Here is a 56,709-nt window from a genome sequence, read left to right as displayed (position 1 = left end):
GCCGCAGAGTTGGATAGTTTGGAGAGCAGACAATCTGCCCAACCCATCTACCGCGAGGTGAACTTTATTTGTGCCCCTTTCGCGCCGATATCGGAATACTCCGAATCGGCACCTTGTCAGCAAACCTTATTGCATTAAAGCAACAACAAGGGGTGAATAAGTGCCAAAGAAAGGAATACGAAAGAATTTATTGAGGGCGTCTGGCTGCGCAATCGCATCGGCGGCGTGCAACCGTTCCCGTGCAGTGGGAGCAAGGCAAATGGGAGAAAGGAGGGGGTTGATACGCTATGCGCGGGCGCAAGAGGGTCGCTCAACCGAAAGCGCGTCTATCGGCAATTCGAGCAGCAGAACGTTAGCAGGACAGCGAACAGCTCGGATATCAGAAGGGTTTGATGACGACCAGCGCCACAGCCGCCAGCATGCCCAGCACGGGCAATTCATTGAACATGCGATACCACTTATGCGAACGGCGATTCTCACCGCGTTCGAAGCGCCGCAACAGCACACCGCAATAGGCGTGGTAACCGATCAATAGCACCACCACGCCGACCTTCGCGTGAATCCAGCCTTGCCCGCGCCCGATCCCGACCGCAAGCCATAGCCACAGTCCGCAGGCAAGCGCCGGCACCGCGATGAACGACATGAATCGGAACAGCTTGCGGGCCATGATCAGCAATCGGGCGATCGCCGCAGGCTCCGTTTCCATCGCGAGATTGACGAAGATCCGCGGCAGATAGAACAAGCCGGCAAACCATGCGGCGATCAATACAATGTGAAACGTTTTGATCCAGAGCATCGGCGAGTCCTTTGTCGTTCGAATGTGAGCAATGCTTACTGACGTCCCTCGCCATGACCCAACACCACATACTTCAATGAAGTCAAACCGTCGAGGCCGACCGGCCCGCGCGCGTGCAGCTTGTCGTTGGAAATACCGATCTCGGCACCCAGGCCGAACTCGAACCCGTCGGCAAAGCGCGTCGATGCATTGACCATCACGCTGGCCGAATCCACTTCACGAAGGAATTGCATTGCCCGATCGTGATCGTCGGTGACGATCGCATCGGTGTGCGCCGACCCGTACGTGTTGATGTGCTCGATCGCTTCGTCAACGCCTTCGACGATCTTCACCGCCAGAACCGGTGCAAGGTACTCGGTGCGCCAGTCCTCTTCGGTCGCATCGACCAGCGGTGCGACGCCGGCAGCGTGCAGCACCGCGCGCGCCGCGGGGTCCACGCGCAGTTCCACATCCTTTTGTCGATAGAGTTTGCCGAGCGCCGGCAGCACGTCCGCGGCAATGCCACGCGCAACCAGCAGCGTTTCCATCGTATTGCACGTGCCGTAGCGATGGGTCTTCGCGTTATCGCAGACATTCATCGCCTTCGCGATATCGGCCCGATCGTCCACATACACATGGCAAATACCGTCGAGGTGCTTGATCATCGGCACGCGTGCTTCTTCCATCAGCCGCGCGATCAGGCTCTTGCCGCCGCGCGGCACGATCACGTCGATGTATTCGGTCATCGTGATCAGCTTGCCCACCGCCGCGCGATCCGATGTCGCGACAACTTGCACCGCGTCCTGCGGCAAACCGGCCGCGTCGAGCCCTTCACCGATCAGCTTCGCGAGCGCCGTATTGCATTCGAGCGCTTCTGAACCGCCGCGCAAAATCGTCGCGTTGCCTGACTTCAGACACAGCGCCGCCGCGTCGATCGTCACATTCGGCCGCGATTCGTAGATGATGCCAATCACCCCGAGCGGCACGCGCATCTGACCGACCTGAATCCCGCTCGGCCGGTATTTCAGATTGCTGATTTCACCAATCGGATCCGGCAGCGCGGCAACCTGCCGCAAGCCTTCGACCATCGTCTTCAGTGCCTTGTCCGAAAGCGTCAACCGGTCGACGAACGCCGCATCCTGACCTTTCTCCCGGGCGCGGGCGACATCGCGCGCGTTGGCTTCCTTCAACACCGCCGCGTCGCGCTCGATGGCCTGGGCGACCGCCTCGAGCGCCGCATTCTTCGCCGCCGTCGACGCCCGCGCCATCGCGCGTGAGGTACGGCGTGCGCGGCGCCCGAGGTCGGTCATGTACTGGTCGATATCCATGGTGATTCTCGTCGGACCGTGCCGCTTCAGGCACAGCCGCTGTCAGTTAGCGAACGTTGCGTCGATTGTAAGTCGAGGAAGCGATGTGTGCGTCGCGTTGAGTCGATTGGACACGTGTCGCCGCGCGAACAACACAGGTGCGGGCACGCTGCCGGCCTGCCGTCGCAGCAGTTAAGACGGCCGCCTCGCGGAGCCCGGCGCCGGCGACGGTCGCCCGCCGCCCGCCGGCACTCGCGGCGAAACACCCGCCGCATGCGTGGCTTTGTCCGCACGAGCCGGCGCTGCCACCGTCATGGCGAGCTCGAACAGTCCCGCCCACGGATCGGGGGGCGGATCGCCGGCGCGGTTGCCCGGCGTGCTGCCGGACAGCCCCTTCACCTGCCGATCCAGCCGCGCAGCCAGCCCGAGCGCCTTCTCCAGCGCGCTCTCCGTCACGCGCGACAAGGCCGGCCCGATCAACCGCTCGCGCGGCCCCCAAACGCGGTTCTCACGTGTCAGCATCGCGAGCGGCTTGCCCGCCGCGACGCCGCGTTTAATGCGCAGCAGCGTGCGGATCTCCTCAACCACCGCCCATAGCACCAGCACTGCCGCCTCGCCTTCACCCCGCAAGCCGTCAAGCATCCGCGACAGGCGACCGACGTCGCCCGCCAGCATCGCTTCATTCAGCTTGAACACGTCGTAGCGCGCGACATTCAGCACCGCGTCGTGGATCTGTTCGAACGTCAGCACGCCGGTCGGATACAGCAGCCCAAGCTTTTGAATTTCCTGATGCGCCGCGAGCAGGTTGCCTTCGACCCGCTCCGCCATGAATTGCAGCGCCCGCCGTCCTTCGTCGCCCGGCACGACGCGCTGCTGCTGCAGCGCGAGGCGTTGCCCGATCCAGTTAGGCAACTGCGCACGCTCGACTGGATCGATCTTCAGCGCAACGCCTGCGTCGGCAAGCGCGGTGAACCAGCCCGCCTTTTGCGTCGCCGCGTCGAGCCGCGGCAGCGTGACAAGCGTCAGCACATCGGGATTCGACGCGTCCGCGAGCGTCTTGATCGCCTCCGCACCGTCCTTGCCGGGCTTCCCGGTCGGAATGCGCAGTTCGACCAGTTGCCGATCGCCGAATAACGACATCGACTGACTCGCGCCCAGCAGCGTGCTCCAGTCGAAGCCGCGCTCGACCGTAAACACATTGCGGTCCGAAAAGCCCGCCGCGCGCGCCGCGGCTCGAATCCGGTCGCAGGCTTCCTGTGCGAGCAGATGCTCGTCGCCGTACACGACATAGAGGCCGGCGAGCCCTTTCGCGAGGTGCGATTCAAGCGCATCAAGTCGCAGTTGCATGGCAAACCACCCTTAAAGCGGCGGCGGCGGCAATGGCGCGCGCGGCACCACGGCCGGCACTTCCTGGCCCGGTTCCGGATGCAGCGACTTCACAATCGCAAGGCGCCGCCAAAGCTGATCGACCGCATCGTTACGCATGTCCGCATAGAGAATGTCAGCCTCGGCCGCCTTCGACTGCGAGAACTGGTCGCTATAGGTCATTGCCCGGTTCAACGAGATCACGCTGGGCGGAATCAACAGGGTCCCGTCCTTGCCGACCAGCGAGTACGTGATCGAATAGGACAACGCATATTCCTCGACCACGCCAAGGGAATTCAGCGTCAGCACGCTGCTGCCGAGTGACTCCGTGATCCGCAGTATCGCGTCGGCGTTCGCGGGCGAAGTCACGACGACCGTGTCGCTGCCGCCCTGGATAATGCGGGTCAAGCGTGCGGAAAACGCCGGCGCCGCGCCGCTGATGGCGAGCCGCTTGAACGCGTAGTCCTCCTGGCCGCGCAGCTGGAAGCCACAGGCGGACAGCATCACTACGCCGCATGCGAGCGTCAGAAACGATCTGCGAGTCACTTTGGCTCCTGGTTCGCGGTTAATTCCGCGGCGATCGGCGAGACGCGACAAATGCGTGAGCTCCCATCCATGCGCGCTGCCATCACGCGACGATATTGACGAGCCGGCCCGGCACGATAATCACCTTCTTCGCCGGCCGCCCTTCGCCGAACTTCGCGAACATCTCATGCGCAAGCGCGGCCTGTTCGATCGCTTCGCGCGCGGCGTCCTTCGCAACGGTCAACGCACCACGCACTTTGCCATTCACCTGCAGCACCAGCTCGATCTCTGCCTGCTCGAGCGCCGTTTCGTCGACCTTTGGCCAGGATGCGTCGAGCAGCGTACCCGATTCTTCCGCGTACCCGAGCTCCTGCCACAACTGGAACGTGACGTGCGGCACGACCGGGTACAGCACACGCAGCAAGATGCCATACGTCTCACGCAGCACGCAGGGTGGCACGTCGCGCGCCCCTTCAATGGCGTTGAGCATCTTCATCGCGGCCGATACGACGGTGTTGTACTGCAAACGCTGATAGTCGAAGTCGGCCTGCTTCAGCACGCTGTGAATCTCACGGCGCAGCGCTTTGCCGGATTCCTTCAGCTGCGCGGCATCGAACGACGCGCGCGCGCTCAGCACCGCCTGATTCGCCTGCGCAAATGTCCACAAACGGCGCAGAAAGCGGCTTGCGCCCTCAACGCCCGCGCCCGACCACTCGAGCTGCTGCTCCGGCGGGGCCGCGAACATCGTGAACAGACGCGCGGTGTCGGCGCCGTACTGGTCGATCAGCACCTGCGGGTCGACGCCATTGTTCTTCGATTTCGACATCTTCTCGACACCGCCCAGCTCGACCGGCTGGCTGTCGGCATTCAGCGTGGCACCGACCGGACGCCCTTTGTCGTCATGCGTGACGGCCACGTCAGCCGGGTTATACCAGGTCTTCTTGCCTGCCTTGTCCTCACGATAGAACGTCTCGTTCAGCACCATCCCTTGCGTCAGCAGATTCTTCGCGGGCTCGCCGAAGCTGACGATGCCAAGGTCGCGCGACACCTTCGCCCAGAAGCGCGAGTACAGCAGGTGCAGAATCGCGTGCTCGATGCCGCCGATGTATTGATCCATTGGCATCCAGTAGTCCGTGCGTGCGTCGACCATCGTCTTCGCATCCGGCGCCGCATAGCGGTAGAAGTACCAGGCCGAATCGACGAATGTGTCCATCGTGTCCGTTTCGCGCTTCGCGGCGCCGCCGCATGTCGGGCACGTGCAATTCACGAATGCTTCAGACTTTGCAAGCGGGTTGCCCGTACCGTCCGGCACGAGGTCTTCAGGCAGCACGACCGGCAAATCCTGCTCGGGCACCGGCACGTCGCCGCACGTCGGACAGTGGATGATCGGGATCGGCGTGCCCCAGTACCGTTGGCGCGAAATGCCCCAGTCGCGCAGGCGATACGTAATCTGCTTGTCGCCGTAGCCAAGCGTTTTCAGATCGACCGCAATCGCGTCGACGGCCTGCTGGTAGTTCAGCCCGTCGTACTTGCCACTGTTGATCAGTACGCCGTTTTCCTTGTCGCCGTACCACTCCTGCCACGCGTCGGTCGAGAACGTCTTGCCTGCGACCGCGACTACCTGCCTGACCGGAATGCCGTATTTCTTCACAAACGCGAAGTCGCGCTCGTCGTGCGCCGGCACGCCCATTACCGCGCCTTCGCCGTAGCTCATCAGCACGTAGTTGCCGATCCACACCTCGACCGGCTCCTGCGTGAGCGGATGCGTGACATGGAAGCCGGTCGCCATGCCTTTCTTTTCCATCGTCGCCATGTCCGCTTCGGCGACGCCGCCGTGCTTGCATTCGTCGATGAAGGCCAGCAGTTCGGGCTTGTCCTGTGCCAGCCGCGTCGCGAGCGGATGCTCGGCGGCGACCGCGCAGAACGTCACGCCCATGATCGTATCGGCGCGCGTGGTGAACACACGCAGCAGCTTCTTCTCGCCGTCGATCTCGTACGGGAAGCCGAAATTCACGCCGAAGCTCTTGCCGATCCAGTTCTGCTGCATCACCTTCACGCGCTCGGGCCAGCCAAGGCCTTCGAGGTCGCTCAGCAGTTCATCCGCGTACTGTGTGATGCGCATGTAGTACATCGGGATTTCGCGCTTCTCGACCGGCGCGCCCGAGCGCCAGCCGCGGCCGTCGATCACCTGCTCGTTCGCCAGCACGGTCTGATCGACCGGGTCCCAGTTCACCGTGCCGGTCTTCTTGTACGCGATACCCTTCTCGAGCAGCTTCAGGAACAGCCACTGATTCCACTTGTAGTAGTCGGGCTTGCAGGTGGTGACCTCGCGTGACCAGTCGATCGCGAGGCCCATCGACTGCATCTGCCCCTTCATGTACGCGATGTTGTCGTATGTCCACTTCGCCGGCGGCACATTGTTCGCCATCGCGGCGTTTTCGGCCGGCATGCCGAACGCGTCCCAGCCCATCGGCATCAGCGTGTTGTAGCCGTTCATCCGCAGATAGCGGTACATCACGTCGTTGATCGTGTAGTTGCGTACGTGCCCCATGTGCAGCTTGCCCGACGGGTACGGCAGCATCGACACGCAGTAGAACTTGGGCTTGCTGGCGGCTTCCGTCGTTTTGTAGGCGGCGGTCGCGCGCCATTGCGCTTGCGCGGCCTTTTCGACGTCGGAGGGAACGTATTTTTCGTGCATGGTTCGGTGGTGTCGCTCGCTCGGTGCTGATGCACCGGACGGGTGCTCGGCTGGATGTGAAATGTCGGCGATCCCCTGTATTAAGGGGAAAGCGAGGATTATACCGTTCGGAACGGGGCGCGCCTCACGCCTGTGGCAGGCGAACGATAGGGATCGGCGAGCGGGTGCTCGGGTCGCGCCCGCGCGTTTCACCCGACAAATGGCCGCAGTGAAGCGTGTGAATGACGCCAGGGCTTCAAGGCGGGGAGCGCGAGCCGCCAGTCGGCTTGCTGGTGGCGTCGGCAGGAGCGCCGTCCGCTGCGCTGCCCGAATGGCCGGCCACCGGCGGCTGCGTCACAAACCCGATACGCTCGAGCCCCGCCTGCTGCGCCGCGCCCATCACCTGCGCGATCACTTCATAGCGTGTGCTTCGCTCGGCGCGCAGATGGATCTCCGGCTGTTCCTTCTGCTTGCCCGCTTCGGTGAACCGCGCACGCATTTCATCGAGCGTGACTGGCTTGTCATTCCAGTAGATTTTCCCCGCCGCATCGATCGACAACGTCACCGTCTGCGGCGTCTCGCGCGCCTCGGACGCCGCCACGCGCGGTAAATCCAGTTTGATCGCATGCGTGAAAAGCGGCGCGGTGATGATGAAAATAACGAGCAGCACGAGCATGACGTCGATCAGCGGCGTCATGTTGATGTCCGCCATCGGTGCGGCTGTCTTGTGCTTGTCGAGTCCGCCGAATGCCATGCTGTTCTCCGCTTCGCGGCGCGGTTGCGCCCGTATCACCGTTGCGCGGCGGCATTGCGGCTCGCCTGCCCGGTGATGTCGCGCGGCCGTTCGGCAGGGGCGCACACGTACGCGTGCAAGTCGTGAGCAAAACCGTCGAGCTCTTCGGAAAGCTGCCGCACGAGGCGCCCGAGCACGTTGTACGCAAGCACAGCCGGAATCGCCACGACGAGCCCGAAAGCCGTCATGATCAACGCCTCGCCGACCGGCCCGGCGACATTTTCGATCATCGCCTGCCCGCTCTCCGCGATACTGCCCAGCGCGTGATAAATGCCCCATACGGTGCCGAGCAAGCCGACAAACGGCGCCGTGCTGCCGACCGACGCCAGCAGCACCTGCCCGAACTCCAGCCGCCGCTGCGACTGGCTGAGCGCCTCGCGCAATGCGCGCAGCACACGTTCACTGCGCTCGACGCGCGCGAGCATCGCACCCGGCGTTTCGGTTTCCGACGCGCGCAGTGCGGCTTCCGCCAACGGCGTGAAAACGCGCTCGCTATCGGCGCGCCGCAGCGCGGCAATCCCATCGGACAACGTCGACGCCTGCCAGAACATCGCGATCGCGCGCGATGCCTGGCGCTTCGCGCGCCCGAGCATCCAGCCTTTGACGATCAGAAAGCACCAGCTGGCAATCGACATGGCCGCCAGCACATACGCGACGCCGTGCGTGATCGCATCACTGGTTTGCAGATAGTGGAGGATGCCGGTGCTAGCCATCTGACCTCGCTATTCGAAACGGGAAGGCGGCCAACGCGGCCACTCAGCGCAAGCCCAGCACGTCCTGCATATCGTACAGACCGTTCGCACGCCCCGCGAGAAACCGCGCCGCGCGCAGCGCGCCCTGCGCATACGACAGCCGGCTCGCCGATTTGTGCGTGATCTCGACGCGCTCACCGGTGCCGGCGAACAATACCGTATGGTCGCCGACGATATCGCCGCCGCGGATCGCGGAAAAACCGATCGTCGACGGATCGCGTTCACCGGTTACGCCATGACGGCCGTACACCGCGCAATCGTCGAGCTTGCGGCCGAGCGCGTGGGCGATCGTTTCTCCCATCGTCAGCGCGGTACCCGACGGCGCATCGACCTTATGACGATGGTGCGCCTCGATAATCTCGATGTCGTAGCCGTGCGCGAAATGGCGTGCCGCGAATTCCAGCAGCTTTAGCGTGACATTGACGCCAACGCTCATATTCGACGAAAACACGATGCCGACCTTGTCGGCCGCGGCGCGCAACTGCGCTTTTTGCGCTTCGTCGAAGCCCGTCGTGCCGATCACCAGCTTCACGTTGTGGCGCAGCGCCGCTTCGACGTGCGCGATCGTCCCTGCCGGGCGCGTGAAGTCGATCAGACAATCGGATCGTGCAAGCACGCCGTCGATATCGTCAGTCAATGCGACGCCCGTCTGCTTGCCGAGAAATGCGCCCGCGTCCTGGCCCAGTTGTGACGTGCCCGCGCGATCAAGCACGCCCGAAAGCGTCATGTCAGGCTCGTTCAGAACGGTTTCGACAAGCATGCGGCCCATACGGCCCGATGCGCCGGCAATGGCAATTTTCATGGCTGACTCGACCTGCGTGACAAAAAGGGCGAAAAACGAGGGCGAAAAAACGCTGACAGAGGCAACGCGGTGAGATCAACGCCTTTTTACTTGCGCTGTCGCCGCGGCGACAGCGCAATGGACGCCAATGACGATCGCAGCCAACCGCACTGAAGAAACGGACCGCGCGTCGCGCCGCCCGTTCCCTGCATCGATCAGAAAATCAGGACGACGGCTGCGACTGGGCCGGCGGGGTAGCCGGCGCTTGTGAGTCGCCGCCCTGCGGGCCAGTTGGTCCCGTGGGCTCGGTTGGCCCGGTGGGTCCGGTTGGTCCAGTGGGCCCGACCGGATTGTCCTGCGGCACACCTTGAATCTGCGGCGGCGCCGGCCGCTGGAAGTGGAACTGCGGCTGGCCCGGCGCCGTCGCATTCTGCGGCACGCCGCCATTCGACTGCGGGTTGCCGACGCGCACCGACGGCGTCGTACCCCGTGCCGGCGCCTGGACGGCGTTCGTCAGCCGGTTCGCGGCCTGCGCCGCCTGCGCGTTCGGGTCTTCGGGCGGCAGATTGCCCGCCTGTGCCGCCTCGGCGGTCGGCGAAAGCGCCGGGTCCGGAACGCCAGGCGACTGCGCTTCTGCAGCATCCGCCGCGGATGCGCCAGAAGCGGCCGCAGTCGCGGTCGCCGCTGGCGCACTCGCACCGCTCGCCGCTACGACGACCTTGGCCTTCTTGCCGAGCTTGTCACCGTCAATTTCCGCGAGCAGTTCGAGGTTTGACGGCAGATCTTCACCGCCCGACCAGCTTGCGACGCGGTCGTTCTCAAAGTGCACGACAAAGTCGCGCTGCTGCACAACCGACGTCGAGCCGCGCTTGAAATAGAACAGGTAATCCCAACGGTCCGCATGGAACATGTCGGTAAGCAGCGGTGTACCGAGTAGCTGGCGCACCTGCGCGCGCGACATGCCGACCTGCATTTGCGCGGCCGCTTCCCTCGACACGAAATTGCCCTGCACGACAGTGATGCGATACGGCGTGATGCTCTGCGCGATTCTCTGCGAAACGCTATCGTACGTGGAACACCCGGCAACCAGCGCTACGGCCGCCGCGGCGATCAAGGTACCCCGCATGCGGCTCCCCCGGTAGAACATTACAGATTTTGGAATCATTTCCCTCACCGAGCCGGCTCCGTTAGCCGCTAAATAAGCCGCCACTGAACCGCGCAGTTTCCGTCGAAGATGACCTGAACGGCAAATCGAATTACTATTAGAACCCTGCATTGTACTCTAGGGATCCCTTGCCATGACCAATCCAACCGATCTCAAGAATATCGGGCTCAAGGCGACCCTACCGCGCCTCAAGATTCTTGAGATCTTCCAGCACAGCCCGGTACGGCACCTGACCGCCGAAGACGTATACCGCAATCTGCTGCACGAAGAGCTGGATATCGGCCTCGCGACGGTTTATCGCGTGCTCACGCAGTTCGAGCAGGCGGGACTGCTCACGCGGAGCAATTTCGAATCGGGCAAAGCGGTTTTTGAGCTGAACGAAGGGACGCACCACGATCATCTGGTGTGCATCGATTGCGGTCTGGTCGAGGAATTCTTCGACCCCGAAATCGAAAGCCGCCAGCAGTCGATCGCGAAGGCGCGCGGTTTCCGGCTCCAGGAACATGCGCTCGCGCTATATGGCGCATGTACGAAGGAAAACTGCCCGCATCGCAAGCATTGATTGATGCGCTTGCCTCCGCAGGAGCCGTGAACAGGTCAGTCGAACCGGCGCCCGATGATGCTAAAAAGACCCGTCCGATGAAAAATCGGGCGGGTCTCTTTTCGTCAGGCCGACTGCGTCGCGCGCTCCTTCAGGCGAAACTCGGCTCCAGCACGAGGCGCCAAGGCTCAGGCAGCATTTCTTCATCGCAATTCGGCCCTTCGCCGCCACGATCGATCACGATGAAATCGCTGATGCGGTCGAGCGCAAGCAGCGGATGATGCCAGACACCTTTCGCATAGTTGACACCTTGCCACCCGACGCTGACGAACGCGCGCAAGCGCGAAGGGTCCAGTGCACCCGCCGGGGCCACCACGATCGCGTAGCGCACGTCGGCGAGCGGCAAAAACGCCTGGCTGCCTAACGGATGCCGCTCCATCATCGAGATTTCGATTGGCAACGCGCGCGGCTGCCCGCGAAATACGTTGATCAGCGGCCGTCCGCCTGTGTCGCCAACGTCGACGCGTGCCAGGTCGTGGTAGCGCTCGGTCGTACCGCCATTGATCGGATAATGCCGTGCGCCATCCAGTTCGATCACATCGCCGAACGGCGCGAAGGCTTCGCGCGTGAGCCGCTCGATCCGCAGTGTATTCATCGCCGCTACTCCGTCCCGCAGGTCCGTTCACCGTTATATCCGCTATGCCACGTCCCCCCACAGACGCAGGCGAGACACGCCGCCGTCCGGGTAGATATTGAATCGTACATGCGTGACCGGGCCGAGCGCCGCCAGTTCGGCGCCGAACGTATGGACGTGGTCCATTTGCAGCTTCTGCTCCGGAAGCAGCACCGCCCAGAACATCGCCTGCGTGACGAGCGATTCATCCGTACCGCCGCTGACCGTTGCGGCCTGCAGCGAACAACGGTCCGGGAAATTGCCCTTGAAGTGCGCAGTATCGACTTCGACCTTGCGGATCGTGCTCGGCCGCGCCAACGCGACGATCGCCCAGTCGTTGCCGGGTTCGCGACGGCGCCGCGTTTCCCAGCCATCACCCATGTTCACGCCGCGGCCGGGCATCAGCATCTGCGAAGCCGGCCCAAAATGCTGGTTGTTCGCGGCAACCAGATAGGCGCCGTTCTCAATTGCCGCCAGATCGACCAGCGTGCCGCGCTCGACGCGCTCCCAATCGCGCTTGGGCTGACCGTACACGCGCAGTCGCGCGAGGCCGCCGTCCGGGTACAGATTGACGCGCACATGCGTGAACACCCGCGCATCGTCAATTTCGACAAAGTGATGCTGATTGCCTTGCAGCGTGGTCGGCGGCAGCATCGTCTGCCAGTCGGCCTGATCCGGCGGCACGTCGGCGTCCGTGCAGCAACCCTCGATCGATGCGGCCGGCGGAAAATTGCCGGTGAAATGGCTCGTATCCAGATCGACCCCGTGCACGACGCCGGGCCGCGCCAGCCGCAGCACGCAGTAGTCGTGGCCCGTCGTGCGTTTGCGGCGCGTTTCCCAGCCGTCCATCCACTTGCCGTGATCGTCGTATTTGCCGGGAATGAACACGGCCGGCTGAGGGTCGAGCATGCGCTCCTTCGGCGCAAAGAACTCGTCGCTCGCGAAGAGCGCCTGGGCGCCCAGCCGCGGATCGGCGAGGTTCATATAGCGACGCGTGAAAGCGGGGGCATGCGGGTCGAGAGCAGGTTGAGCCATGATGTTTACTCGATCAGTCGATGAATGCTGTTTTAGGCGAGGTTGCTGTTACACCGCGTGCGCATGGCCGTGGTGCTGCGCCTCCGCAGGCGTTTCGGTTTCGGCGGCGATATAGCGGTAGCCGGGCGCAAGATTCAGCACTTGCCGGGCGCGCGCCTTGTCGATGTCCGACTCCCAGGACGCAACGACCACCGTCGCGACACAGTTGCCGATCAGATTCGTCAGCGCCCGCGCAATCCCGACGAACCAGTCGACCGGCAGGATCAGCACGAGGCCAAGCACGGGAATCGCCGGAATCGCGGAAAGCGTCGCGGCCAGAATCACGATCGCGGAACCCGGAATGCCGTGCGCACCCTTCGAGGTCACCAGCGACACCAGCACCACGACGATCAGGTCGTGCATCGATAGTGGCGTATTGGTCGCTTGTGCGATAAAGATCACCGCAAGCGTGAGGTAGATCGAGAAGCCGTCAAGGTTGAACGAATATCCGGTCGGAATCACAAGGCCGACGGTCGAGTCCTTCACCCCCATCCATTCGAGCTTACGCATGATCTGCGGCAGCACCGCATCGGACGACGCCGTGCCAAGCACGATCGACAGTTCCTCGCGCAGGTAACGGATCAGCTTGAACACGCTCAAGCCGGACAGCCGCATCACGATGCCGAGCACGACCGCCACGAACACGATGCAGCTCGCGTAGAACACGACGACCAGCATGCCCAGCTGCTTCAGCGACGCGACACCGTACGCACCGGTCGTGAAGGCGATCGCGCCGAGCACGCCGAGCGGCGCGAGCTTGATGATGAAGCTCATCACCCGGAAGAACACATGCGAGAGCTCTTCGATCAACCCGTTGACGCGCTGCGCACGCTCACCGAGCAGCGACAGCGCGGAGCCGAACAGCACCGAGAACACGAGAATCTGCAGAATGTCACCCTTCGCGAATGCATCGATCGCGGTATCGGGGATGATCTTCAGCAGAAAGCCGGCGGTGTCCTTCAGGCTCTTCGCATGTTCCGTGTAGGTGGCAAGCGACGCGGCGTCGAGCGAATGCAAGTCGATATTCATGCCGACGCCGGGCCGCGTCAGAAACGCGAGTGCCGCGCCGATCACGAGCGCGATCGTGGTCATGATTTCGAAGTAGACCACCGCCTTCACGCCGACCCGGCCGACTTTCTTCAGATCGCCTGCGTTCGCCATACCGCTCACGACCACGCAGAACACGATCGGCCCGATCACCATCTTGATCAGCTTCAGGAAACCGTCCCCGAGCGGCCGCAGCGACTGCGCAAAATGCGGAAATAGCGCGCCGATCACGATGCCCCCGACGAGCGCGATCACCACCCGGCCAAACAGCGAATTGAAGAACTTCAACACGGCTTTCTCCCGGTTACGGATATGCTCAGTTCAGACTGGTCCGACCAGCGCTGTTATGCTGGATAGTAGGAAGCCGATATAGTCCCGTCAAGAAACTCAAAGAGGGTGTTTACCCGCGCATTTTGCGGCTACTTTTAAAGTTGTCTTGCGGCACGGACGTTCGTTTCGCGTCATGCAGCAGGTGCATGACGAAAACGCGGACTACAATACCGGTCAGACCACGCGAGAGAGCCCAAGCGACCATGAAGAACGTTCCGCATACCGTCACCGACGCCGCCATCGCGACGATCCGCGAGCGGATCGAAGGCGGCGTCTATCCGGTCGGCAGCCTGCTACCCGCGCAGCGCCAGCTTTCCGAAGAGCTATCGATCAGCCGCGCGTCGTTGCGCGAAGCGCTGACCACGCTTGAAGCGCTCGGCCTGCTCGCGATCCGGGCGGGCAAAGGCGTGTACGTGCAAAGCACAAAGGCGTCGAACATGCAGCCGTGGCGTTTCGCCGACCAGTCGTCGCCGCCGGACACTTACCAGATGCGTTACGCGCTCGAAGGCTTTGCGGCGCGCATGGCGGCACTCGCCATCAGCGAGGACGACGTCGCATGGTTCGAGGAAAACATCGCGGCGCTGCAAGCGGCGCTCGTCGCCAATCAACTCGACGAAGCCGCTCAGCTCGATTTCGAATTTCACATGCGAATCGTGAACATCGCCGGCAATGCGGCGATCGAGGCCGTGCTGCGCAGTAGCGCGGACATCATGAAGGAAAGCCAGCGCATGCCGTTCTATCGGCGCGAACGGGTGCTATCGACGTATCACGAGCACCGCGCGATTCTCGACGCGCTCAGGGCGCGCGATTCAGCCGCGGCGGGCAATGCGATCGAAACGCATATCGCCAATGCCGCGCAACGCGCGGGCGTGTATTTTCCGACGCCGCAGAAGTAAAAAAGGCTACCGTTCCAGGCAGCCCTTTTCGACAACATCAGGTGACGCTGGCTTACTTTGCGTTCGCGAACGCCACCGCCGTGTCCAGCATCCGGTTCGAGAAACCCCACTCATTGTCGTACCAGCTCGACACTTTCACGAGCCGGCCCGACACCTTCGTGAGCGTTGCATCAAACGTCGACGAAGCCGGGTTGTGGTTGAAGTCGATCGACACGAGCGGCGCGGCGTTGTAGCCGAGAATGCCCTTCAACGCCCCTTCCGACGCTTCTTTCATGATCGCGTTCACTTCATCGACCGTCGTATCGCGCTTCGCGATAAACGACAGATCGACAATCGACACGTTGATGGTCGGGACACGAATCGCATAGCCATCGAGCTTGCCGTTCAGTTCCGGCAGCACGAGACCGACCGCCGATGCGGCGCCCGTCTTCGTCGGGATCTGGCTGTGCGTGGCCGAGCGCGCGCGGCGCAGGTCCTCGTGATACACGTCGGTAAGCACCTGATCGTTCGTATACGCGTGAATCGTCGTCATCAGGCCGCTTTCGAGGCCGATCTTGTCGTTCAGCGGTTTAACGAGCGGCGCGAGGCAGTTCGTCGTGCACGATGCGTTCGAGATCACCGTATGTTCGGGCTTCAGCGTGTGATGGTTCACACCGTAGACGATCGTCGCGTCGACGTCCTTACCGCCCGGCGCCGAGATGATCACCTTCTTCGCGCCGCCCTTCAGGTGCGCGCTCGCCTTTTCCTTCGTCGTGAAGAAACCGGTGCACTCCATCACCACGTCGACACCGAGATCGCCCCACGGCAGTTCAGCCGGGTTGCGATTCGCGAGCACGCGGATCTTGTCACCGTTCACGACGAGGTTTTCACCGTCCACCTTCACCTCGCCCGGAAAGCGGCCGTGCGCGGTGTCGTACTGGGTCAGATGTGCGTTGGTGTTGGCATCGCCGAGGTCGTTGATCGCCACGAACTGGAGGTCGTGTTGCTTGCCGTTCTCATAGAACGCACGCAGCGTGTTTCGGCCAATCCGGCCATAGCCGTTGATTGCGACGCGAATCGTCATTGCTATCTCCTGTGACTAAAGAAAACCTGCACGTTGCGGCTGCGGACCGCGCCGCCGGCGCGGGCGGCGCGCGTCACGTCAGCCGAGCGTGGCTTTGACCGTCTCCACGACCCTCTCGACAGTAAAGCCGAAATGCTTGGAGAGCGCACCAGCGGGCGCCGATTCGCCGAACGTGTCGATACCGACCACGCCACCTTCGAGGCCCACATACTTGCGCCAGTACTCCGTCACGCCTGCTTCGATCGCGACACGCCGCACGCCAGCCGGCAACACACGTTCGCGGTAAGCGGCGTCCTGGCGGTCGAACACGTTCGTCGACGGCATCGACACGACGCGCGCCGCGATACCCTCGCGCGCGAGCGGTTCGATGGCCTTCATCGCCAGTTCCACTTCAGAGCCCGTCGCGATCAGGATCACCTTACGCGCGGGCACGTCGTCGTTCCAGTCGCGCAGCACGTAGCCGCCCTTCGCGATGTTCGCGATCTGCGCATCGGTGCGCTCGGAGAACTGCAGATTCTGCCGGCTGAAAATCAGGCACGACGGACCCTTGTGCTCGACCGACTGCGTCCACGCGACCGCCGTTTCAACGGTATCAGCCGGACGCCACACGGTCATATGCGGAATCAGACGCAAGCTCGCGACATGCTCGATCGACTGGTGCGTTGGGCCATCTTCGCCCAGGCCGATCGAATCGTGCGTGAACACGAACATGCTCGGCGCCTTCATCAGCGCCGCGACGCGCAGCGCGTTGCGGCTGTAATCGGAGAACGTCAGGAACGTGCCGCCGAATGCCTTGTAACCGCCGTGCACGGTGATGCCGTTCAACGCGGCGCTCATGCCGAACTCGCGCACACCGTAGTTGATGTGATTGCCCCACTGGATGCCGCTCGAGCCTTCCTTGCGCGCGCGCACAGGTTTGCTTGCCTTCCAGTTCGTGAGATTCGAGCCCGTCAGGTCGGCCGAACCACCGAGCAATTCCGGCAGCACCGCGGCAAGCGCTTCGATGGCCTGCTGCGACGCCTTGCGCGTCGCGACGGTTTCCTTGCGCTCATTCGCCCCGGCGATGATCGCCTGCGCTTTCTGCGCCCAGTCGGCGGGCAGCTTGCCCGCCATGCGGCGCTCGAACTCGGCGGCCTCACTCGGGTACTTCGCCCGGTAGTCGGCGAAGCGCTTGTTCCATTCGCCCTCGACGTTGGCGCCCGATTCCTTCGCATCCCACGCCGCATACACGTCCTGCGGAATCACGAACGGCTCCCAGTTCCAGCCGATGTTCTTGCGCGTCGCCGCGACTTCGTCGGCGCCGAGCGCCGCGCCGTGCGCGTCGTGCGAGCCTGCCTTGTGCGGCGAACCTTCGCCGATCACCGTCTTGCAGCAGATCAGCGTCGGCTTGTCCGACTGCTTCGCTTTCCTGATCGCCGCGTCGACTGCCTCGACGTCGTCGCCCTTCACGTTCGCAATCACGTTCCAGCCGTACGCTTCGAAGCGCTTCGGCGTGTCGTCATGGAACCAGTTCACGACTTCGCCATCGATCGAGATGCCGTTGTCGTCGTAGAAACCGATCAGCTTGTTCAGCTTCAGCGTGCCCGCGAATGAACAGGCTTCGTGCGAAATGCCTTCCATCAGGCAGCCGTCGCCGAGGAACACATACGTGTGGTGATCGACGATCTTCGCATCCGGCTTATTGAATTCCTCGGCAAGCAGTGCTTCCGCAAGCGCCATCCCCACCGAATTCGCCAGACCCTGGCCGAGCGGACCCGTGGTCGTTTCCACACCGGCCGTCATACCGTACTCGGGGTGGCCCGGCGTCTTCGAATGCAATTGACGGAAGTTCTTCAACTCGTCCATCGGCAGGTCGTAACCCGTCAGATGCAGCAGCGAGTACAGCAGCATCGAGCCGTGCCCGTTCGACAGCACGAAGCGGTCGCGGTCCGCCCAGTGTGGATTCTTCGGGTTATGACGCAGATGGCGCGACCACAGTGCGACAGCGATTTCCGCCATGCCCATCGGCATGCCGGGGTGGCCTGAATTCGCCTTCTGAACAGCATCCATCGCCAGCGCGCGAATTGCGTTGGCCATCAGGGAGGTCGGTGCGGGAGAGGAGGTCGTCATGTCAAGATCCGGAGAACGAGTCCAAAAACAAGGCGCGGGCGGGTTGTCCGGATGCTTGGCGGCCAGTCAGCCTCGGCTCGCGGCCGCGGGTGTCAGTGGGCACCCGGTGTGACGCGCAGTGACGCAAACGCGGCGGCGGCGGCGCTGGTGATGCAGAACGGCCAGGCAATCGGACGAGGCTAGAAAGCGGAATATTCTAACAGATGATCGGCTTTGTCCCCCTTGCGGATGCGGCTGTGCGCGGCTCTGCGGCCCTTATAATCTTCCGATCGCAACTTGCCGCGCATACCCTGCGCACCGCTGCTCTGTGAGCGCCTCGCTATTGTTTCAACCCGCGCCCGATGCCGTCTACGGATTCCCGAATGCACGTGCCCTCGTGCGCGTCGATTCGCCCTATCAGCGCATCGAAGTCTGGGACACGCCGCAGCTCGGCCGGCTTTTCACGCTAGACGGCCGACCGATGACATCGAGCGGCGACGAGTTCATTTATCACGAATGCATGACGCACCCGGCCGCGCTTGTCCATCCGGCACCGCGCGCGGCGTTGGTGCTGGGCGGCGGCGACGGCGGCGCGGCCAGGCAGTTGCTTGCGCACCGGAGTATCGAGCGGATCGTCGTCGCCGAACTCGACGCGCAAGTCGTACGGCTCACGCGCGAGCATTTGCCGGATGTGCACGGCGGCGCCTTCGACAATCCGCGCGTCGAACTCGTGATCGGCGATGCGGCACAGTATGTCGCACAACAGATCGCAGGCGCGAACAAGGTGTCGTTCGATATCGTCGTGTTCGATCTGACACCCCCGGATTCACCCGCCGCGAGCCTCTATACGCCCGAATTCCTCACGCAGCTGAAACGCATCCTCGCGCCACAAGCGGCCATCTCGCTGCACCTTGGCTCACCGTACTTTCATGCAGCGCGTGTGGCCGCATTACTGACAAACCTGCAGCAGATATTCGCGGTGGTTCGCCCGCTGGCGGCCTATGTGCCGCTCTATGGTTCATTGTGGTTGATGGCCATCGCAAGCGATACGCTCGACCCCGCTTCGCTCACCGAGCATGAGGTTACCGCGCGACTCACGCAGCGCGACCTGGACGGGCTGCGCTATTACGACGCGACGCTGCACGCGGCGCTATTCTCCGCACCGCATGCGGTGCGCGATAAACTAGGCCGATTCTTAAAGCCGTCGCCATGACAGTCATGCACAATGCCCCGCTCCGTCAGTCGCCGCAATCCGGCCCGGCAACGCAGCTTCCGGCAGCAGACGGCGACGACGAGACGACCCAAAGATTCAGGAGAGCTCGATGACTTCCCCACGTCCAGCCGGAGTGCCGTGGTTGACGCCCTATCTGACGGTCCGCGATGCGCACATGGCGATCGCGTTTTACGAAGCCGCGCTCGGCTTTCGCGTGCGCGACAGCGTGCATGACGACGGCGCGCTGATGCACGTCGAGATGACCTATCGGGACCAGTTGATCGTGATGTTCGCGCCGGAAGGGGCATTCGGCTCGAAGGCCAGGACGCCGAAAAGCGCGAACGCAATCGCACCCCAGTCCTTCTACCTGTATGTCGACGACGTCGATGCGGTGTTTGCTCGCGCGGTCGCCGCCGGCGCGAAATCGCTGAGCGAGCCGCAAGATCAATTCTGGGGCGATCGCTTCGCGCAGATCGAAGACCCGGATGGGTATCGCTGGGCGCTCGCGCGCCACCTGTCGTGAATCAATGAGAACTTCGCTTATGCCCCGCTTTTTCGTCGGGACCGCGCTAACGACCAACGACGTTGTCGCGCTGCCCGACGACGTCAATCGACACGTTCAGGTGTTGCGCCTCCAGCCAGGCGACACCATCACGCTATTTAACGGCATGGGTGGCGAATACGGCGCGGAAGTCGTCGAAATGGAACGGCGCGGCTCGGCCGTGCGCATCGGCGAATTCCGCGACGTCGAGGCCGAGCCGCCGTATCACCTGACGCTCGCGCAAGGCATCGCCGGCAGCGACAAAATGGACTGGCTGATCGAAAAGGCGGTCGAACTCGGCGCATCCGCGTTCGCGCCACTGACGACCACGCGCAGCGTCGTGCGCCTGTCCGGCGAACGCGCGCAGCGGCGTCAGGTGCATTGGCAGCGCATCGTGCAGGCGTCGTGCGAGCAATGTGGACGCAATCGCCTGCCGGAGGTGCTACCGACACGCGAACTCGCGACATGGCTCGGCTCGATGCCGAAGGAACCGGAACACGGCGAACTTCGACTCTTGCTGTCGCCGCGCGCGAGCGTGCCGTTTTCGGCGTTGACCCATGAGCCGCCCAAGCGGCGCGCGCTGGTGCTGATCGGACCGGAAGGCGGCTTTTCAGCCGCAGAGGAAGCAGCCGCCACGAGCCACGGTTTCACGGCGGTCGGGCTGGGCCCTCGCGTGTTGCGCACCGAAACAGCCGGCATCGCGGTGCTGTCCGCGTTAGCTGCTCGCTGGGGCGGTTGGTAGAGCTGGTTGAGCGCAATTCGTCGCGCAGATAGCGCAATTGAAGAAAGACGAAAGGGCTCGCCAATCAGCGAGCCCTTTTGACGAAGGGGCTAACGCGCGACATGGGTTGCTCACGCGGTGCGCTTTCGATTACTTACGCGTGTATCAGTTGCTTATCGACTGCAACGCGCTCATCAAAAAACCGCCCCGCATGCCGCGGGATCTTTTCACGCGAACGAGTAGAACACCCGGAACGCCACCTTCCGCTCCGCCCAGAATTCCGCCGCTTCGCGGAACACATCGAGCAGCGTTTCCCGCGCTTCCTTGTCGAATTTCTGCGCGACCGGCAGCGCCTCGAGCACGATCACGAAACCGGGTTGAGCGCCAGCCTTCGCGACCAGATCGGTCAGACAGTCGTACAGCGCGTCGTAATTCTTGCCGAAATGCTTCGGAAACAGGAACGAGGTCGCAATGGTTTCCATCACTTCCTGTTTGCTTTGCGCATTCCCGCAGCACGCAAACAGAAAATGCTGACCGAGTTTCTGCGCTTCGTCGGCCAGGTCCTGTACGCGAAAAGCGCGAATCGACTGTACGATGTTCGGTCGTACGGTCGCGAAAAGACTCATGGATTCCTCATTCGATGAATGCGCCGTACCGGCTTCGTGCTCGACCGTGCCGCCCTGACCCTCTCCGGCCTCGCGCATCTGCATGACGCGCTGAAACAGATTACCGTTGCCGGATGTAAAAAGATCCCTCGCGACTTTGCGGTCGTGTGCGTAGATGTTGTCGCTCATGCCGTATGTCCCGATGTCATTCAATGATGCGATTAAAACTGGTGTAGTGATCGTCGCTGTAATAACAGTTGTCAGTGCGCCTTAACGGACCGCCGCAGACAATGCGGCGCGCTCCGCGATTACGGGCATGCGGCGTAGGAACGGTGTATTCGTGGTAATAGCCCCGCTGGCGCGGCGGCAGCAACCGCTCGCGGTTGCCGAATACGACGCCATCCTTCTCATACGGGTAGGGCCCACCTGCCGCAATCAAGTTCAATGTTTTGACTGCTTCCGGCGGCAACTGCGCCACCGTGACGGTGCCAGTGCTGCCCTGCGCCGCGACGTCGCGGCCAAAAGCGACAGAACCGGCGACAGGCGCAAAACCGCTGCACAGACCGCCGACCAACAGGACGGCGACCAGCACGCCGTTGCGAAGCCACCTGCGTGCCATGAATTCAGGGTTCCCGCTGTTAGATCACGAGTTCGACGACCATGAAAGTCGTAAGGGTATCGCTAAAGCACCCTGGAAGCAACGCTCGTTCGGAAAATGAAAGGTTTTGTCCGAATTGCCCCCTCGGGACACCCCTTCGGAACACGCTCCCGGAAACAGGCCCACCGGGCATGCCGCCACACCGACAATTCTTGACAGATTTGTTATCTCAAACAAGATAAAATTCACCCAAGGCGGAGATGCGGGGCGAATACCTCATGCCTCCTTGCCCCAGGCGTTCTGCAAACCGGAGTGCCAGCATCCTGCCTTTTTTGGGTGAGTCGATCCCCTGTTCACCCTAAGGCGTGCCCATTGCGGGCACGCCCCTTTTTGAGGGTGAAGCGTTGGCTGACGTAGAAGAGATGAACTGCGAGCGTGACGGCGACAAACTACCGCTGCGGTTCGCTCCTGCTGAACCGCAGCGGCGTGATGTGCAACGGCGGTGCAACGGCGGTGCAACGGCGTGGCGTCGTTCGTTCAGCGCACCGCGTTCACATCCGCGACGAGCAGTGCCGTCATGTTGACGATCCGGCGCACGGTCGCCGACGCGGTCAGCACGTGCACCGGCTGCGCGGCGCCGAGCAGCATCGGACCGATCGCGATGTTGTTGCCCGCCGCCGTCTTCAGCAGGTTGTACGAGATGTTCGCCGCATCGATGTTCGGCAGCACGAGCAGATTCGCATCGCCTTCGAGCGTCGATTCCGGCAGGATCTCGCGGCGCAGATTCGAATCGAGCGCGACGTCGCCGTGCATTTCACCATCCACTTGCAGGTCCGGTGCGTGCTCCTTCAGCAATGCAAGCAGCTCGCGCATCTTCTGGGCGGACGGCGCGTGGCTCGTGCCGAAGTTCGAATGCGACAGCAGCGCGACCTTCGGCTCGATGCCGAAGCGGCGCACTTCCTCGGCTGCCATGATCGTGATTTCGCACAGCTGCGCAGGTGTCGGATCGACGTTCACGTGCGTATCGACAAGGAAAATCTGCCGGTTCGGCAACACGAGCGCATTCATCGCCGCATAGACGCTGCTGCCTTCCTTCCTGCCGATCACCTGATCGATGAAATGCAGATGACGATGCGTCGTGCTGATCGTGCCGCAGATCATCCCGTCGGCTTCGCCCTTCTTGACGAGCATCGAACCGATCAGCGTGGTGCGGCGGCGCATTTCGAGCTTCGCCATCTGTTCGCTGATGCCCTTGCGCGCCATCATCTTCGCGTACGTCTGCCAGAAGTCGCGATAGCGCTCATCGTGGTCCGTATTCACGATCGTATAATCCTGGCCCGACACAAGGCGCAGCCCATAGCGCGCAATGCGCTGCTCGATCACCGCCGGCCGGCCAATCAGGATCGGCTTCGCGAGCTTCTCGTCGACGACGATCTGCACCGCGCGCAGCACGCGCTCTTCCTCGCCCTCGGCGAACACGATGCGCTTCTTCTCCGGCCCGACGCTGCGCGCAAGCTGGAAGATCGGCTTCATCGTCGTGCCGCTGTGGTAGACGAACTGCTGCAAATGCTGCTCGTACGCGTCCATGTCTTCGATCGGACGGCTCGCGACGCCCGAATCCATCGCGGCCTTCGCGACGGCCGGCGCGACCTTGACGATCAGCCGCGGATCGAATGGCTTCGGAATCAGGTAGTCAGGCCCGAAGGACAGATCCTGGATACCGTACGCGGTTGCGACGATATCGCTCTGCTCCTGGCGTGCAAGCTCCGCAATCGCATTCACGGCGGCGACTTCCATCTCGCGCGTGATAGTGGTTGCGCCCACATCCAGTGCGCCACGGAAGATGAACGGGAAACACAGCACGTTGTTGACCTGGTTCGGATAGTCGGTGCGGCCCGTCGCGATCACGGCATCCGGCCGCACTTCGCGTGCGATTTCCGGCAGGATTTCCGGCGTCGGGTTCGCAAGCGCCAGAATGAGCGGCTTGTCGGCCATCTCCTTGACCATCTCCTGCTTCAGCACGCCGGCTGCCGACAGGCCGAGGAACACATCGGCGCCGCCGATCACTTCGGACAGCGTGCGCGCCTTCGTTTCGCGTGCGAAACGTTCCTTGTCCGGATCCATCAGCTCGGTGCGGCCCTTGTAGACCACGCCCGCGAGGTCCGTTACCGTGATGTTCTCGAGTGACAGCCCAAGGTCGACGAGCAGATCCAGACACGCAAGCGCCGCGGCACCCGCGCCCGACGCGACCAGCTTCACTTCGCGAATGTTTTTGCCGACCACTTTCAGGCCGTTCAGGATCGCTGCCGCGACGACGATCGCGGTACCGTGCTGGTCATCGTGAAAGACCGGGATCTTCATCCGCTTGCGGCATTCACGCTCGACGATGAAGCAATCCGGCGCCTTGATGTCTTCGAGATTGATGCCGCCAAAGGTCGGTTCGAGCGCGGCGATCACGTCAACGAGCTTGTGCGGGTCCGACTCGTTGAGCTCGATGTCGAACACGTCGATGCCGGCGAACTTCTTGAAAAGCGCGGCCTTGCCTTCCATCACCGGCTTCGACGCGAGCGGCCCGATATTGCCGAGGCCGAGCACCGCCGTGCCGTTCGTGACCACACCGACGAGATTGCTGCGTGCGGTGAAGCGCGCCGCGTTCAGCGGATTCTCAACGATCTCTTCACACGCGAATGCGACGCCGGGCGAATACGCGAGCGCGAGATCGCGCTGGTTGATCATCTGCTTGGTGGGCGAGACCGCGATCTTTCCGGGGGTCGGAAATTCGTGATAATCGAGCGCGGCTTCACGGAGTTTGCTATTGGCGGAATTCGACATAAGCGAGCCTGAATTGGCGGATTAGAATAGAAGTTCGACGGGCATTGTAGCGCCAATCCCACAGTTCGAGCCTTTCATTCCGAGTACAACTGCTACGACCGAAATAGTGCTAAAAGCGCGTTGCATCGATCGCATCGCAACGTTCACAGGTGTGTAGTCATCTTGAATGCAATGCACGGCTTCGGTCGCTAACCGTGCCACGGCCCCCATGCCCATGCTTTCCGAGTTCTCGTTGATCGACCGCTTCTTCGCGCGCCGTGCGGCTCGCGCGCGTGCAGCCGCAGATGCGAAAGGCGTCGCAAGCGCCGCTACGCTCGGCATCGGCGACGATTGCGCGCTGCTGTCACCGTCCGCGGGCGAGACGCTGGCCATATCGACGGACATGCTGGTCGAAGGCCGGCACTTCTTCGCGGATATCGACCCACGTGCGCTCGGCCATAAAGCGCTCGCCGTCAACCTGTCGGATCTCGCCGCGATGGGCGCGCAGCCGCAGGCGTTCACGCTCGCGTTCTCGCTGCCGCGCGCGGACGAAGCGTGGCTCGCCGCGTTCAGCGATGGGCTCTTCGAGATCGCCGAGCGTTTCAACTGCGAACTGATCGGCGGCGATACCACAGCCGGGCCGCTCAATCTGTGCCTCACCGTGTTCGGTTCGGTGCCGCCGCATGTTGCACTGCGGCGTGACGCTGCTCGCCCGGGCGACGACATCTGGGTGTCCGGCACACTCGGCGATGCGCGCGCGGGTCTTGGCGTGGCGCGCGGCGAGTGGCAGGCGGCCAACGCCGACGATGCTGCGACATTCCGTCACGCTCTCGAGCGCCCCGAGCCGCGTGTAGCGCTCGGTCTTGCGCTACGCGGCCTCGCGCACGCGGCGCTCGATATCTCCGACGGACTGGCAGGCGATCTGATGCATATCCTTGAGCGCTCGCAGATGAATGCGACCGTGAACGTCGACGCGCTGCCGCGCTCCACAGCACTGAGCCGGCTGCCGTCCGACGTGCAGCGCCGCTGCACCGTCGCCGGCGGCGACGATTACGAACTGTGCTTTACGGCACCGCCCGCGGCGCGCGCAGCAATTGAAAAAGTGAGTGACAACGTGGGACTACGCGCGACTCGCGTCGGTACAATAAACGCTTCCGATTCGGCCACCACTCCGCCCACGATCGCGTGGCACGATGCAGCGGGTGCGCCGCTTACATTGACGTTGCAAGGCTTCGATCATTTCCATGCAGACTGAACCTTCAGTCGGTTCGACAGGGGGGGCCGCGGCTGACGACCCTTCCTCGGGCACTCCGACGCCCCACGACCCGAACGGCGTCGACAACCGCGGACCGCGCGAGCCGCGGCCGCGCCGCGCGACGGCCCGCTTCATGTTGTCGCACCCGTTGCATCTGTTCTCGCTCGGCTTCGGCAGCGGGCTGTCGCCCATCCTGCCGGGCACGATGGGCACGCTGTTCGCTTGGGCATCGTTCGCGCTGTTCGCCGATAAGCTGACGGTGATCGAATGGGGCATTCTGGTGGTCGCGGGTTTTTTCGGCGGAATCGCGGTCTGCGGGTTCACGGCGAAGCGACTCGGCATCGACGATCCCGCACCGGTCGTATGGGACGAGATCGTTGCGTTCTGGCTCGTGCTGCTGATGGTCACGCCGGTGTCGTTCACGGGTCAGCTATGGGCGTTTGTGCTGTTCCGTTTCTTCGATATGGTGAAGCCGCCGCCGATCGGTTACTTCGACCGCAGACTGAAAGGCGGCTTCGGCATCATGTTCGATGATCTGGTCGCCGCATTTTTCACGCTGCTCGTGATCGCGCTGTGGCGAATGGCGGTCTGAACCGGCGCGTTTCGTCAGACCGCCGTCACGGAATCGCAGCGAAACCCCTCACCCCTTCGCTGCCTCAAGCTGGAAATACGCATGGCTACCGATACCGTCGTCCATCAACTTGCCATTCGCGCCGGCAACCGCCTGCGCGATGAGCGCCTGATGCTTGCGACCGCCGAGTCGTGCACGGGCGGCATGGTCGCGACCGCGATCACCGACATTTCAGGCAGCAGCGGCTGGTTCGAGCGCGGGTTCGTCACCTATTCGAACCAGGCGAAGAGCGAAATGATCGGCGTGCCGGCCGACATGATCGAAAAGCATGGCGCGGTCAGCGAGCCGGTCGCGCGCGCGATGGCCGAAGGCGCGTTGCGCAATAGCCGCGCGCAAGTGTCGCTGGCCATTACCGGCGTGGCCGGGCCGGGTGGCGGCACCGAGACGAAGCCGGTCGGCATGGTGTCGTTCGGCTGGAGCAACCGGCTGCACACAGTGGTGGAAACGCTCGTCTTCAAGGGCGATCGCGAACGGATTCGTGTGCAGGCGGCCGAGCATGCGTTGCGCGGGCTGCTCAAATTGCTGGATGAAAGGGAGCGCTGACACGTTCTGTGGTTGATGTCTCATCCTTTGTCCGTTGCCCGCGCCGTGCGCGCTTTTCAGCCATGCCGACGAATTCACATTCCAAAGACGAACTGATCCGCCGCTTCGGCTTGCTGCCTCATCCGGAAGGCGGGTATTACCGCGAGACTTACCGGGCGGCGCAAACCGTGCACCGCCAGGAAAGCGCAAACGAATCGCGCTGCGCGTCCACGGCGATTTACTACATGCTGTGCGACGGCGCGCATTCCGCGTGGCACCGGCTCAAGTCGGATGAAGTCTGGCATTTCTATGCGGGCGAACCGCTGAACGTGCACGTGCTCGACCGTCACGGCAAGCTGACCACGCATCGCCTCGGCGATGCGCTCACGCATCCGGACACGGTGTTTCAGGCGGTGGTGCTGGCAGGTGACTGGTTTGCCGCCGAATGCGAGGACCCGGCTAGCTTTGCGGTGGTCGGCTGCACGGTCGCGCCGGGGTTCGAATTCAGCGAGTTCGAGGTAGGCGACGTCGGGCAGTTGCAAGCGCTGTATCCCGCGTATCGGGAACTGATCGTGCGGCTTGGGCCGGCGGCAAGCAGCGCGTAGTAACACTCGCGCACCGCGCCACACCAAACATCGCAGAAACTCAGGCAGCCTCGGCGCGCGTATCCCCCAGGGCGTCCCAGATGCTCGTGTAACTCTCTGACCGGTTCATCGCGAAAGCCTACCGATACGCGTTAATCCCATCCCGCGTCTTCTCCGCGGCCCTCGCAGCCGCGTCCGCGTAGTCATCACCGTTGCCTGCATAAATAATCGCGCGCGACGAGTTGATCAGCATCCCCGTGCCCGCCGCTGTGCGTCCTGCGCGCACGGTTGCTTCGACGTCGCCGCCCTGCGCGCCGATGCCGGGAATCAGCAGCGGCATGTCGCCGACCAGGCTGCGCACCACTTCGATCTCATTCGGGAACGTCGCACCGACCACCAGGCCCATCTGTCCGCTGGTGTTCCACTGCTGCGCCGCGCGCCGCGCGACCGTCTGATACAGCGGCCGCCCGCCGACGTCGAGAAACTGCAGGTCGGAGCCGCCCGGGTTCGAAGTCCGGCACAGCACGATCACACCCTTATCCTTGTGCTCGAGGTACGGTTCAAGCGAATCGAAGCCCATATAAGGGTTCACCGTCACCGCATCCGCGCGATACCGGTCGAATGCTTCACGCGCGTACTGCTCGGCGGTGCTGCCGATGTCGCCGCGCTTTGCATCGAGGATCACCGGCAACCCCGGGTGTTTCAGATGAATATGCGCGATCAGCTGCTCGAGCTGATCTTCCGCGCGATGGGCAGAGAAATAAGCGATCTGCGGCTTGAACGCACAAGCAAACGGCGCCGTTGCGTCGACGATCTTGCGGCAGAAATCGAAGATCGCGTCCGACCGGTTCGCGAGCGCGCCGGGGAACTTCGCCGGTTCGGGATCGAGCCCGACGCACAGCAGCGAGTTCGTGTTTTGCCAGGCCAGATGAAGTGTCTGAATGAAGGAGGACATGGTGAAACCCGCGCGGGTCTGGTGTGCAGAGGAGGCGCGTATTTTACCCGCCTCGCTCACCGCCTTTGCAGCGAAGCGCCGCACCTGCGCGCGGCGCGCGCGCGTCACTGCCGCCGCGCGCTGCGTCCGCCGGCGACCGCGCGCAGCCCCGTGTGCTCGACGGTGAACCGGAAGGTGCGCGACAACCGCTCGCCGCGCGCGAGCATCGTCATCCCATGCTCGGCCGCGCCGCCGGGCAGATTCATTGCGTTAATCGGGTGATCAACCGGCTCGAAGCAGAAAAAGTCCTCACCTGGCGGCGTGTACAGCACGTAGCAATCGGTGCTCGACGACACGGTCAGCGAAAGCCGCCGTTTCGGCCACACGACCGTCGCGCGTCCGCTCCAGTCGGTAAACGCGTGATTGACCAGCGAGCCCGGCAGCGGATACGCGACTCCGAATTGCCAAGCGGGCGGCGCGGGGACATGCCGCACCGGCAGCCAGTCGTCGCCGGACAGCCACAGGCCCGCCGCGGCCGCCGACAGACGCGTATCGCCGTCACGCACCAGAAACGGATGCACGCCGAGGCCGAACGGCAGCGTGTCGCGCCCGACGTTCTCGATGTCGAGCATGATCACGAGCGTTGGGCCATCGAGCGCATAGCTTTGCGTCGCGCGATACGCGTACGGCTTGCCGTCGCTGCGATCGAGCGTCAGACGCACGCTGTCCCGGGCCGTTTCGGCAACCTGCCACGACGCGAGCCAGCCGTCTCCATGAATAGGCAGTGCTTCCCCAGCGCGATTGCACGGCACAGCGACCGTGCGGCCACCGACGCTGAACCGCCCGCCGCCGATGCGGTTCGAGTACGGCAGCAACGAATAGCACGCGAGTTCGTTCGCATCGGTCTGTCCGTTCACCTGCCGGCAGCGCCGGAACACAGGCACCAGACTGCCTTCGCTGCGCCAGTCGAAACGCGTCAGCCCCCCGCCCAGATGCGGCGCGACGTCGACGCGCAAGTGCGCGTTGGCGAGCGTCAGGCAATCGACCTCGCCGGCGCCCGACGCGCCGATCGCCACCGCCGACGTGCTCGGGCCGGCCAGCACCGGCGGATGCGCCGCCGCTTCGAGCCGCGCGCGGCGCGTTTGAGTGGGGGAAGAAGACGGGACAGCAGAATTCGCGACAGTCATATCAAAGCTCCCTCGAGAGGCATCGAATGTCGCCGTCGGCGGACGGCGGCTTATGCGGGTAGCGCGGCGAACCGGCTACCTCTTTGGGTCTGTGCTGCATGCTGCGAATTGCCCTGCTTCAAGCGGATAAAGCGATGTAACGCTAGCCGAAACAAATGAACCACACGTTAAAAGCGCGGTGACGCGCAACGCCCGCCACCGAAAAATCGAACGGACACTGAACGGACTTCAGATCACCTGGCGAAACCGCCTTTCACCGGCGCGCCCTCGAATACCGGCTCCGGCAAACCGCGCCGCGCGGGCGTCGCGACGAACACGCCACCTGCGAGAGGATCCACGCGCAACGCGTCGGCATCGAGACCGACCCGCGCGCTCGTCACGTACAGCGTCGCCAGCCGCGCACCGCCCAGCGCGACGCAGCTGGGCTGCGCCGTCGGCACCGTCACGCGTTCCGTTTCGAGGCCGTTCGCATCGTAGCGCACGACCCGACCGCCGCCCCAGTGTGCGTTCCACAAGCCGCCGTCGGCATCCACCGTCGAGCCGTCGGGTTCGCCGGTCGCGTCCGTGAGCCGCACAAAGAGGTGCTCATTCGCGACACGGCCATCCGCGCGGTAATCGCATGCGCGAATCTCGCGCGTCGGCGAATCGCAGAAGTACATCGTCGCGCCGTCCGGGCTGAACGCAATGCTGTTTGAAATGGCCGGCGCCGGCAATGGCAGCCGTTCCAGCGTCAGATCGTGATTGAGCCGATAGAAGCCGCCGATCGGCCGCACCGGCGCGCCTTCGTCTTTGGTGCCGAACACAAAGCGCCCCTGGCGGTCGCACCGGCCGTCGTTCACGCGCGTGTTCAAACCGGGTTCGACATCGACAATCGACTCGATCTCACCGGTCGCCAGATCGAAGAACGCGATGCGCGACGCGAGCCCGAGCAGCAGATAGTGCGGATCGGCGCACAGTGCGAAGGTCGCGAGCCGCTCGGGCATCGTCCACGACGTGCTGCGCTGCTCGTTCGGATCGTAGCGCCACAGCCGCGCGCCTTCGATGTCGGTCCAGTAGAACCGGCCGCTTCGCGCGCACCACGTCGCACCTTCGCCGAGCGCGCATTTCGCGTCGATCGCGAGCGCCGCGCGCTGGGCCTGCCCATTCTGCTGCCCGTTCGATTGCATGACTGGCGTGCCGCTCATGCCCACCCTCCATCGACGATCATGTCCTGTGCGGTAATCATCCGGCTATCGTCGGCGGCCAGAAACAGCGCCATCCGCGCGAGATCGTCCGGCATCAGCTCCGCATCGATGCACTGTCCTTCCTTGATCGCGCGACGGCCCGCGTCGTCAAGCCACAGGCGTTTCTGCTTTTCCGTCATCACCCACCCGGGCACCAGCGAATTGACCCGAATACCGAAGGCCCCGAGATCGCGCGCGAGTCCGCGCGTCAGCCCTTGTACCGCCGATTTGGCCATCACGTAAACTGGATAGTTGCCGTTTTTCAACATCCAGCTGATCGAGCCGAGATTGATAATCGAGCCGCCGCGGGCCGTTTTCATATCGTCGACCACCGCTTGCGCGGCAAAAAACTGATGCCGCACGTTCACCGCGATGCCGGCATCGAACGACTGCGGCGTGACGTCCGCGATCTTGTGGCGCTTATCGTTTGCCGCATTGTTGACGAGCACCGCAAGCGGTCCGAGCGCCGCTCGCACGTCGGCGATCGCCTTTTGCAGCGCGTCGATGTCGGTCACGTCGCAGCGCGCGAACAGCGGCTTGTGACGTGAATCGCCGAGTTCGTCGGCGAGCGCCTCGCCCGCCGTTTCGTCAATATCAAAGAACGCGACGCGCGCGCCCTGCGCGGCGAAATGCTCGACGAACGACGCGCCGATGCCGGTCGCGCCGCCCGTGATCAGCACCGTGCGGTCCGTGAGACTCGGATAGTGCGCATAGACATCGGTGGCATGCCGTGCGCTTGCGTTGGCCGGAGACGACATCGTTCGGTTCCGTTGGTTTGCGTTGATCAAGGGTCGTTTGCCACGTTGCTCACGCGCCGCGCGTCAATCGCGCGAGCCGCGGTTCTTCAACTGGTCGAGCAGCACCGCGGCGAGCAGGATCGCGCCGCGCACGAGGTACTGATAGAACGCGTCAATATTCAACAGGTTCATCACGTTCTCGACGGTGCCCATGATCAGCACGCCGATCACGACGCCGGAGATGGTCGCGCGGCCACCGAGCAGCGACACGCCGCCGAGCACGCACGCGGAGATCACGTTGAGCTCGAAGCCTTCCGCCGCGTTCGGCTGGCCCGACGTGATACGCGACGCGAGAATCACCCCGGCCAGCGCGGTCACCGCGCCCTGAATCAGGAAGATATAGACGCGCGTCCGCTCGACATTGATACCGGCGAGCCGCGACGCTTCCGGATTACCGCCGATCGCAAGCGTATTGCGGCCATACACGGTTTGATTGAGCATCACGCCGAACACGATAAAGCAGACCAGCGTGACCCAGATCGGCAGCGACACGCCGAAGAAGGTCAGGCCACCGAGCGCGATAAAGGTATCCGACGACACGCCGACCGCCTGCCCGTGCGACGCGATAAAACCGAGACCCCGCACGATTTCCATGGTCGCGAGCGTCGTGATCAGCGCGTTGATGCGCAGATACGCGATAACCGCGCCGTTCACGAAGCCGATCACTCCGCCGGCCGCGACCGCGGCGACGATCGCAATAAACGTGTTATTGGTCGCGTTCAGCACCATTGCGCACAACACGCCGGCGAACGCGACGGTCGAGCCCACCGACAGGTCGAAATCGCGCGACGCGAGACAGAACATCATCGTGCACGCGACCATGCCGATCTGCGAGATCGACAGCGCGAGGCCGAGCATATTCTCGATCGAGAAGAAGTGATCGACCGTCAGCGACATCGTGATGAACATCACCACGAAGATCACGATCAGGCTGTACTCGGTGATCTGCTGCCACCATTTCTGGCGGTCGCTCGCCTGTGGAATCAGCGCTTCGGCGGCGCTTTTTGCCGCCTGTTGCGCGAGGTTTTCTCCAGCTTGTTGCATTTTCGTTGCTCCTCGGCCTTCAGGCCGCCTGCGCGGTTTCGGGTACGCTCGAACTTGTCGGCAATGCGAGGCTCAGCACCGATTGCTCGGTGGCCACGCCACGCGCCAGCTCGCCGGAAATGCGGCCTTGCCGCATCACGACGATGCGATCGGAAACGCCGAGCACTTCCGGCAATTCCGATGAAATCATCACGATCGCACAGCCGCGTTCCGCCAGCTGATAGATCACGTTGTAAATCTCGTGCTTCGCGCCGACGTCGATGCCGCGCGTCGGTTCGTCGAGAATCACGACCTTCAGGTCCGGTTCCGCCAGCCAGCGCGACAGAATCGCCTTCTGCTGGTTGCCGCCCGACAGGAAGCGGATTTTTTGCCGGCGGCTCGGCGTCTTGATCTTCAACAGCTTGATAAAGCGGTCCGCGGTCTCCGCTTCTTTCTTGCGATCGAGAAAAATGCCCGCGCGCAAAAAGTGGCGCCGGCAACTGATATTGATGTTCTCGGACACCGACGCGATCGCGACGATGCCCTCTTCCTTGCGGTCTTCCGGGCACAGCACGATGCCCTGGCGGATCGCATCGCCGGCGCTTTTCACCTTGATCGGCTTGCCGTCGAGCGTCAGTTGCCCGCCCTTTTTCGGATCGTCTCCATAGACGAGGTGCATCAGCTCGCTGCGCCCCGCACCGACCAGACCGAAGAACCCGACAATCTCGCCGCGGCGCACTTCGAAGCTCGCCGGCTCCGCGAGCGGCCTGCCTTCGATGCCCTTTGCCGAGAATCGCACTTCACCCAGCGCGCGCGGCGTGTAGTTATAGATGTCCGAGATTTCCCGGCCCACCATCTCGCTGACGATCGTGTCGCGGCTCACGCCTTCGAGCGTCTCATGCGACGCGACCTTGCGGCCGTCGCGGAAAATCGTGCAGGCGTCGCATAGCTGATAGATCTCATCCATCCGGTGCGAGATATAAATCAGCGCGCGGTTATCGGCGCGCAGGTCGCGCACGAGCTTGAACAGCACTTCGGTTTCGCGATGCGACAGCGAGCTGGTCGGCTCGTCGAGCGCGATCACGCGCGCATTGCGCATCAGCGCCTTGCAGATTTCGACCATCTGCCGCTGCGCGATCGACAGCTTGCGCAGCTTCGCATCCGGATTGAGATCGACGCCCATTGCCGTCAGCTGCTCGCGCACATAGCGCTTCGCATAGCGCTTGTTCACCCAGCCGAGCGAATTCGGCAAGCGGCCGAGCATCAGGTTTTCCGCAACCGTCAGATCCGGCACGTACTGCAATTCCTGGTGAATCACCGCGATGCCGGCCGCGATCGACGCACCCGCGCTCGCGAAATGCACTTCGTTGCCGTCGATCTCCACATGCCCCGAGTCCGGCTGATATTCGCCGCCGAGGATTTTTAGCAGGGTCGATTTCCCCGCGCCGTTCTCGCCCATCAGGCCGTGCACCTGGCCCGCGCGCACGTCGAACGAAATGCCGTCGAGCGCGCGTACGCCTGGAAACACCTTGCCGATATTGTCAAAACGCAGCGTCGCTGACACTTCGCCTCCTGTTGCCCCTGGGTTTGCGTCGTGCAAACCGCTCATGCAAACCATTTCTGCAAAACGCGCGGACGTCATGGCCGCCCACGCGCTTTGCCGTTGCTACATTTCACGTCTGCAGTAACGGACAGCCGTTACTGCGACGCGAGACCCATCTCCTTGCGCACTGCGGCGACGTTATCGCGCGTGGCGAGCATGCCGGTCGTCAGCGTCAACAGCGGCGGCTCCTTGCCTTGCGTGATCCACGTATACATCAGGTCCGAGGTTTCCTCGCCGTGGCGCTTCGGGCTGATGATCACCGTGCCGTAGAAGCCCGTCGGCTGCGGCTTCTTGAACTCGTTCAACGCCGAATCCGAACCGCCGATACCGATGCCGATCATGTTGTCGGCTTTGAAGCCGCGGCCTTCGGCAGCGCGTACTGCGCCGAGCACCGCTTCGTCGTTCAGGCCATACGCGACCCAGTGCTTGAACTGCGGGTTCTTCGTCAGTGCGATGTTCGCCGCGTTGAACGCGTTTTCCGTGTCGGTCTTCGCTTGCGGCGCGGTGATCACGTTCGCCTTCGGGAAGCCCGCGGCGACGAGCGCGTCGGTCGCGCCGGCGGTACGATCATGCGCGGTCGGCAGTTGCTCGTAGGTCACGTCGATCGCGCCGACGTCCTTCATGTCCCAGCCGCGCTTCTTGATCTCGGCGGCAATGCCGTCGCCGACCTGCTTGCCGATGTTGTACGCGGAGATGCCCATATGCGGCACCGACTCGATCGGCTTGCCCGAACCGTCGACGAGGCGGTCATCCACCGTCATCATCTTCAGGCCGTCGGCCTTCGCCTTGGCAACGATGCCCGGCCCGAGCTTCACGTCCGGCGTGCAGATCACGAAGCCTTGCGCTTTCTGCGCGGCAAGGTTGTCGATCGCGCTCATCACCTTCTCGCCCGACGGCGCACCGATTTTCACGAGCGTGAAGCCCTTCTCCTTCGCTGCGATCTCGGCGAACTTCCATTCGTCCTGGAACCACGGCTCTTCCGGCTGCTTCACGAGAAAGCCGATCTTGACCTGATCGGCCGCCTGCGCAACCGGCGCATTGAACAGCACCGCCGTCGCTGCCGCTGCGAGCGTGAGGAATATTCTGCGTTTCATATTGCGTGTCTCCTAACTAGGTAACGAGAAGGTTATCGGCCGCGTCTTCTTGTACCGGGACTGACACACGCGGCCAGCGCGTCAACCGGTTCACTTTGCTCGCCACGTGTTGCGTTGGCGCGTGTTACTTTGCTTGCTGCTGCGTTAACCTGTGCTGCCTGTCCTTCAATCGTGATAAAGCGCCGAGCGCCCACCATCAACGGTGATGCAGCTCGCGTTGATAAACGGCGCTTCGTCGGATGCGAGAAACACCGCGGTCATCGCCACTTCATCAGGACGGCCGATGCGCTTCATCGGCTGCAAATCGAGCGTGGCCTGCTGCGCGGCGGCGGGGTCCGGCTGGCTGTCCCACCAGTCGCGCGTCAACTGCGTTTCGATATAGCCGGGCGCGATCGCGTTGACGCGCACATGACGCGGCGCGTATTCGATGCCGAGCGCGCGCGTGAGGCCGATCACGCCATGTTTGGCAACCGGATACGGAAAGCAGCCCGGAATGATCTTGAACGAGTGCGTCGACGCGATATTCACGATGCTGCCGCGACCGCGTTCGACCATGCCTGGCAACGCCGCACGGCAGCCGTTCCAGACGCCGTCGAGGTCGACCGCGAAGCAGCGGCGCCAGTCGTCGTCGGTCATCGTCAGCGGATCGCAGAACACGTTGATGCCCGCATTGTTCACGAGCACGTCGAGCGGGCCGAAGCGGCGCTGGGCTTCGTCGACCGCGTGCTGCACGGAAGCGGCTTGCGTCACGTCGGTACGCACGGCGAGCACGCGCGCGCCGCCCGCGCCACCGCTTGCGCCAGGGTCAGCGGCTTCGATTTCGCTCGCGGTACGCCGCGCCGCGTCGATATCCAGTTCGGCGAGCACGACCGCCGCGCCTTCGCGTGCGAACGCATGCGCGATCGCAGCGCCAATGCCACGTCCGGCGCCGGTGATCAGTGCGACCTTGCCAGCGAGGCGCTTCATTTCTTCGCACCTGCCCGGGCGATGCGCAGCCCATTGATAAAAGCCTTCGCATGCGAGGCGGTCGTCGTGGCGCTCTGACCCGGCTTGTACAGTGCGGAACCCAGGCCGAAGCCGTTCGCGCCGGCGGTCAGAAACGGCCCCATGTTGTCCGGCGTGATCCCGCCGACCGGCAGCAGCGGCACCTGCGTCGCAATCACCGCGCGCCATGCCTTCACCACTTGACAGCCGAGTTGCTCGGCGGGGAACATCTTCAGCACGTCCGCACCGTTTTTCAACGCGATAAACGCCTCGGTCGGCGTCGCCACACCGGGCGCACACGCCATCGCATGCGACTTCGCCGCGCTCACGACTTCCGGGTCCGCATGCGGCATCACGATCAGTTCGCCGCCCGCCTGCTTCACCTGATGCACGAACACCGCTTGCAGGACCGTGCCCGCGCCGACGATCGCGTCGGACGGCAGCGCCTGGCGGATCGCCGCGATGCTGTCGAACGGCTGCGGCGAGTTGAGCGGCACTTCGACGATCCGGAAGCCCGCTTCATAGAGTGCACGGCCGTGATCCGCCGCATCGGCCGGCGTCACGCCGCGCAGGATCGCGATAAGCGGACACGCTTCGAAGGCGGCCATCAGGCCGGCGTGCGGCTGATAGGGTCCGGGCAGATTCAGTTCAGCTTGCATGTCGGTTCCTTTTCCTTTCGCGTGTCCGTTCCGTTGCGGCTCGCGGTGTGATCTCGCGGACTAGCCGATGCGCGCTGCGGGCGCGGCATCGGCGGCAGGCGTGACAAGCCCCGCCTGCACCGCGATGCGCCACAAACCGCGCTCGGTCGCGTGCTTGACGAGTTCGGCCGACTGACAGCCGTATTGCGTCAGCGCGAGCCGGTATCGTTCGCACAGCGCTTCGTTGCCGATCAGCCGCAATGTGCGCCCGGCAAGCGTCGCCTGCTGGCGCTCAAGCACCGCTTCGAGTCCATTCAGTTCATGTCCGATCAACAGCCCCGACAGATAGTCGGGCTGCTCTTCGCGCGAAAGTTGCGCGGTCAGCCCGAGCGTGCGGGTGCTGAAGATCGTCGCGAGCATGCCCGCGTGGCCGTGATTGCGCGCGACGCTGATGCCGCGTAGAAACGCCGCCGTATCGGGACGATCGGGCGTCGTCATCGTGCGGCCGAGAATCGTGTGCTCGGAGAGCGCCGCGAACACCTCGCCCGTCATAAACGTGTAGAAGCGCTCGATGCGCGTGCCGCGCACGATCACCCACTTCGCGTGCGTGCCGGGCAAGCCGATCAGCGCGCTGTCCTGTTCGTCCGCGGCGGACTGTCGCGCCGCACCTGTCGCTGCGCTGGCCGCTTCACCGGCGAGCGCGCCGAAAATCTGCGTCTCTTCACCGCGCATCACGTTCGGCAATTCGCCGCGCTCCAGCGCGCCCGGCACGATATGCAACGCGATACCGCGTGCCGTCTGCACACGCACGATGCCGCGCACAATCGCGTCGGCACTCGCGGGCGTGTCGACGTACGGCGCTTCCTTCCAGCCCTGCGCGCTGCCGACCATGCCCGCCGCGATCACCGGCAGATGCGGCGCCTGTTCAAGCCAGCTGCCGCACAGCGCGTCGAACGCGACGTCGAAGCCGCCATCGCTCGCGGCGCGCGGCAGATTCATGATGCCGGCCGTCGAGGCGCGCGTGTCGAGCAATTGACCCGCCGCATCGAACAGGTACGCGCGCAACGCCGTCGTGCCCCAGTCGAGCGCGACGAGCGCCGCCTCGTTGCGCACGGCGCGCGACGCCGGCGCACCGGCGCTGTCTTGCTGCGCGTCACGCGGCGCGGCCGCGATGGAGGCCGGTGAACCCAGATATGTCATCGCTTGATCCTGCGGGTTGCCGGTTGCGGCGTACGCCAGCCGAGTTCCTCCGAGATCGCGCGCGCTTCGCGCTGCAAGACCGGAATCAGTTCATCCATCCGCTCGAGCGACATATACGGAATCGTGCTCGCCACCGATAGCGCAGCGACGATCGCACCGGACGCGTCGCGCACCGGCGCGGCGACACAACGGATCGACGCTTCGTTCTCTTCGAGATCGAACGTAAAGCCGCCGCCGGCGTAATTGGTCATTCGCTGCATGAAGGTCTGCAGATCCGGCCGGTTGTCAGGCTTGAAACTGACGCCGGCAAGCGCACGGCGCGATGCGTCGAAGAGCTTCTGCCACGCCTCGGGCGTGAGGTCGAGCATCATCGCCTTGCCGATTCCGGTCGACGCGAGCGGCATCCGGTGGCCCACGCGCGAGCGCATTTCGAGGCCGCGCGTGCCGGGAATCTTGTCGATATAGAGCACGTCGTCGCCGTCGCGCACGCCGAGATGGATCGTGTCGTGCGTCGCTTCCGCGAGCGCGGCGAGGTGCGGGCGCGCGACGGTCGTCAACGGCATCTGCTCGAGCGCGATCGTGCCGAGCTCGATCAGCTTCGGGCCGAGCAGATAGCCGCCCTGGACCTGGCGCAGATAGCGCGCCTGCACGAGACTGCTGACGAGCCGGTGCGTGGTGCTGCGCGTCGTGCCGAGCGCGGCGCCGAACGTGCGCAGGTCGCGCACGCCAGCCGCCGCCGCTTCGAGAATCGCGAGGCCGCGCAGCAGCGTCTGCGTGCCAGCCTGCTGCGGCGTGATATCGAGCAGCGTCCTCGGCAGCGCGATCGTGTCGCGGTCGGCGGGTGCAGGCGCGGCGCCGTTCGACGGGCGCGACGCGACGGGTTTTCTCACCGCGTCGCTTTCGGACCCGGCGTGATTGGTCATCGCTTTATTCATGGCGATCAGACAAACGGGTTGAGATGTGACTGCGCGCAGCCGGCGCGGCGGCGGACAGCATCGGCGGTTGTGGCGAGTGTCGCGGGGCAACACGATGCGCGACCTATGTGCGCACGCTGCCGGAACAGAATCAAGGCCATAGAGGGTTGTCTCCGATTCGTTTTGCGCTTCGTCACGCCTATGCTGCGGTGGCGCCGACGAGAGTTTTTTTTGCCGAGGGTCCGGCTGGTTGGAACGGATTGTAGGGGGCTTTTTCGCGATACACCAATATGTGAATGTACCTATCAAATATTGGGATTTTAGTTGAATGTATTTTGAAAGCAAAGCGGCGATTGCCCTGTGGTGGGCAATCGCCGCTTTGTCGATGGGATCGCGGTAAGGGCCGCGCGAAGTCCGCTCAGTCCGGCAATTCGGCCGCCCCCATGCGCCTCGCTATCACCCGGGCGCGCTGGGCCAGATAGCCGGAATTGCGGTGCTCGTCGAAGTATTTCGGCCGCGGCAGCATCACGGCGAGCCGCGCCGCCTGGCCAGCGGAGAGTTTCGCGGCGGACGTCTTGAAGTAGTAGCGCGCCGCCGCCTCGGCGCCATAGACGCCATTGCCCCATTCGACGGAATTCAGGTAGATCTCGAAGATCCGCTGCTTGTCCATCAGCGTCTCGAGCATCCACGTGATGATGAGTTCCTGCCCTTTGCGGATGTAGCTCTTTTCACGCGACAGAAACAGATTGCGCGCGAGCTGCTGGGTAATCGTCGAGCCGCCCGCGACGATCCTGCCGCGCGCCTTGTTCTTTTCCCACGCCTGCAGGATCGCGTCGGTCTCGTAGCCGTTGTTATTGACGAAGTTCGCGTCTTCGGACGCGATGATCGCGCGCTTCAGGTTGCGTGAGATCTGGTCGTACGGCACCCACGTATGCTGGATCGACAGATCGGGCCGATCCTGCGCGAGACGCCAGGCATCCGAGCGCATAAACGCGGTCGATTGCGGATTCACGTAGTTCCACAGCGCGATCTGCGCGAAGTAAAACGCCTGCGTCGCGAGCCACGAGAATGCGAATACGGCCACCCCGTACGCGAGCCACCGGGCGAGACTCAGCGTTTTCACGCGTCCCGAGCGCTTCGATCGTGTCATGTTCTCCGCTATGCTCAACGCCGCTCGCCAGTAGAGTGAAGACAATCCGCTCGCGCCCACCGGACGCGAACGCTAGGCGCCGTCCGGCACGGCGAGCTGCTTGCGCAGTTCCGCGAGTACCGGCGCGCCGTCAGGCCGCACGCCGCGCCACACGTAAAACGACTCGGCCGCCTGCTCGACCAGCATCCCGAGACCATCCGCTGCGCGTGCGCCAAGCGTCCGCGCATGCTGCATGAAGACAGTCGGCTGCGCGCCGTACATCATGTCGTAGGCAAGCGTCTGCGTGCCGAATGCGCGGTTGTCGCATTCGGGGAGCGCGCCGTCCAGACTCCCCGCCGTTGCGTTGACGATGACGTCATACACAACCGGTTCCATTGCCTGCGCAGCGCCGCCGCCCAGACGGCAACCCACGTCGCGCGCCGCCTGCGCGAACTGCGCGACCAGCGCTTCGGCCTTCGCTGCCGTGCGATTGACGATAGTCAGTACGGCTGGCGCCCGCTCGAGCACCGGTAGTACGACGCCGCGCGCGGCCCCACCCGCGCCGAGCAGCAGCACGCGGGCGCCCGCCAGCGCGACGCCGAGGTTCACTTCGATGTCGCGCACGAGGCCGAAGCCATCGGTGTTGTCGCCATAGATGCCGGCCGCGTCGAATCGTAACGTATTCACCGCGCCTGCGGCCGCCGCGCGCGACGATAGCGTGTCGGCCAGCGCATGCGCGTCGAGCTTGAACGGCACCGTCACGTTCAGGCCGCGGCCGCCGGTTTCAATAAACTCGCGCACGTGCGGCACGAACGCATCGACCGGCGCAAGCAGACGGCCGTATTCGACCGGCTCGCCGGTCTGCTCGGCAAAGCGGGCATGAATCAACGGCGATTTGCTGTGCGCGATCGGATTGCCGATCACTGCATAGCGGTCGCGCGCGATAGCCGGCTTGCTCATCGGCCCGGCTCCGTTGCGTGATGCGGGTTGGACCCGGCGGCGTCCGCGCCGTCCGCGCCGTCCGCGTCGCCGTCGGGTTCGCCGCCGTGCGGCGTCGCGCCTTCGGCGGACGCCGCGTCACCCGCGTCCGCACCGTCCAGGTCCGCTTCGGCCTGCGCCTCGGCTTCGCTCTCAGCCGATTCGTCGGCTGCGTCGATGACTTCCTCGGCGCCTTCGCTATCGTCCGCTTCCTCGACGTCGGCACCGCTCGTGACCGACGGCGCATCGAGCACATGCACGAGGCGCACCGACGCCTCGATCGTCAGTTCATCGAGCGACATCACATCGAGCAGCACCCGCGTGCCGCGCGCATGTACACCGAGCCCCGGCACGTGCAGCAGCAGCGGCACCTCTTCGAGCCGCACGAGGTCGCCCTTCACCACCGTCGCGACGACCTGCTTCCGGCCTTCCTGTTTGATCCAGCGCAGGCACCAGAAGTACTCCATCCGACGCTGATGATCGGCGTACGCGGTATAGGTATCGTCAAAGCCCTGCACGACGGCGAACAGATCCGCGTCCTTCGGCTTGAACGGCGCGGCGAGCTTCGCGGTCACGCCATGGTGCACGCAGGCGAGCAATTGCCACTGGTTGACGAGGTCGACATAGCGGCGCAGCGGCGACGTGCTCCACGCGTACTGCGCGACGCCGAGCCCCTCATGCGGCGCCGCCGTGGTTTGCATCCTCGTGCGCTTCGGACCGGTCGGTGCGCCGAACGCGCGTTGCGACCGGTAGATGCCGGGCACGCCGTGGTCGTGCAGCAAGGCGCCCCACGTCGAGTTCGCGAGAATCGCGAGCTCCGCAACGATCAGGTCCAGCGGCGACCCGCGCCGGCGCGGCGTGATCGTCACATGTTCGCCCTCGACGTAGAAGTTGAAGTCAGTGTTGCGCTGCACTTCGCGTTTGAGGCCATAGCTCGCCCGCATCACCTGGCGCTTTTCGAACAGCGCCTGCGCGAACGGCCACAGCACCGCGATGTCGTCCTTGTGCGGATAATCGCCGGTGCCGGCGGCGAGCGCCGCTTCGGTCACCTGTTCATCGAGCGTGTTGTGCCGCAGGTTGGTCTTCACGAATACCAACTCGGCGCGCGTTTCGGTCGCGACGATGTCCTGAGTCTCGCGGTTCACGATGCTGTACAGCGACAGCGCCGGACGCATGCCGCCCTCGGCAAGCGTGAACACGTCAACCACGTCGTCCGGCAACATGGTGATCTTGTCGCCCGGCATATAGACCGTCGACAGCCGCGCGCGCGCAATCGCGTCGACCGCGTCGCCGCGCGTGATGCCAAGCGCCGGCGCCGCGATATGCACGCCGATCCGCACACGGCCATCGGACAGATGTTCGACCGAGAACGCATCGTCGATTTCGGTGGTCGTCACGTCGTCGATCGAGAACGCTTCGACCTCGGCTTGCGGCAGCTCTTCCGACAACGCGCCCGGCGTCACCGGCGCAAAACCGGTGCCATGCGGAAAATACTCGGACAGGAAGCGTGCCTCATGAAGCGCACGTGCCGATGGAATGCCGCCGCAATCCAGCATCAGGCGCGCAGGCGACACTCCGCGCTGCGCGGCGGCCGCTTCGAGCGCCTTGTACTCGATCGAGTTCTTGTCGGGCTTCGTCAACATCCCGAGCACCTTGCCGGCGAACGCGTCCGGCAGCCGCCCGTCCTTCAGTTCGGCTTCGTAGCCCGATTGCACGAGCGCCTGCTGACGCTTGCGTTCGAGCGACGCAAGCGCCATCTGCAGTTGCTCCTGCGGCGCGCGCTGGTACTGGCCGCGGCCCTTGCGCCGGAAGTAGACCGGCGCGCCGTGCATGCGCAGCACGAGCGCCGCACGTTCGATCGGCCCGAATGCGTCACCGAAGTATTCGGCGCCCAGCGTCGCGAACGGAAACTCCTCCTCCGGCGCGCACTCCCACAAAAAGTCGAGATCGATCTGCTGCGCGGCCGCGTCGGCCCGCTCCATCAGCTCGCCGGCGGCCGGCTTGTCGAACTCGATCAGCACGTCCTTTGCGCGCACCTTGGCGCGCCGTCCGCCCGGCAACTCGACCTGAAACGCATCGCCTTGCTTCGACAGCACGCTGCCTGCCTTGAAACTGCCCGATTCCTCAAAGAAAACGTTCACTCAATACTCTCATTCTGGCTTGCGTCGACCGCCGCGGTCCGCTCCCGTATGCATGGCAACCGGGATGCGTGTGCGCCGTGTCCTATCACGGCACGGCACCGCGTGCGGCAGTTTCAGATTCGTGGGGACAGCCGCGGTTTATTCCGTCTGTTGCGTCGCGGCGCCTTCGCGGGGCACGGCTGTCGGGTCCGGCGCGACGGAGACGGCCGCGGCGCTGTCGCAAAAGGCGAGCACGTCGTCGACATAGTCCGGGAACTCGCTGATCGTATGGTCGCTCCCTTCGATCAGCTTCGTTCGGGCAGCCGGATAGTGCGCGAGCATTTCGCGGTAATCGAGCACTTCGTCGCCGGTCGCCGCAAACAGATAATAGCGTTCGGGCCGCGTGATCGATGTGACGGCGAGCGCACGCATCTCGTCGAGATGATGCGATTCGACGACGATACTGCCGCCACCGTGCACGCGCGGCTGCTCGCCCAGATACGCGGACAGATCGCGCTGCGGCACGACCGCCGGATTTAGCAGCACGGCCGGCCAGCCGTGCTTTTCCGCCAGATGCGTCGCGAAGAAGCCGCCGAGCGAGCTGCCGATCAGCGCCACGCGCGCGGGCTGCGCGGCCGCGACCAGCGACTCGGCAAGCGCCACGGTTTCGAGTGGCGACACTGGCAGTTGCGGGCAGCACCATTCATCGCTGCGGCCAAGCGCGGCGAGCCGTTCAGCGAGCAGGCGCGCCTTGAACGATTGAGGCGACGAGCGGAATCCGTGCAGATAAAGAATCACGCGACGCCCCGCGCGAGCGCCGCCGGACGCATGGACAGCGCGTCGAGCAGCTTTTGATGCACGCCGCCGAAGCCGCCGTTGCTCATCACAAGCACGTGGTCGCCCGGCTGCGCGACCTCGACGACGGCCTTCACGAGCGCGTCGATGTCGTCGAATGCGCGCGCCTTGCCGCCCAGCGGCGCGAGCGCCTCTGCAAGATTCCAGCCGAGCGCGTCGCGACCGGCCGGCGCGCCGTAGCCGAAGACGAGATCCGCATCGGCCAGACTGCCGGGCAATTGCGCCTTCATCACACCGAGTTTCATCGTGTTAGAGCGTGGCTCGAGCACCGCGAGAATGCGCGTGTGCTTTCCGCCTTGAGCGCGACCGACACGCGTACGCAGGCCGGCAAGGGTGGTGTCGATCGCCGTCGGATGATGCGCGAAGTCGTCGTAGACCGTGACACCGTCGACGCTGCCGCGCACTTCCATGCGCCGCTTCACATTGCGGAATGTCGCGAGCGACCGCGCCGCCTGCGCGGGCGGCACGCCGACATGGCGCGCGGCGGCGATCGCGGCCAGCGCATTCATCCGGTTGTGCTCGCCCTGCACCTGCCAGTCGACCACGCCGACGCGCTCGGCGTGCTGATAGACCGCAAAGCGCTTATCGACCGGCACGCCTTGTTCGGCAACGAGCGCCTGCCAGCCGCCTTCGACACCGAAACGCTCGACCTCGCTCCAGCAGCCGCGCGTAAGCACGCGCTCGAGCGCGGCTTCGCGTCCGTTCGCGACGATCCGGCCGATGCGCGGAATGGTGCGCACGAGGTGATGGAATTGCGTTTCGATTGCAGCGAGATCGGCAAAGATGTCGGCGTGATCGAACTCGAGGTTGTTCAGGATCGCGGTGCGCGGCCGGTAGTGGACGAACTTCGAGCGTTTGTCGAAGAACGCGGTGTCGTACTCGTCGGCTTCGATTACAAAGAAGCTCGAATCGGTAAGCCGCGCCGACACCCCGAAGTTCAGCGGCACGCCGCCGATCAGGAAGCCCGGATTCATGCCCGCGTCTTCGAGCAGCCACGTCAGCATCGAGCTCGTGGTGGTCTTGCCGTGCGTGCCGGCGACCGCCAGCACCCATTTGCCGTTCAGCACATGCTCGCCGAGCCACTGCGGGCCCGACACATACGGCAAACCGCGGTCGAGAATCGCCTCCATCAGCGGATTGCCACGCGATACGACATTGCCGATCACGAACAGATCAGGCTTCAGATCGACCTGCTCCGCGCCGTAACCCTCGATAAGCCCGATGCCTTGCGCTTCGAGCTGCGTGCTCATCGGCGGATAGACACCGGCGTCGCAGCCGGTCACCTGGTGGCCCGCGCTGCGCGCGAGCACCGCCAGACCGCCCATGAACGTGCCGCAGATACCGAGGATGTGGATGTGCATAGAGCGGTCCTTGCAAAGGCGGCTATTGTACCCGACGACCCGCGCCGGCCGGGGCTGCAAGGCCCGAAAAGACCTGGTGCAAGGGGGTGGCCGCGCGCAAAAGGCCGCCTCACAATCTCTAGTATGATTACCTGATGGTCCGCAAACTACATTTCGACCCGACGCGCGTGCGCGAAGAAATCGCGATCGCGGCTGCGCGAATGATCGCGGAAGACGGTCTCGACTACTCGACGGCCAAGCGCAAAGCCGCGCGGCAGGTCGTCGGGGAGACGCGCGTTTCCGGCGATTGGCTGCCGGATAACGACCAGATCGAAGAAGAAATCCGCGAATACCAGTCGCTGTTCCAGGGCGACACGCAGCCGGCGGTGTTGCGCCGGCTGCGCGAGATTGCGCTCGACTGGATGCAGCGCCTCGCACCGTTCAATCCGTATCTGACCGGCGCGGTGCTGGGCGGCACGGCGGGCGAGCACTCGGATATTCACCTGCAGGCGTTTTGCGACAACCCGAAAGAAGTCGCCATTTACCTGCTGAATCAGAACCTGCCGTACGACGTTTCAGAAACCCGACATTTTGCCGGGCGCGGCTACGTGGAGACGCTGAGCTTCCTGTGGCGGCCGCCGTCGGAAGGACGTGGCGCGGAATCGGTCGGCATTCACGTCGCGCTGTATGGCACCGACGACCTGCGCGGTGCGGTGCGCGCCGATGCGCGCGGCCGGCTTGCGCGCGCGAGTCTCCAGGCGGTTCAGGCGTTGCTCGACGAAAGCAACGCCGCACCTTCTACCAATTGAGCAGACCTTAGATGAACATGAAGCGGATTCTGACGGGGGTGGCGGTCGCGGTGGTCGCGGTCGCGGGCGGCGTGGCAGCCAGTCACTGGATGCTCGGCGATTCGCTGACCAAAGTCGCGCACGCGGCGGCGCCCGCATCGACACTGGCCCCGGCAAGCGCGGTCGACCAGTTGTGGTCGGCATCGGTCACGAACGTGGATGGCAAGCCGCAGTCGCTGAGCCTGCTGAAGGGCCGCCCGGTCGTCATCAATTTCTGGGCATCGTGGTGCGGGCCGTGCGTCGAGGAAATGCCGTCGTTAAGCCAGCTTCACCGCGAATACGCGAAAAAAGGCATCGAGTTCGTCGGCCTTGGCGTGGACTCCGACAAAAACATCAAAGCCTTTCTGCAAAAGGTGCGGGTCGACTACCCGATTTACGTGATCGGCTTCGGCGGCGCCGACCTTGCACGCGCGTTTGGCAACAATGCGGGCGCGTTGCCGTTCACCGTCGTGATTGACGCAAAAGGCGTCGTTCGGTCGACAAAATTGGGCCAGATTCAGCCAAATGAGCTGAAAGCTACGCTCGATGCGCTCTGACCTCGACAATTTGTCGACGTTTAATTGAGGTCGGAACCGTGCGATTTATGCACCAATCGACTGAGTTTGAGAGAAGTTGCGCTTTGCCCGGTAGGCGGCTGCGTCGCCGGGTCCTGTCCGGGCGTTCGAGAAACTAGACAAATTTCTCTAAACAGCGCTAAAGTGCCGCGAATTCCACGGAAATAGAAGCGACCATGACGCGACTGTTGGTTCTGCACGGCCCCAACCTCAATCTTCTCGGCACCCGGGAACCGGAGGTTTATGGCCGCGTGACGCTGCCGCAGATCGATCAGGCGCTGGCGGACCGCGCAGCGGACGCCGGCGTCGAACTCGCGTCGTTCCAGAGCAATCATGAAGGCGCGCTCATCGATCGCATCCATTCCGCGCGGAACGAAAAAACCGATTTCATCCTGATCAACCCCGCTGCGTATACGCATACCAGCGTGGCGATTCGGGACGCGCTAGCGGGCGTCGGCATCCCGTTCGTCGAGATTCATCTGTCGAACGTGCATCGCCGCGAATCGTTCCGGCACCACTCGTATTTCTCCGACCTCGCCGAGGGCGTTATCTGCGGTCTTGGCTGGAAGGGATACCTGTACGCACTCGAGTTCGCGCTCGACCGGCTGTCCGCGCAGGCGGCCAGCGAATCGTCGCGCGGCTGAACCCAGAACACGAATTGAGCGCCGGCTCGCGCAAGCCTCCGGCGCACCCACGCATTGAAAGGGGTATGCCCATGGATCTACGTAAACTGAAGACTCTGATCGACCTCGTCTCCGAATCTGGCATTTCGGAGCTGGAAGTCACGGAGGGCGAAGGCAAGGTGCGCATCGTGAAGAACGCGCCGCCGGTTTACGTGCAGTCGCCCGCTCCGCAATACGCGCCGCAGATCGGCACCGCCGCGCCGATGCATCCGGCCGGCCCCGCGATGGAAGGCGCGGCCGCCGCACCGGCCGTGCCGGCGCCCGCTCAGCCGCAAGGGCATGTGGTCACTTCACCGATGGTCGGCACGTTCTACCGCGCGCCGTCGCCAGGCGCCGATCCGTTCGTGCAGGTCGGCGACTCGGTCAAGGAAGGCCAGACGATCTGCATCATCGAAGCGATGAAGCTGTTGAACGAAATCGAATCCGACCAGACCGGCGTAGTCAAGGAAATCCTCGTCGAAAACGGCCAGGCCGTCGAATATGGCCAGCCGCTCTTCGTGATCGGCTGACGCGGCGCGATCCGCACCCTGCTCGCGCGCCCGCCCTTCTGCTGAAACGTGAAATGGGTGCGCGACCGATCCTCAGCGGCAGCCGCAGGCGATCACGCCGCGGCGCCCATTGATGAGTCGAATATCCGCTATGTTTGAAAAAATCCTCATTGCCAATCGCGGCGAAATCGCGCTCCGAATTCAGCGCGCGTGCCGCGAGCTCGGCGTCAAGACGGTCGTTGTCTATTCGGAAGCCGACAAGGAAGCCAAGTACGTGAAGCTCGCCGATGAGGCGGTCTGTATCGGCCCGGCACCGTCGAATCTGAGCTATCTGAATATGCCCGCGCTGATCAGCGCGGCCGAAGTGACCGACGCCGAAGCGATTCACCCCGGCTACGGCTTCCTGTCGGAAAACGCCGACTTCGCCGAGCGCGTCGAGCAGTCGGGCTTCGTGTTTATCGGCCCGCGCCCGGAGACGATCCGCCTGATGGGCGACAAGGTGTCGGCCAAGCAGACGATGATCAAGACCGGCGTGCCGTGCGTGCCCGGCTCCGAAGGCGCGCTGCCGGACGATCCGAAAGAGATCGTCAAGATGGCGCGCTCGGTCGGCTACCCGGTGATCATCAAGGCGGCGGGCGGCGGCGGCGGACGCGGGATGCGCGTCGTGCACACCGAGGCGGCGCTCGTCAACGCGGTCAACATGACGCGTGAAGAAGCGGGCCGCGCGTTCGGCAACTCGCAGGTCTACATGGAGAAGTTCCTCGAGAACCCGCGCCACGTCGAAATCCAGGTGCTGGCGGATTCATACCGGAACGCGATCTGGCTCGGCGAGCGTGACTGCTCGATGCAGCGCCGTCACCAGAAAGTGATCGAGGAAGCGCCGGCGCCCGGCATCGCGCGCCGCCTGATCGACCGCATCGGCGACCGCTGCGCGGACGCATGCAAGAAGATGGGCTACCTGGGCGCGGGCACGTTCGAGTTCCTGTATGAAAACGGCGAGTTCTACTTCATCGAAATGAACACGCGCGTGCAGGTCGAGCACCCGGTCACCGAGCTGATCACCGGTGTCGATATCGTGCAGGAGCAGATCCGCATCGCCGCCGGCGAGAAACTTGCGTTCCGCCAGCGCGACATCCAGTTCCGCGGGCACGCGATCGAATGCCGCATCAACGCGGAAGACCCGTTCAAGTTCATCCCGTCGCCGGGCCGGCTGACGTCGTGGCATATGCCGGGCGGTCCCGGCATCCGCGTCGACTCGCATGCGTATAACGGCTATTTCGTGCCGCCGAACTATGATTCGATGATCGGCAAGCTGATCGCGTACGGCGCGACGCGGGAACAGGCGATCAAGCGGATGCGCATCGCCCTTTCCGAAATGGTCGTCGAAGGGATTCAGACCAACATTCCACTGCACCGTGAACTGATGCTCGATGCGAAGTTCGTCGAAGGCGGCACCAGCATTCACTACCTCGAAAACCGGCTTGCCGCGAAGCAGCAGGTTGCGCCGGAAGAAGCGTAAGCGATGAGCTATCGGGAAGTGGTCGTCGAACTGGCGCGCGAGCACGCGGAAGGGTTGTCCGACGCGCTGCTCGAATTGGGCGCGCTGTCGGTATCCGTGGAAGACGCGGACGCCGACACGCCCGATGAGCAGCCGCTCTTCGGCGAACCGGGACTCACGCCGGAGCGCACCGCATGGCAACGCTCGCGCGTCGTCGCGCTGCTTGCGCGGGAGCACGAGCCGGCGGTGCTGCTCGCGGCCGCGGCGAACGAACTTGGCCTCACGCCCACGCCGCCGTTCACGGTGCGCGATGTCGAGGAGCAGGATTGGGTGCGTCTCACGCAATCGCAATTCGACCCGATTCCGATCGGCAAACGCATCTGGGTCGTGCCGTCATGGCATGACGCGCCGGACCCCGACGCGCTCGTGCTCGAGCTTGACCCAGGGCTTGCGTTCGGCACCGGTAGCCATCCGACCACACGTCTGTGCATGGAATGGCTCGAAGAAGCGATCGCCCCCGGGCAGTCGCTGCTTGATTACGGCTGCGGCTCCGGCATTCTGGCGATTCTCGCGAAGAAATGCGGTGCGAACCCGGTGGTCGGCATCGATATCGATACCCAGGCTGTCGAGTCCGCGCGATACAACAGCGAGCGCAATCGTGCCGAGGTCACTTACGGATTGCCGGCCGATTGCCCGGCCGGCGAGTTCGACATCGTTGTCGCGAACATACTGTCGAACCCGCTGAAGCTGATGGCGTCGATGCTCGCGACGAAGGTGAAACCCGGCGGACGCCTTGCGCTGTCAGGCATTCTCACGCGGCAGGCGCTCGACGTGGCAAGCGCCTACACGCCGTGGATCGACATTTCGGTATGGCGGGAACATGACGGCTGGGTGTGCCTCGCCGGGACCCGCCGCGAAACCCATTAGAATAGGGCATATTTTCCACTCAACGGCCCCGCGCGGCTCCCCGGTTCATATGGTCCTTGCGACGCGCTGTCCCTTCTGCGAAACCGTCTTCCGCCTTCAACCCGCGCAGCTGGCGCTGCGCCGCGGGCTCGTGCGCTGCGGACACTGCCGCGAAGTATTCGATGCGTCGAGCAGCCTGTTCGATCTGGCTGAAGGCATCGATTTCTCCGCCGCAAAGCCGGTCACCGCCGACGAAGTCGCGCGGTTGATCGCGCAGGAGCCTCGTGATCAGGCTGCGGGATCGGGTACTGCGGAAGCTGCACCTGCGTCAGCTTTCCCATTGGGTACGGGTGAACATGCTGCGCCCGCACCATCGGCGCAACCGGCGGTGGATTCACCGACTTCCGGTTCCGGTCCCGCGACGGCCGTGCCGTCGGCGTCGCCCGATGCCGCTGCGCCCGGCGCAGTTGATCCCGGCTCACCGGATTTCCGCGCGGAAAGCTGGAACCCTTGGGCGCCCGCGCCGGACGCTTCCGTCGATCGCCGTATCCGCCATAACGCCGCGACCATTCCGTATAACCCGGTCACGATTCCGCAGTCCGCACAGCCCAAGCTCAAGCTCGAGTTCACCGACGGGCAGGATCTACATCTCGAGAACGCGACCGCGCGGCCCGTCGAGCCGACCTTCAGGACCGCGCCGGAACCTGCGGCAGCGCCCCCTGAGCAAGCCGCGCAGCCCGACACGGTCACGCCACCGCCGCATGCATGGCGCCATGCACAGGCACGCCCCGAACCCGCGCTCGAGCCCGATGACCGCACGCGTGTCCCGCCGGGCATTGCCGATGGTGAGCCGCATTTCGGACCGGGTCCCGGTCCGGCAGCCGCCGCGGCGCCGGCCGCCGCGGCACCGTTCGCGTCGGCGCTGCACGATGACGACAATGCGTTCGCCGTCGTCCGCGAAAAGCGTGCTGCCGAACCGCGGCGCGTCGGCTGGCGCATCGCCGGCATCGTGGTCGCGCTCGCGCTGTTTGTCGTGCTGCTCGCGCAGCTCGCGTGGTGGCAGCGCGAAACGGTGATGGTCTACGCACCCAGCACGCGGTTGATGTTCGCTCAGGTGTGCGAGCAGCTTGGCTGCACGTTCTCGCCGCCGCGCGACATCGAAGGCTTGCAGGTCGAGCCGTCCGATCTGCGCCAGGTCGATGGCCCGCACAAGCTCGAGTTGCGCATGCCGCTGCACAACCGGTTCAACGTGCCGCTCGCGTACCCGGCCGTCGAGTTGACGCTGCTCGACGAACACAACAACATCGCGGTACGCCGCGTGCTATGGCCGCAGGACTACGTGAAGCCGGGCACGCCGATTGCCGCGGGCCTGCCGCCGCGCACGACCGAAACCATGTTCGTGCGGCTCGATACCGGCGGTGCGACCGCAACGAATTTCCGCGTACAGATTTTCTATCCGTGATGCGGGCGGCGAGAGTCGCCGCTCGTTTCACCGTTCGCTAATCCCTGACGAATTTTCGGAGCACAAACATGAGTCAAGTCACCCTGGGTGGCAACCCGATCGAAGTCGCCGGCACGTTCCCGTCCGTCGGCCAGCAGGCGCCCGCGTTCACACTGGTCGGCAAGGATCTGAAGTCGCTGACGCTCGCCGATTTTGCCGGCAAGCGCAAAGTGCTCAATATCGTGCCGAGCCTCGACACGCCGACCTGCGCAACGTCGACCCGCAAGTTCAACGAAGCGGCCGGCAAGCTCGCGAACACCGCGGTCGTCGTCGTGTCGGGCGATCTGCCGTTTGCCGCGACGCGCTTTTGCACGACCGAAGGCATCGCGAACGTGGTAACCGCGTCGACGTTCCGCGGCCATGAGTTTGCGCGCGCCTATGGCGTCGATATCACGAGCGGCCCGCTTACCGGGCTGACCGCGCGCGCGGTGGTCGTGATCGATGAAAACGACAAGGTCCTGCACGCCGAGCTGGTCAACGAAATCAAGACCGAGCCGAACTATGACGCCGCGCTCGCCGCACTGAAATAACACACTGACGTAAGCTGCGCGCACCTTGCGCATTGGTCGCGCACGCGCCGCGCTTCGGGCCAATCAGGCCGCGAATGCGCGGCGTTGTCGTATCAGCGCGGCGTTTTTTACATTTTTTGCTGTTTCGACTTTTACAGGACCCTCGCCTTGGCTACGCTGATTTGCGGTTCGCTCGCCTACGACAACATCATGACCTTCGAAGGCCGGTTTCGGGAGCACATCCTGCCGGAACAGGTCCATATCCTCAACGTCAGCTTCCTCGTGCCGACGATGCGCCGTGAATTCGGCGGCTGCGCGGGCAACATCGCGTATGCGCTTCATCTGCTTGGCGGCGATGCGCGCATCATGGCGACGCTCGGCGCAGTCGATGCGCAGCTGTATATCGACCGCCTCGATCACCTCGGTCTCGCGAAGACGCACGTTCGGGTGTTGCCCGACACCTACTCCGCGCAGGCGATGATCACGACCGATCTCGAAAACAACCAGATCACCGCGTTCCACCCGGGCGCGATGATGCAATCGCATCTGAACCGCGCGGACGAAGCAAAAGACATCACGCTAGGAATCGTCGCGCCGGACGGCTTCGACGGGATGATCCAGCATTCCGAACAATTCGCGGCGGCACGCGTGCCGTTCGTGTTCGATCCGGGCCAGGGACTGCCGCTGTTCGACGGCGCGTCGCTGCGGCGCATGATTGAACTTGCCACTTACGTTGCGGTCAACGATTACGAAGCTAAACTGGTAAGTAACAAGACCGGCTGGTCGATCGAGGAAATCGCGAGCCGCGTTGATGCGCTGATTGTTACGCGCGGCGAGCACGGTTCGCAGATCTATCACGCAGGCGGCATCGAAGACATTCCGGCGGTGAAAGCACAACGCGTGCTCGACCCGACGGGTTGCGGCGACGCATTTCGCGGCGGTCTCCTGTACGGCATCGAAAAACAACTTGGCTGGGCAACCGCGGGGCGCCTTGCGAGCCTGATGGGTGCGCTGAAGATCGAGCACCAGGGGCCGCAGAATTATGCGCCGTCGCGGGCGGAGATCAATGAGCGGTTCAAACTGGCGTTTGGCTATATGCTCGACGCTTGAGTTGCGGCGCGGCAGTCATAGCGTCAGGAAGTTCGGGGCCTGTCGAGGCCCACACTCACCGGGAGTGTAAAAGATGAAAACAACGAATCGTTCGATGAATCGGCTAACGGTCGCCGCATCGGTGGCTTTTACAATCGCCGGCGCGCTGGCGATGTCCGGGTGTGCGTCCAACAGCAGTTCGCCTAACGTCTTCACCGCATCGCAAGCGCAGCGCGAGGCGACGGTACGGATGGCGACGGTCGATAGCGTACGCCCCGTGAGGATCAGCTCGAACAACGGCCAACCGACGGGCTTGGGCCTCGTCGGCGGCGGCGCGATTGGCGGCATTGCTGGCAGCCAGATCGGCGGCGGCACCGGCTCGGTCGTCACTGGCATCATCGGCGGCCTCGCGGGCGCGGTGGCCGGTAACGCGGTCGAGAATGCGGCGGCCATGCGCGACGGCGTCGAAATCACCGTGCGTCTCGACAATGGCGACCTGCGTGCGATCACCCAAACGAACACCGGCGAGGTTTTCCGCGCAGGCGACCGGGTGCGGTTGATCTCGAGCGGTGGCATTACCCGCGTGACTCACTGACAAGCGCACCCACGGGCACATCGCCGCAGATCTATCCGTTTCCCAGGCCGCGGCAGCCTTATACCGCTGTCGCAGGCCGACCTCACACGCATGCCTCCCCTGTGCATGCGTTTTTTTTGCCCGCCGTCGCTGACAGATACAACGGACATAATGGACAAACGAAACGGCGCAGGCAAAAAAAATCCCGTCGCAGCACGCCGCGACGGGACGGACGATTGAGTAGCGCTACTCAACCGAGCCGACACGCGCCTTGAATGCGCGCAGCGCCGGCTCTTACTGCATGAGGCTCTGCTTGTGCCTCTGCTTGTGCCTATTACGGACGCGGACCAGTCGGAAACGGCCATGCAGCAGCCGGATTCAACGCGGTCTTGACCGTCGAAGCAGGCGCCGACGATGCAGCGGGCGCAGCCGGAGCCGGGGCAGCCTTCTTCGCGACAGCCTTCTTCGCAGGGGCAGCCTTCTTCGCAGGCGCAGCGGCCTTCTTCGCGGCAGCCTTCTTCGCAGGGCCAGCCTTCTTCGCCGCCTTCTTCGCAGGGGCCTTCTTCGCAGCAGCCTTCTTCGCTACTTTCTTCGCAGCGGCCTTCTTCGCCGGCGCCTTCTTCGCAGCAACCTTCTTCGCTGCGGTCTTCTTCGCCGGTGCTGCCTTCTTCGCTGCGACCTTCTTCACTGCGACTTTCTTCGCAGCGACCTTCTTTGCTGCTGCCTTCTTCGCCGGCGCCTTCTTGGCGGCAACCTTCTTCGCTACCACTTTCTTCGCAGTAACCTTCTTCACCGCGACTTTCTTGGCAGCTGCCTTTTTAGCCGGAGCGGCCTTCTTGGCGGCAACCTTCTTCACTGCCGCTTTCTTCGCAGCAGGCTTCTTTTTGGCCATTGCCATAATTTTCTCCTTCAGGTTTCAGATGAGAGTTAAATCAAACTACACCCTTCGTCATCAAAACCCGTTTCCCGCGGACGCTTTTCAGGGCATGCGCTACGAAGCGGGCTATTCATCGGCGTACGCCTATCCAACGCGCTTACGCTAATGAATACGGTAAGGCGCGCGGTGTCCCGTGACACCGCGCGCCAAGTCCAGTCGACGTCGGATACCGACGCCGGCAAGCGTTTGATCAAGCCGCCCGCGATCGCGTTAGCCATCCGGCGCGCAGCTTTTCGTAAGGGGAAGTTTGCCCATCCCACTGAAGGGTTCGCAAAGTGCCTCTGATCTTTGTGGGCCCGGTTGGGGACCCATGGGGCGCCCATGGCGCCCGGCACGCTCTGCACAGGCAGTCATACTCCTAACCAATATGCCGCGGCCCTTGCCGGCGGCATCCCCATCAATCTCATACGCGGCGCGTGGGAGGTTTATTCCCAGGAGAGCGCGCCGCCAGTCTGATATTCGATCACCCGCGTCTCGAAGAAGTTGCGTTCCTTCTTCAGGTCGATCATCTCGCTCATCCACGGGAACGGGTTTTCCTCGTTCGGGAACAGCGGATCGAGACCGATCTGCTGGCAACGGCGGTTGCAGATGAAGCGCAGATAGCTCTTGAACATCGACGCGTTCAGACCGAGTACCCCCCGTGGCATCGTGTCTTCGGCGTAGCGATATTCAAGGTCGACCGCCTGCTTGAACAGCTCGCGGATTTCCGCGCGGAATTCCGCCGTCCACAGGTGCGGGTTTTCAAGCTTGATCTGGTTGATCAGGTCGATGCCGAAATTGCAGTGCATCGACTCGTCGCGCAGGATGTACTGGTACTGCTCCGCCGCGCCGGTCATTTTGTTCTGGCGGCCGAGCGCCAGGATTTGTGTGAAACCGACGTAGAAGAACAACCCCTCCATCACACAGGCGAACACGATCAGCGACTTGAGCAGCTTCTGGTCTGCTTCGAGCGTACCGGTCTTGAAGGCCGGGTCGGTCAGCGTATGGATGAATGGGATCAGGAATTCGTCTTTGGCGCGAATCGACGCGACCTCGTGGTACGCGTTGAAGATCTCGCCCTCGTCGAGCCCGAGCGACTCGACGATGTACTGGTACGCGTGCGTGTGGATCGCCTCTTCGAACGCCTGGCGCAGCAGGAACTGGCGGCATTCGGGCGCCGTGATGTGGCGGTAGGTGCCGAGCACGATGTTGTTCGCCGCGAGCGAGTCGGCCGTCACGAAGAAGCCGAGGTTGCGCTTGATGACGCGGCGCTCGTCCTCGGTCAGCCCGTTCGGGTCTTTCCACAGTGCGATGTCGCGGGACATGTTGATTTCCTGCGGCATCCAGTGGTTCGCGCAACCGGACAGATACTTCTCCCACGCCCACTTGTACTTGAACGGCACCAGCTGATTGACGTCGGTCTGGCCGTTGATGATGCGTTTGTCGGCGACATTCACACGCGCTTCGGACGAAGCGGCGGCGGCAGCGGTGGCGCTGGAAGCAGCGGTCGGCGCTGCGGCCTGGTCAGCAAGACGGGTGACAGCGGGAGCGACGGCGATGTCGCCCGCGAAGATGTCCTGAGCCGAGGGAGCTTGATGAGCGGAACGCGTTTCGACTTGCGAACCGACAGCCGTTCCCGCAGCGTTGCGCAACACGTTTTGTTGCGAAGCGCTCGACGGAGTTACGGCAGTGATCTCGTCATCCCAGTTGAGCATAAATGTCACCATCAATTTAGATCGGTTTGTACCATCTTTTCACGAGCGATAAAAGGGCTCGCTCATGAAAATGCGT

At 63.7% G+C, this 56,709-nt stretch carries 55 protein-coding genes; 19 read left to right on the top strand and 36 right to left on the bottom strand.

The features are described from left to right. Positions 1–379: 379 nt before the first annotated feature. From HV796_RS23045 to HV796_RS23005, 9 genes are all read right to left on the bottom strand, one after another. Positions 380–796, bottom strand: a complete 417-nt coding sequence (locus HV796_RS23045; RefSeq protein WP_175228817.1) for a CopD family protein — start codon at positions 794–796, stop codon at positions 380–382. A 35-nt stretch (positions 797–831) separates the two neighbouring features. Beyond that, positions 832–2,103, bottom strand: coding sequence for a glutamate-5-semialdehyde dehydrogenase (locus HV796_RS23040; RefSeq protein ID WP_175228816.1), 1,272 nt, complete (start codon positions 2,101–2,103; stop codon positions 832–834). Between the two features lie 171 nt (positions 2,104–2,274). Then, positions 2,275–3,429: a DNA polymerase III subunit delta gene (gene holA, locus HV796_RS23035; protein ID WP_175228815.1), complete on the bottom strand. Its 1,155-nt coding sequence runs from the start codon at positions 3,427–3,429 to the stop codon at positions 2,275–2,277. Positions 3,430–3,441: 12 nt separating this feature from the next. After that, a complete protein-coding gene (locus HV796_RS23030; RefSeq protein ID WP_175228814.1) occupies positions 3,442–3,993 on the bottom strand; it encodes an LPS-assembly lipoprotein LptE in 552 nt (183 codons plus the stop codon). Between the two features lie 82 nt (positions 3,994–4,075). Beyond that, a complete protein-coding gene (gene leuS, locus HV796_RS23025) occupies positions 4,076–6,670 on the bottom strand; it encodes a leucine--tRNA ligase (RefSeq protein WP_175228813.1) in 2,595 nt (864 codons plus the stop codon). Between the two features lie 235 nt (positions 6,671–6,905). Continuing rightward, positions 6,906–7,403, bottom strand: coding sequence for an ExbD/TolR family protein (locus HV796_RS23020; protein ID WP_175228812.1), 498 nt, complete (start codon positions 7,401–7,403; stop codon positions 6,906–6,908). 35 nt (positions 7,404–7,438) lie between these two features. Next, the gene (locus tag HV796_RS23015; protein ID WP_175228811.1) at positions 7,439–8,155 is read right to left on the bottom strand and encodes a MotA/TolQ/ExbB proton channel family protein; all 717 of its coding nucleotides are present in this window, start codon (positions 8,153–8,155) and stop codon (positions 7,439–7,441) included. A 43-nt stretch (positions 8,156–8,198) separates the two neighbouring features. Further along, positions 8,199–8,996: a 4-hydroxy-tetrahydrodipicolinate reductase gene (gene dapB, locus HV796_RS23010; protein ID WP_175228810.1), complete on the bottom strand. Its 798-nt coding sequence runs from the start codon at positions 8,994–8,996 to the stop codon at positions 8,199–8,201. Positions 8,997–9,198: 202 nt separating this feature from the next. Then, positions 9,199–10,101, bottom strand: coding sequence for an outer membrane protein assembly factor BamE (locus tag HV796_RS23005; protein ID WP_175228809.1), 903 nt, complete (start codon positions 10,099–10,101; stop codon positions 9,199–9,201). 172 nt (positions 10,102–10,273) lie between these two features. On the opposite strand from HV796_RS23005, the gene fur reads away from it, so the two are divergent. Beyond that, positions 10,274–10,702 carry a ferric iron uptake transcriptional regulator gene (fur, locus tag HV796_RS23000; protein WP_134192345.1) on the top strand — a complete coding sequence of 143 codons (429 nt, stop codon included), beginning with the start codon at positions 10,274–10,276 and terminating at the stop codon, positions 10,700–10,702. 130 nt (positions 10,703–10,832) lie between these two features. Here fur and HV796_RS22995 read toward each other — a convergent pair whose 3' ends face one another. From HV796_RS22995 to HV796_RS22985, 3 genes are read right to left on the bottom strand one after another with little or no spacing between them, the layout of a single operon-like run. Then, positions 10,833–11,336: an ureidoglycolate lyase gene (locus tag HV796_RS22995; RefSeq protein WP_175228808.1), complete on the bottom strand. Its 504-nt coding sequence runs from the start codon at positions 11,334–11,336 to the stop codon at positions 10,833–10,835. A 42-nt stretch (positions 11,337–11,378) separates the two neighbouring features. Further along, on the bottom strand, positions 11,379–12,389 hold the full coding sequence (gene alc, locus HV796_RS22990; RefSeq protein ID WP_175228807.1) for an allantoicase: 1,011 nt from the start codon (positions 12,387–12,389) through the stop codon (positions 11,379–11,381). Between the two features lie 48 nt (positions 12,390–12,437). Beyond that, entirely contained in the window at positions 12,438–13,766 is a 1,329-nt protein-coding gene (locus tag HV796_RS22985) for a C4-dicarboxylate transporter DctA (RefSeq protein ID WP_175228806.1), read from the bottom strand. A 242-nt stretch (positions 13,767–14,008) separates the two neighbouring features. On the opposite strand from HV796_RS22985, the gene HV796_RS22980 reads away from it, so the two are divergent. Further along, positions 14,009–14,701, top strand: a complete 693-nt coding sequence (locus HV796_RS22980) for a FadR/GntR family transcriptional regulator (RefSeq protein ID WP_175228805.1) — start codon at positions 14,009–14,011, stop codon at positions 14,699–14,701. A 52-nt stretch (positions 14,702–14,753) separates the two neighbouring features. Here the strand turns inward: HV796_RS22980 and gap are convergent, their stop codons facing one another. Together gap and tkt are read right to left on the bottom strand one after the other, a co-directional pair. Further along, complete coding sequence (gap, locus tag HV796_RS22975) at positions 14,754–15,764, bottom strand: type I glyceraldehyde-3-phosphate dehydrogenase (protein ID WP_175228804.1); 1,011 nt, start codon at positions 15,762–15,764, stop codon at positions 14,754–14,756. Between the two features lie 78 nt (positions 15,765–15,842). Continuing rightward, on the bottom strand, positions 15,843–17,873 hold the full coding sequence (gene tkt, locus HV796_RS22970; protein WP_175228803.1) for a transketolase: 2,031 nt from the start codon (positions 17,871–17,873) through the stop codon (positions 15,843–15,845). Between the two features lie 307 nt (positions 17,874–18,180). Here tkt and speE point away from each other — a divergent pair, with 307 nt between their 5' ends. From speE to HV796_RS22955, 3 genes are all read left to right on the top strand, one after another. After that, positions 18,181–19,065, top strand: coding sequence for a polyamine aminopropyltransferase (gene speE / locus HV796_RS22965; protein ID WP_175228802.1), 885 nt, complete (start codon positions 18,181–18,183; stop codon positions 19,063–19,065). Between the two features lie 109 nt (positions 19,066–19,174). Beyond that, positions 19,175–19,588 (top strand): VOC family protein, encoded by a 414-nt coding sequence (locus HV796_RS22960; protein WP_175228801.1) that lies wholly within the window; start codon positions 19,175–19,177, stop codon positions 19,586–19,588. Positions 19,589–19,607: 19 nt separating this feature from the next. Continuing rightward, positions 19,608–20,348 carry a 16S rRNA (uracil(1498)-N(3))-methyltransferase gene (locus tag HV796_RS22955; RefSeq protein ID WP_175228800.1) on the top strand — a complete coding sequence of 247 codons (741 nt, stop codon included), beginning with the start codon at positions 19,608–19,610 and terminating at the stop codon, positions 20,346–20,348. Between the two features lie 206 nt (positions 20,349–20,554). Here the strand turns inward: HV796_RS22955 and HV796_RS22950 are convergent, their stop codons facing one another. The 3 genes from HV796_RS22950 to HV796_RS22940 form a co-directional block, all read right to left on the bottom strand. Then, the gene (locus HV796_RS22950) at positions 20,555–21,121 is read right to left on the bottom strand and encodes a barstar family protein (RefSeq protein ID WP_175228799.1); all 567 of its coding nucleotides are present in this window, start codon (positions 21,119–21,121) and stop codon (positions 20,555–20,557) included. Between the two features lie 16 nt (positions 21,122–21,137). Then, positions 21,138–21,551, bottom strand: a complete 414-nt coding sequence (locus tag HV796_RS22945; RefSeq protein ID WP_175228798.1) for a ribonuclease — start codon at positions 21,549–21,551, stop codon at positions 21,138–21,140. Positions 21,552–22,067: 516 nt separating this feature from the next. Beyond that, positions 22,068–24,362 (bottom strand): NADP-dependent malic enzyme, encoded by a 2,295-nt coding sequence (locus HV796_RS22940; protein ID WP_175228797.1) that lies wholly within the window; start codon positions 24,360–24,362, stop codon positions 22,068–22,070. A 214-nt stretch (positions 24,363–24,576) separates the two neighbouring features. Here HV796_RS22940 and thiL point away from each other — a divergent pair, with 214 nt between their 5' ends. From thiL to HV796_RS22920, 4 genes are all read left to right on the top strand, one after another. Next, positions 24,577–25,596 (top strand): thiamine-phosphate kinase, encoded by a 1,020-nt coding sequence (gene thiL, locus HV796_RS22935; RefSeq protein ID WP_175228825.1) that lies wholly within the window; start codon positions 24,577–24,579, stop codon positions 25,594–25,596. Continuing rightward, positions 25,586–26,188: a phosphatidylglycerophosphatase A family protein gene (locus HV796_RS22930; protein WP_175228796.1), complete on the top strand. Its 603-nt coding sequence runs from the start codon at positions 25,586–25,588 to the stop codon at positions 26,186–26,188. The genes thiL and HV796_RS22930 overlap by 11 nt, the downstream gene beginning before the upstream one ends. An 81-nt stretch (positions 26,189–26,269) precedes the next feature. Beyond that, positions 26,270–26,770, top strand: a complete 501-nt coding sequence (locus tag HV796_RS22925; RefSeq protein WP_175228795.1) for a CinA family protein — start codon at positions 26,270–26,272, stop codon at positions 26,768–26,770. 62 nt (positions 26,771–26,832) lie between these two features. Next, positions 26,833–27,354: a cupin domain-containing protein gene (locus HV796_RS22920; protein ID WP_175228794.1), complete on the top strand. Its 522-nt coding sequence runs from the start codon at positions 26,833–26,835 to the stop codon at positions 27,352–27,354. Between the two features lie 118 nt (positions 27,355–27,472). On the opposite strand, the gene pyrF is transcribed toward HV796_RS22920, so the two are convergent. The 16 genes from pyrF to mpl all read right to left on the bottom strand — a co-directional run bounded on the left by pyrF (position 27,473) and on the right by mpl (position 45,433). Next, positions 27,473–28,288, bottom strand: coding sequence for an orotidine-5'-phosphate decarboxylase (gene pyrF / locus HV796_RS22915; protein ID WP_175228793.1), 816 nt, complete (start codon positions 28,286–28,288; stop codon positions 27,473–27,475). A 104-nt stretch (positions 28,289–28,392) separates the two neighbouring features. Then, positions 28,393–29,454, bottom strand: coding sequence for an aldose 1-epimerase (locus tag HV796_RS22910; RefSeq protein WP_175228792.1), 1,062 nt, complete (start codon positions 29,452–29,454; stop codon positions 28,393–28,395). A 233-nt stretch (positions 29,455–29,687) separates the two neighbouring features. Further along, positions 29,688–30,638, bottom strand: coding sequence for an SMP-30/gluconolactonase/LRE family protein (locus HV796_RS22905; protein ID WP_246355993.1), 951 nt, complete (start codon positions 30,636–30,638; stop codon positions 29,688–29,690). Next, positions 30,635–31,435, bottom strand: a complete 801-nt coding sequence (locus tag HV796_RS22900; RefSeq protein WP_175228791.1) for an SDR family NAD(P)-dependent oxidoreductase — start codon at positions 31,433–31,435, stop codon at positions 30,635–30,637. The genes HV796_RS22905 and HV796_RS22900 overlap by 4 nt, the downstream gene beginning before the upstream one ends. 63 nt (positions 31,436–31,498) lie before the next feature. After that, a complete protein-coding gene (gene araH / locus HV796_RS22895) occupies positions 31,499–32,518 on the bottom strand; it encodes an L-arabinose ABC transporter permease AraH (protein ID WP_175228790.1) in 1,020 nt (339 codons plus the stop codon). 19 nt (positions 32,519–32,537) lie between these two features. After that, positions 32,538–34,061: an L-arabinose ABC transporter ATP-binding protein AraG gene (araG, locus tag HV796_RS22890; protein WP_175228789.1), complete on the bottom strand. Its 1,524-nt coding sequence runs from the start codon at positions 34,059–34,061 to the stop codon at positions 32,538–32,540. A 134-nt stretch (positions 34,062–34,195) separates the two neighbouring features. Continuing rightward, positions 34,196–35,194, bottom strand: coding sequence for an arabinose ABC transporter substrate-binding protein (locus HV796_RS22885; RefSeq protein ID WP_175228788.1), 999 nt, complete (start codon positions 35,192–35,194; stop codon positions 34,196–34,198). 165 nt (positions 35,195–35,359) lie between these two features. Beyond that, positions 35,360–36,160 carry an SDR family oxidoreductase gene (locus HV796_RS22880; protein WP_175228787.1) on the bottom strand — a complete coding sequence of 267 codons (801 nt, stop codon included), beginning with the start codon at positions 36,158–36,160 and terminating at the stop codon, positions 35,360–35,362. Next, positions 36,157–36,837 (bottom strand): 2-dehydro-3-deoxy-6-phosphogalactonate aldolase, encoded by a 681-nt coding sequence (locus tag HV796_RS22875; RefSeq protein ID WP_175228786.1) that lies wholly within the window; start codon positions 36,835–36,837, stop codon positions 36,157–36,159. The genes HV796_RS22880 and HV796_RS22875 overlap by 4 nt, the downstream gene beginning before the upstream one ends. A gap of 60 nt (positions 36,838–36,897) precedes the next feature. Beyond that, complete coding sequence (locus HV796_RS22870; protein WP_175228785.1) at positions 36,898–38,016, bottom strand: 2-dehydro-3-deoxygalactonokinase; 1,119 nt, start codon at positions 38,014–38,016, stop codon at positions 36,898–36,900. Next, positions 38,013–38,951: an IclR family transcriptional regulator gene (locus tag HV796_RS22865; protein WP_175228784.1), complete on the bottom strand. Its 939-nt coding sequence runs from the start codon at positions 38,949–38,951 to the stop codon at positions 38,013–38,015. The genes HV796_RS22870 and HV796_RS22865 overlap by 4 nt, the downstream gene beginning before the upstream one ends. Positions 38,952–39,348: 397 nt before the next feature. Then, positions 39,349–40,080, bottom strand: coding sequence for a monofunctional biosynthetic peptidoglycan transglycosylase (gene mtgA / locus HV796_RS22860; RefSeq protein WP_175228783.1), 732 nt, complete (start codon positions 40,078–40,080; stop codon positions 39,349–39,351). A gap of 72 nt (positions 40,081–40,152) precedes the next feature. Next, positions 40,153–41,019, bottom strand: a complete 867-nt coding sequence (aroE, locus tag HV796_RS22855; protein ID WP_175228782.1) for a shikimate dehydrogenase — start codon at positions 41,017–41,019, stop codon at positions 40,153–40,155. After that, positions 41,016–43,178, bottom strand: a complete 2,163-nt coding sequence (locus tag HV796_RS22850; protein WP_175228781.1) for a ribonuclease catalytic domain-containing protein — start codon at positions 43,176–43,178, stop codon at positions 41,016–41,018. The genes aroE and HV796_RS22850 overlap by 4 nt, the downstream gene beginning before the upstream one ends. A gap of 138 nt (positions 43,179–43,316) precedes the next feature. Continuing rightward, positions 43,317–43,955: a YqiA/YcfP family alpha/beta fold hydrolase gene (locus HV796_RS22845; RefSeq protein WP_175228780.1), complete on the bottom strand. Its 639-nt coding sequence runs from the start codon at positions 43,953–43,955 to the stop codon at positions 43,317–43,319. Next, positions 43,952–45,433, bottom strand: coding sequence for a UDP-N-acetylmuramate:L-alanyl-gamma-D-glutamyl-meso-diaminopimelate ligase (gene mpl / locus HV796_RS22840; protein ID WP_377693277.1), 1,482 nt, complete (start codon positions 45,431–45,433; stop codon positions 43,952–43,954). Before mpl ends, HV796_RS22845 begins: the two co-directional genes overlap by 4 nt. Before the next feature lie 74 nt (positions 45,434–45,507). Here mpl and HV796_RS22835 point away from each other — a divergent pair, with 74 nt between their 5' ends. From HV796_RS22835 to HV796_RS22790, 10 genes are all read left to right on the top strand, one after another. Then, positions 45,508–46,161: a UDP-N-acetylmuramate--alanine ligase gene (locus HV796_RS22835; RefSeq protein ID WP_175228778.1), complete on the top strand. Its 654-nt coding sequence runs from the start codon at positions 45,508–45,510 to the stop codon at positions 46,159–46,161. 17 nt (positions 46,162–46,178) lie between these two features. Then, on the top strand, positions 46,179–46,736 hold the full coding sequence (locus tag HV796_RS22830; RefSeq protein ID WP_175228823.1) for a TlpA family protein disulfide reductase: 558 nt from the start codon (positions 46,179–46,181) through the stop codon (positions 46,734–46,736). Positions 46,737–46,930: 194 nt separating this feature from the next. Next, positions 46,931–47,398, top strand: a complete 468-nt coding sequence (gene aroQ, locus HV796_RS22825; protein WP_175228777.1) for a type II 3-dehydroquinate dehydratase — start codon at positions 46,931–46,933, stop codon at positions 47,396–47,398. 71 nt (positions 47,399–47,469) lie between these two features. Further along, the gene (accB, locus tag HV796_RS22820; protein ID WP_175228776.1) at positions 47,470–47,946 is read left to right on the top strand and encodes an acetyl-CoA carboxylase biotin carboxyl carrier protein; all 477 of its coding nucleotides are present in this window, start codon (positions 47,470–47,472) and stop codon (positions 47,944–47,946) included. A 130-nt stretch (positions 47,947–48,076) separates the two neighbouring features. Continuing rightward, complete coding sequence (gene accC, locus HV796_RS22815) at positions 48,077–49,444, top strand: acetyl-CoA carboxylase biotin carboxylase subunit (protein WP_175228775.1); 1,368 nt, start codon at positions 48,077–48,079, stop codon at positions 49,442–49,444. 3 nt (positions 49,445–49,447) lie between these two features. Then, on the top strand, positions 49,448–50,350 hold the full coding sequence (prmA, locus tag HV796_RS22810; protein ID WP_175228774.1) for a 50S ribosomal protein L11 methyltransferase: 903 nt from the start codon (positions 49,448–49,450) through the stop codon (positions 50,348–50,350). Positions 50,351–50,399: 49 nt separating this feature from the next. Next, entirely contained in the window at positions 50,400–51,791 is a 1,392-nt protein-coding gene (locus HV796_RS22805) for a zinc-ribbon and DUF3426 domain-containing protein (protein ID WP_175228773.1), read from the top strand. Between the two features lie 68 nt (positions 51,792–51,859). Further along, positions 51,860–52,360, top strand: a complete 501-nt coding sequence (gene tpx, locus HV796_RS22800; protein ID WP_175228772.1) for a thiol peroxidase — start codon at positions 51,860–51,862, stop codon at positions 52,358–52,360. A 147-nt stretch (positions 52,361–52,507) separates the two neighbouring features. Next, positions 52,508–53,449: a carbohydrate kinase family protein gene (locus HV796_RS22795; RefSeq protein ID WP_175228771.1), complete on the top strand. Its 942-nt coding sequence runs from the start codon at positions 52,508–52,510 to the stop codon at positions 53,447–53,449. Between the two features lie 73 nt (positions 53,450–53,522). Further along, positions 53,523–54,023 (top strand): outer membrane lipoprotein, encoded by a 501-nt coding sequence (locus tag HV796_RS22790; protein WP_175228770.1) that lies wholly within the window; start codon positions 53,523–53,525, stop codon positions 54,021–54,023. Positions 54,024–54,336: 313 nt separating this feature from the next. Here HV796_RS22790 and HV796_RS22785 read toward each other — a convergent pair whose 3' ends face one another. The 3 genes from HV796_RS22785 to HV796_RS22780 all read right to left on the bottom strand — a co-directional run bounded on the left by HV796_RS22785 (position 54,337) and on the right by HV796_RS22780 (position 56,633). Next, entirely contained in the window at positions 54,337–54,900 is a 564-nt protein-coding gene (locus HV796_RS22785) for a histone H1-like DNA-binding protein (RefSeq protein ID WP_175228769.1), read from the bottom strand. Between the two features lie 29 nt (positions 54,901–54,929). Next, positions 54,930–55,283 (bottom strand): hypothetical protein, encoded by a 354-nt coding sequence (locus tag HV796_RS44225; protein WP_377693271.1) that lies wholly within the window; start codon positions 55,281–55,283, stop codon positions 54,930–54,932. A gap of 81 nt (positions 55,284–55,364) precedes the next feature. Further along, complete coding sequence (locus tag HV796_RS22780) at positions 55,365–56,633, bottom strand: ribonucleotide-diphosphate reductase subunit beta (RefSeq protein WP_175228768.1); 1,269 nt, start codon at positions 56,631–56,633, stop codon at positions 55,365–55,367. Positions 56,634–56,709: the final 76 nt, after the last annotated feature.

The organism is Paraburkholderia humisilvae, from assembly GCF_902859855.1.
GTDB lineage: Bacteria > Pseudomonadota > Gammaproteobacteria > Burkholderiales > Burkholderiaceae > Paraburkholderia > Paraburkholderia humisilvae.
The sequence above is the reverse complement of the archived record's forward strand: the minus strand, read 5'-3'. Positions and strand labels throughout refer to the sequence as shown.

Bases quoted from the DNA above. Each gene is read 5' to 3' on its own strand.
- HV796_RS22955 (WP_175228800.1), top strand. From the start codon at position 19,608: ATGCCCCGCTTTTTCGTCGGGACCGCGCTAACGACCAACGACGTTGTC.
- HV796_RS22960 (WP_175228801.1), top strand. From the start codon at position 19,175: ATGACTTCCCCACGTCCAGCCGGAGTGCCGTGGTTGACGCCCTATCTG.
- gap (WP_175228804.1), bottom strand. From the start codon at position 15,764: ATGACGATTCGCGTCGCAATCAACGGCTATGGCCGGATTGGCCGAAAC.
- HV796_RS22805 (WP_175228773.1), top strand. From the start codon at position 50,400: ATGGTCCTTGCGACGCGCTGTCCCTTCTGCGAAACCGTCTTCCGCCTT.
- aroE (WP_175228782.1), bottom strand. From the start codon at position 41,019: ATGAGCAAGCCGGCTATCGCGCGCGACCGCTATGCAGTGATCGGCAAT.
- thiL (WP_175228825.1), top strand. From the start codon at position 24,577: ATGCTTTCCGAGTTCTCGTTGATCGACCGCTTCTTCGCGCGCCGTGCG.
- HV796_RS22950 (WP_175228799.1), bottom strand. From the start codon at position 21,121: ATGAGCGACAACATCTACGCACACGACCGCAAAGTCGCGAGGGATCTT.
- pyrF (WP_175228793.1), bottom strand. From the start codon at position 28,288: ATGTCCTCCTTCATTCAGACACTTCATCTGGCCTGGCAAAACACGAAC.
- accB (WP_175228776.1), top strand. From the start codon at position 47,470: ATGGATCTACGTAAACTGAAGACTCTGATCGACCTCGTCTCCGAATCT.
- HV796_RS22925 (WP_175228795.1), top strand. From the start codon at position 26,270: ATGGCTACCGATACCGTCGTCCATCAACTTGCCATTCGCGCCGGCAAC.
- aroQ (WP_175228777.1), top strand. From the start codon at position 46,931: ATGACGCGACTGTTGGTTCTGCACGGCCCCAACCTCAATCTTCTCGGC.
- prmA (WP_175228774.1), top strand. From the start codon at position 49,448: ATGAGCTATCGGGAAGTGGTCGTCGAACTGGCGCGCGAGCACGCGGAA.
- HV796_RS23005 (WP_175228809.1), bottom strand. From the start codon at position 10,101: ATGCGGGGTACCTTGATCGCCGCGGCGGCCGTAGCGCTGGTTGCCGGG.
- HV796_RS22920 (WP_175228794.1), top strand. From the start codon at position 26,833: ATGCCGACGAATTCACATTCCAAAGACGAACTGATCCGCCGCTTCGGC.
- HV796_RS23020 (WP_175228812.1), bottom strand. From the start codon at position 7,403: ATGGCATTCGGCGGACTCGACAAGCACAAGACAGCCGCACCGATGGCG.
- HV796_RS23045 (WP_175228817.1), bottom strand. From the start codon at position 796: ATGCTCTGGATCAAAACGTTTCACATTGTATTGATCGCCGCATGGTTT.
- HV796_RS23015 (WP_175228811.1), bottom strand. From the start codon at position 8,155: ATGGCTAGCACCGGCATCCTCCACTATCTGCAAACCAGTGATGCGATC.
- HV796_RS22995 (WP_175228808.1), bottom strand. From the start codon at position 11,336: ATGAATACACTGCGGATCGAGCGGCTCACGCGCGAAGCCTTCGCGCCG.
- HV796_RS22865 (WP_175228784.1), bottom strand. From the start codon at position 38,951: ATGAATAAAGCGATGACCAATCACGCCGGGTCCGAAAGCGACGCGGTG.
- HV796_RS22780 (WP_175228768.1), bottom strand. From the start codon at position 56,633: ATGCTCAACTGGGATGACGAGATCACTGCCGTAACTCCGTCGAGCGCT.
- mtgA (WP_175228783.1), bottom strand. From the start codon at position 40,080: ATGACACGATCGAAGCGCTCGGGACGCGTGAAAACGCTGAGTCTCGCC.
- HV796_RS22830 (WP_175228823.1), top strand. From the start codon at position 46,179: ATGAAGCGGATTCTGACGGGGGTGGCGGTCGCGGTGGTCGCGGTCGCG.
- HV796_RS22940 (WP_175228797.1), bottom strand. From the start codon at position 24,362: ATGTCGAATTCCGCCAATAGCAAACTCCGTGAAGCCGCGCTCGATTAT.
- HV796_RS22785 (WP_175228769.1), bottom strand. From the start codon at position 54,900: ATGGCAATGGCCAAAAAGAAGCCTGCTGCGAAGAAAGCGGCAGTGAAG.
- HV796_RS22835 (WP_175228778.1), top strand. From the start codon at position 45,508: ATGGTCCGCAAACTACATTTCGACCCGACGCGCGTGCGCGAAGAAATC.
- HV796_RS23040 (WP_175228816.1), bottom strand. From the start codon at position 2,103: ATGGATATCGACCAGTACATGACCGACCTCGGGCGCCGCGCACGCCGT.
- araH (WP_175228790.1), bottom strand. From the start codon at position 32,518: ATGCAACAAGCTGGAGAAAACCTCGCGCAACAGGCGGCAAAAAGCGCC.
- alc (WP_175228807.1), bottom strand. From the start codon at position 12,389: ATGGCTCAACCTGCTCTCGACCCGCATGCCCCCGCTTTCACGCGTCGC.
- HV796_RS22930 (WP_175228796.1), top strand. From the start codon at position 25,586: ATGCAGACTGAACCTTCAGTCGGTTCGACAGGGGGGGCCGCGGCTGAC.
- HV796_RS22910 (WP_175228792.1), bottom strand. From the start codon at position 29,454: ATGACTGTCGCGAATTCTGCTGTCCCGTCTTCTTCCCCCACTCAAACG.
- HV796_RS22790 (WP_175228770.1), top strand. From the start codon at position 53,523: ATGAAAACAACGAATCGTTCGATGAATCGGCTAACGGTCGCCGCATCG.
- HV796_RS22880 (WP_175228787.1), bottom strand. From the start codon at position 36,160: ATGAAGCGCCTCGCTGGCAAGGTCGCACTGATCACCGGCGCCGGACGT.
- HV796_RS22870 (WP_175228785.1), bottom strand. From the start codon at position 38,016: ATGACATATCTGGGTTCACCGGCCTCCATCGCGGCCGCGCCGCGTGAC.
- dapB (WP_175228810.1), bottom strand. From the start codon at position 8,996: ATGAAAATTGCCATTGCCGGCGCATCGGGCCGTATGGGCCGCATGCTT.
- HV796_RS22980 (WP_175228805.1), top strand. From the start codon at position 14,009: ATGAAGAACGTTCCGCATACCGTCACCGACGCCGCCATCGCGACGATC.
- HV796_RS22875 (WP_175228786.1), bottom strand. From the start codon at position 36,837: ATGCAAGCTGAACTGAATCTGCCCGGACCCTATCAGCCGCACGCCGGC.
- HV796_RS22900 (WP_175228791.1), bottom strand. From the start codon at position 31,435: ATGTCGTCTCCGGCCAACGCAAGCGCACGGCATGCCACCGATGTCTAT.
- accC (WP_175228775.1), top strand. From the start codon at position 48,077: ATGTTTGAAAAAATCCTCATTGCCAATCGCGGCGAAATCGCGCTCCGA.
- leuS (WP_175228813.1), bottom strand. From the start codon at position 6,670: ATGCACGAAAAATACGTTCCCTCCGACGTCGAAAAGGCCGCGCAAGCG.
- HV796_RS22885 (WP_175228788.1), bottom strand. From the start codon at position 35,194: ATGAAACGCAGAATATTCCTCACGCTCGCAGCGGCAGCGACGGCGGTG.
- fur (WP_134192345.1), top strand. From the start codon at position 10,274: ATGACCAATCCAACCGATCTCAAGAATATCGGGCTCAAGGCGACCCTA.
- HV796_RS22945 (WP_175228798.1), bottom strand. From the start codon at position 21,551: ATGGCACGCAGGTGGCTTCGCAACGGCGTGCTGGTCGCCGTCCTGTTG.
- tpx (WP_175228772.1), top strand. From the start codon at position 51,860: ATGAGTCAAGTCACCCTGGGTGGCAACCCGATCGAAGTCGCCGGCACG.
- holA (WP_175228815.1), bottom strand. From the start codon at position 3,429: ATGCAACTGCGACTTGATGCGCTTGAATCGCACCTCGCGAAAGGGCTC.
- HV796_RS22905 (WP_246355993.1), bottom strand. From the start codon at position 30,638: ATGAGCGGCACGCCAGTCATGCAATCGAACGGGCAGCAGAATGGGCAG.
- tkt (WP_175228803.1), bottom strand. From the start codon at position 17,873: ATGACGACCTCCTCTCCCGCACCGACCTCCCTGATGGCCAACGCAATT.